69 protein-coding genes and 1 tRNA gene (2 of these 70 only partly in view) are annotated in these 53,263 nt (G+C 65.1%); 48 read left to right on the top strand and 22 right to left on the bottom strand.

The window, feature by feature from the left end; genetic code table 11:
* From ACFB49_RS21695 to purD, 3 genes are all read right to left on the bottom strand, one after another.
* Positions 1-164: the 5' portion of a sulfite exporter TauE/SafE family protein gene (locus ACFB49_RS21695; protein ID WP_380873686.1), read on the bottom strand. It extends 751 nt beyond the left edge of the window; the window shows 164 of its 915 coding nt (coding positions 1-164); its start codon is at positions 162-164; its stop codon lies off the left edge, out of view.
* A gap of 66 nt (positions 165-230) precedes the next feature.
* Complete coding sequence (locus ACFB49_RS21690) at positions 231-683, bottom strand: hypothetical protein (RefSeq protein ID WP_380873684.1); 453 nt, start codon at positions 681-683, stop codon at positions 231-233.
* A 51-nt stretch (positions 684-734) separates the two neighbouring features.
* Positions 735-2,021: a phosphoribosylamine--glycine ligase gene (gene purD, locus ACFB49_RS21685; protein WP_380873683.1), complete on the bottom strand. Its 1,287-nt coding sequence runs from the start codon at positions 2,019-2,021 to the stop codon at positions 735-737.
* On the opposite strand from purD, the gene xseA reads away from it, so the two are divergent.
* Genes xseA through ACFB49_RS21670 form a run of 3 tightly spaced genes read left to right on the top strand, consistent with a single transcriptional unit; the run spans position 2,020 to position 4,560 of the window.
* Positions 2,020-3,456, top strand: coding sequence for an exodeoxyribonuclease VII large subunit (gene xseA, locus ACFB49_RS21680; RefSeq protein ID WP_380873682.1), 1,437 nt, complete (start codon positions 2,020-2,022; stop codon positions 3,454-3,456). The two genes, purD and xseA, sit on opposite strands and share 2 nt — an antisense overlap.
* A 22-nt stretch (positions 3,457-3,478) precedes the next feature.
* Positions 3,479-3,676: a DUF2093 domain-containing protein gene (locus ACFB49_RS21675; RefSeq protein ID WP_380873681.1), complete on the top strand. Its 198-nt coding sequence runs from the start codon at positions 3,479-3,481 to the stop codon at positions 3,674-3,676.
* Complete coding sequence (locus tag ACFB49_RS21670; protein WP_380873680.1) at positions 3,673-4,560, top strand: M23 family metallopeptidase; 888 nt, start codon at positions 3,673-3,675, stop codon at positions 4,558-4,560. The genes ACFB49_RS21675 and ACFB49_RS21670 overlap by 4 nt, the downstream gene beginning before the upstream one ends.
* Positions 4,561-4,653: 93 nt before the next feature.
* Here the strand turns inward: ACFB49_RS21670 and ACFB49_RS21665 are convergent, their stop codons facing one another.
* Positions 4,654-5,577 (bottom strand): NAD-dependent epimerase/dehydratase family protein, encoded by a 924-nt coding sequence (locus ACFB49_RS21665; RefSeq protein ID WP_380873678.1) that lies wholly within the window; start codon positions 5,575-5,577, stop codon positions 4,654-4,656.
* Between the two features lie 150 nt (positions 5,578-5,727).
* On the opposite strand from ACFB49_RS21665, the gene ACFB49_RS21660 reads away from it, so the two are divergent.
* The 4 genes from ACFB49_RS21660 to ACFB49_RS21645 all read left to right on the top strand — a co-directional run bounded on the left by ACFB49_RS21660 (position 5,728) and on the right by ACFB49_RS21645 (position 12,419).
* On the top strand, positions 5,728-6,129 hold the full coding sequence (locus ACFB49_RS21660; protein WP_380873677.1) for a hypothetical protein: 402 nt from the start codon (positions 5,728-5,730) through the stop codon (positions 6,127-6,129).
* A gap of 88 nt (positions 6,130-6,217) precedes the next feature.
* A complete protein-coding gene (locus tag ACFB49_RS21655; protein ID WP_380873675.1) occupies positions 6,218-8,227 on the top strand; it encodes a TonB-dependent receptor family protein in 2,010 nt (669 codons plus the stop codon).
* Entirely contained in the window at positions 8,227-9,477 is a 1,251-nt protein-coding gene (locus tag ACFB49_RS21650) for a PepSY-associated TM helix domain-containing protein (protein ID WP_380873673.1), read from the top strand. Before ACFB49_RS21655 ends, ACFB49_RS21650 begins: the two co-directional genes overlap by 1 nt.
* Positions 9,478-9,500: 23 nt before the next feature.
* Positions 9,501-12,419, top strand: a complete 2,919-nt coding sequence (locus ACFB49_RS21645; protein ID WP_380873671.1) for a DUF2339 domain-containing protein — start codon at positions 9,501-9,503, stop codon at positions 12,417-12,419.
* Between the two features lie 113 nt (positions 12,420-12,532).
* Here the strand turns inward: ACFB49_RS21645 and ACFB49_RS21640 are convergent, their stop codons facing one another.
* Positions 12,533-12,808, bottom strand: coding sequence for a DUF3892 domain-containing protein (locus tag ACFB49_RS21640; protein ID WP_380873670.1), 276 nt, complete (start codon positions 12,806-12,808; stop codon positions 12,533-12,535).
* A 300-nt stretch (positions 12,809-13,108) separates the two neighbouring features.
* Here ACFB49_RS21640 and ACFB49_RS21635 point away from each other — a divergent pair, with 300 nt between their 5' ends.
* Positions 13,109-13,582 carry a hypothetical protein gene (locus tag ACFB49_RS21635; protein WP_380873668.1) on the top strand — a complete coding sequence of 158 codons (474 nt, stop codon included), beginning with the start codon at positions 13,109-13,111 and terminating at the stop codon, positions 13,580-13,582.
* A gap of 167 nt (positions 13,583-13,749) precedes the next feature.
* Here the strand turns inward: ACFB49_RS21635 and ACFB49_RS21630 are convergent, their stop codons facing one another.
* The 4 genes from ACFB49_RS21630 to ACFB49_RS21615 all read right to left on the bottom strand — a co-directional run bounded on the left by ACFB49_RS21630 (position 13,750) and on the right by ACFB49_RS21615 (position 18,793).
* Positions 13,750-14,421, bottom strand: coding sequence for a hypothetical protein (locus tag ACFB49_RS21630; protein WP_380873666.1), 672 nt, complete (start codon positions 14,419-14,421; stop codon positions 13,750-13,752).
* Between the two features lie 339 nt (positions 14,422-14,760).
* The gene (gene lepA, locus ACFB49_RS21625) at positions 14,761-16,584 is read right to left on the bottom strand and encodes a translation elongation factor 4 (protein WP_380873664.1); all 1,824 of its coding nucleotides are present in this window, start codon (positions 16,582-16,584) and stop codon (positions 14,761-14,763) included.
* A gap of 73 nt (positions 16,585-16,657) precedes the next feature.
* Positions 16,658-17,665 (bottom strand): anion permease, encoded by a 1,008-nt coding sequence (locus ACFB49_RS21620; RefSeq protein WP_380873662.1) that lies wholly within the window; start codon positions 17,663-17,665, stop codon positions 16,658-16,660.
* A 15-nt stretch (positions 17,666-17,680) separates the two neighbouring features.
* Positions 17,681-18,793, bottom strand: coding sequence for a DUF47 family protein (locus tag ACFB49_RS21615; protein WP_380880074.1), 1,113 nt, complete (start codon positions 18,791-18,793; stop codon positions 17,681-17,683).
* Between the two features lie 127 nt (positions 18,794-18,920).
* Between ACFB49_RS21615 and ACFB49_RS21610 the strand changes: the two genes are divergently transcribed.
* Entirely contained in the window at positions 18,921-20,228 is a 1,308-nt protein-coding gene (locus ACFB49_RS21610) for an FAD-dependent oxidoreductase (RefSeq protein ID WP_380873661.1), read from the top strand.
* A gap of 141 nt (positions 20,229-20,369) precedes the next feature.
* Positions 20,370-20,446: transfer RNA gene (locus ACFB49_RS21605), tRNA-Pro, on the top strand.
* 37 nt (positions 20,447-20,483) lie between these two features.
* Here ACFB49_RS21605 and ACFB49_RS21600 read toward each other — a convergent pair.
* The 12 genes from ACFB49_RS21600 to ACFB49_RS21545 form a co-directional block, all read right to left on the bottom strand.
* Positions 20,484-21,008 carry a DUF1643 domain-containing protein gene (locus ACFB49_RS21600; RefSeq protein ID WP_380873659.1) on the bottom strand — a complete coding sequence of 175 codons (525 nt, stop codon included), beginning with the start codon at positions 21,006-21,008 and terminating at the stop codon, positions 20,484-20,486.
* Complete coding sequence (locus ACFB49_RS21595; protein ID WP_380873657.1) at positions 21,005-21,484, bottom strand: XF1762 family protein; 480 nt, start codon at positions 21,482-21,484, stop codon at positions 21,005-21,007. The genes ACFB49_RS21600 and ACFB49_RS21595 overlap by 4 nt, the downstream gene beginning before the upstream one ends.
* Positions 21,472-21,774, bottom strand: a complete 303-nt coding sequence (locus ACFB49_RS21590; RefSeq protein WP_380873655.1) for a hypothetical protein — start codon at positions 21,772-21,774, stop codon at positions 21,472-21,474. The genes ACFB49_RS21595 and ACFB49_RS21590 overlap by 13 nt, the downstream gene beginning before the upstream one ends.
* Positions 21,774-23,027 carry a hypothetical protein gene (locus ACFB49_RS21585; RefSeq protein WP_380873653.1) on the bottom strand — a complete coding sequence of 418 codons (1,254 nt, stop codon included), beginning with the start codon at positions 23,025-23,027 and terminating at the stop codon, positions 21,774-21,776. Before ACFB49_RS21585 ends, ACFB49_RS21590 begins: the two co-directional genes overlap by 1 nt.
* Positions 23,028-23,175: 148 nt before the next feature.
* The gene (locus ACFB49_RS21580; protein WP_380873651.1) at positions 23,176-23,424 is read right to left on the bottom strand and encodes a hypothetical protein; all 249 of its coding nucleotides are present in this window, start codon (positions 23,422-23,424) and stop codon (positions 23,176-23,178) included.
* A gap of 239 nt (positions 23,425-23,663) precedes the next feature.
* Positions 23,664-23,870, bottom strand: coding sequence for a hypothetical protein (locus ACFB49_RS21575; RefSeq protein ID WP_380873649.1), 207 nt, complete (start codon positions 23,868-23,870; stop codon positions 23,664-23,666).
* Positions 23,864-24,058, bottom strand: coding sequence for a hypothetical protein (locus ACFB49_RS21570; protein ID WP_380873647.1), 195 nt, complete (start codon positions 24,056-24,058; stop codon positions 23,864-23,866). Before ACFB49_RS21570 ends, ACFB49_RS21575 begins: the two co-directional genes overlap by 7 nt.
* Positions 24,055-25,005, bottom strand: a complete 951-nt coding sequence (locus ACFB49_RS21565; protein WP_380873646.1) for a DUF5131 family protein — start codon at positions 25,003-25,005, stop codon at positions 24,055-24,057. Before ACFB49_RS21565 ends, ACFB49_RS21570 begins: the two co-directional genes overlap by 4 nt.
* A complete protein-coding gene (locus ACFB49_RS21560; RefSeq protein WP_380873644.1) occupies positions 25,005-25,364 on the bottom strand; it encodes a hypothetical protein in 360 nt (119 codons plus the stop codon). The genes ACFB49_RS21565 and ACFB49_RS21560 overlap by 1 nt, the downstream gene beginning before the upstream one ends.
* A gap of 57 nt (positions 25,365-25,421) precedes the next feature.
* Positions 25,422-25,802, bottom strand: a complete 381-nt coding sequence (locus tag ACFB49_RS21555; RefSeq protein WP_380873643.1) for a hypothetical protein — start codon at positions 25,800-25,802, stop codon at positions 25,422-25,424.
* Positions 25,802-25,981 carry a hypothetical protein gene (locus ACFB49_RS21550; RefSeq protein ID WP_380873641.1) on the bottom strand — a complete coding sequence of 60 codons (180 nt, stop codon included), beginning with the start codon at positions 25,979-25,981 and terminating at the stop codon, positions 25,802-25,804. The genes ACFB49_RS21555 and ACFB49_RS21550 overlap by 1 nt, the downstream gene beginning before the upstream one ends.
* Position 25,982: 1 nt before the next feature.
* Positions 25,983-26,270, bottom strand: a complete 288-nt coding sequence (locus ACFB49_RS21545) for a hypothetical protein (protein ID WP_380873640.1) — start codon at positions 26,268-26,270, stop codon at positions 25,983-25,985.
* Positions 26,271-26,427: 157 nt separating this feature from the next.
* Here ACFB49_RS21545 and ACFB49_RS21540 point away from each other — a divergent pair, with 157 nt between their 5' ends.
* Positions 26,428-26,919: a hypothetical protein gene (locus tag ACFB49_RS21540; RefSeq protein ID WP_380873639.1), complete on the top strand. Its 492-nt coding sequence runs from the start codon at positions 26,428-26,430 to the stop codon at positions 26,917-26,919.
* Here the strand turns inward: ACFB49_RS21540 and ACFB49_RS21535 are convergent, their stop codons facing one another.
* Complete coding sequence (locus ACFB49_RS21535; RefSeq protein ID WP_380873637.1) at positions 26,920-27,660, bottom strand: XRE family transcriptional regulator; 741 nt, start codon at positions 27,658-27,660, stop codon at positions 26,920-26,922.
* A 72-nt stretch (positions 27,661-27,732) separates the two neighbouring features.
* Here ACFB49_RS21535 and ACFB49_RS21530 point away from each other — a divergent pair, with 72 nt between their 5' ends.
* The 37 genes from ACFB49_RS21530 to ACFB49_RS21350 form a co-directional block, all read left to right on the top strand.
* Positions 27,733-27,993, top strand: coding sequence for a carph-isopro domain-containing protein (locus tag ACFB49_RS21530; protein ID WP_380873635.1), 261 nt, complete (start codon positions 27,733-27,735; stop codon positions 27,991-27,993).
* Positions 27,990-28,124, top strand: a complete 135-nt coding sequence (locus ACFB49_RS21525) for a hypothetical protein (protein ID WP_380873633.1) — start codon at positions 27,990-27,992, stop codon at positions 28,122-28,124. Before ACFB49_RS21530 ends, ACFB49_RS21525 begins: the two co-directional genes overlap by 4 nt.
* Positions 28,125-28,300: 176 nt before the next feature.
* Positions 28,301-28,744: a hypothetical protein gene (locus tag ACFB49_RS21520; protein ID WP_380873631.1), complete on the top strand. Its 444-nt coding sequence runs from the start codon at positions 28,301-28,303 to the stop codon at positions 28,742-28,744.
* Between the two features lie 40 nt (positions 28,745-28,784).
* Positions 28,785-29,186, top strand: a complete 402-nt coding sequence (locus ACFB49_RS21515) for an SANT/Myb-like DNA-binding domain-containing protein (protein WP_380873629.1) — start codon at positions 28,785-28,787, stop codon at positions 29,184-29,186.
* A gap of 29 nt (positions 29,187-29,215) precedes the next feature.
* Positions 29,216-29,620, top strand: a complete 405-nt coding sequence (locus ACFB49_RS21510; RefSeq protein ID WP_380873628.1) for a hypothetical protein — start codon at positions 29,216-29,218, stop codon at positions 29,618-29,620.
* Between the two features lie 26 nt (positions 29,621-29,646).
* On the top strand, positions 29,647-30,630 hold the full coding sequence (locus ACFB49_RS21505; RefSeq protein ID WP_380873627.1) for a DUF2303 family protein: 984 nt from the start codon (positions 29,647-29,649) through the stop codon (positions 30,628-30,630).
* Positions 30,631-30,633: 3 nt separating this feature from the next.
* Positions 30,634-30,816, top strand: coding sequence for a hypothetical protein (locus ACFB49_RS21500; RefSeq protein WP_380873626.1), 183 nt, complete (start codon positions 30,634-30,636; stop codon positions 30,814-30,816).
* A complete protein-coding gene (locus ACFB49_RS21495) occupies positions 30,813-31,034 on the top strand; it encodes a hypothetical protein (RefSeq protein WP_380873624.1) in 222 nt (73 codons plus the stop codon). The genes ACFB49_RS21500 and ACFB49_RS21495 overlap by 4 nt, the downstream gene beginning before the upstream one ends.
* Positions 31,019-31,693, top strand: a complete 675-nt coding sequence (locus ACFB49_RS21490) for a hypothetical protein (RefSeq protein WP_380873623.1) — start codon at positions 31,019-31,021, stop codon at positions 31,691-31,693. Before ACFB49_RS21495 ends, ACFB49_RS21490 begins: the two co-directional genes overlap by 16 nt.
* A complete protein-coding gene (locus ACFB49_RS21485; RefSeq protein WP_380873622.1) occupies positions 31,690-32,391 on the top strand; it encodes a DNA methyltransferase in 702 nt (233 codons plus the stop codon). The genes ACFB49_RS21490 and ACFB49_RS21485 overlap by 4 nt, the downstream gene beginning before the upstream one ends.
* Positions 32,388-32,615 (top strand): hypothetical protein, encoded by a 228-nt coding sequence (locus tag ACFB49_RS21480; protein ID WP_380873621.1) that lies wholly within the window; start codon positions 32,388-32,390, stop codon positions 32,613-32,615. The genes ACFB49_RS21485 and ACFB49_RS21480 overlap by 4 nt, the downstream gene beginning before the upstream one ends.
* Positions 32,612-33,184, top strand: a complete 573-nt coding sequence (locus ACFB49_RS21475) for a hypothetical protein (RefSeq protein WP_380873620.1) — start codon at positions 32,612-32,614, stop codon at positions 33,182-33,184. The genes ACFB49_RS21480 and ACFB49_RS21475 overlap by 4 nt, the downstream gene beginning before the upstream one ends.
* Positions 33,185-33,187: 3 nt before the next feature.
* Entirely contained in the window at positions 33,188-33,961 is a 774-nt protein-coding gene (locus ACFB49_RS21470; protein WP_380873619.1) for a hypothetical protein, read from the top strand.
* Positions 33,954-34,604: a hypothetical protein gene (locus ACFB49_RS21465; protein WP_380873618.1), complete on the top strand. Its 651-nt coding sequence runs from the start codon at positions 33,954-33,956 to the stop codon at positions 34,602-34,604. The genes ACFB49_RS21470 and ACFB49_RS21465 overlap by 8 nt, the downstream gene beginning before the upstream one ends.
* Positions 34,604-35,197 carry a hypothetical protein gene (locus tag ACFB49_RS21460; protein ID WP_380873617.1) on the top strand — a complete coding sequence of 198 codons (594 nt, stop codon included), beginning with the start codon at positions 34,604-34,606 and terminating at the stop codon, positions 35,195-35,197. The genes ACFB49_RS21465 and ACFB49_RS21460 overlap by 1 nt, the downstream gene beginning before the upstream one ends.
* 86 nt (positions 35,198-35,283) lie before the next feature.
* Positions 35,284-35,784 carry a hypothetical protein gene (locus ACFB49_RS21455; protein WP_380873616.1) on the top strand — a complete coding sequence of 167 codons (501 nt, stop codon included), beginning with the start codon at positions 35,284-35,286 and terminating at the stop codon, positions 35,782-35,784.
* A gap of 1 nt (position 35,785) precedes the next feature.
* Entirely contained in the window at positions 35,786-36,181 is a 396-nt protein-coding gene (locus ACFB49_RS21450; protein WP_380873614.1) for a helix-turn-helix domain-containing protein, read from the top strand.
* Positions 36,174-36,572, top strand: a complete 399-nt coding sequence (locus ACFB49_RS21445; protein ID WP_380873613.1) for a hypothetical protein — start codon at positions 36,174-36,176, stop codon at positions 36,570-36,572. The genes ACFB49_RS21450 and ACFB49_RS21445 overlap by 8 nt, the downstream gene beginning before the upstream one ends.
* Positions 36,573-36,698: 126 nt before the next feature.
* A complete protein-coding gene (locus ACFB49_RS21440; protein WP_380873612.1) occupies positions 36,699-36,944 on the top strand; it encodes a hypothetical protein in 246 nt (81 codons plus the stop codon).
* An 82-nt stretch (positions 36,945-37,026) separates the two neighbouring features.
* Entirely contained in the window at positions 37,027-37,224 is a 198-nt protein-coding gene (locus ACFB49_RS21435) for a hypothetical protein (protein WP_380873611.1), read from the top strand.
* A gap of 178 nt (positions 37,225-37,402) precedes the next feature.
* Entirely contained in the window at positions 37,403-37,888 is a 486-nt protein-coding gene (locus ACFB49_RS21430; protein WP_380873610.1) for a terminase, read from the top strand.
* Positions 37,857-39,845 carry a phage terminase large subunit family protein gene (locus ACFB49_RS21425; protein ID WP_380873609.1) on the top strand — a complete coding sequence of 663 codons (1,989 nt, stop codon included), beginning with the start codon at positions 37,857-37,859 and terminating at the stop codon, positions 39,843-39,845. The genes ACFB49_RS21430 and ACFB49_RS21425 overlap by 32 nt, the downstream gene beginning before the upstream one ends.
* 2 nt (positions 39,846-39,847) lie before the next feature.
* Positions 39,848-40,063 carry a phage head-tail joining protein gene (locus ACFB49_RS21420; RefSeq protein WP_380873608.1) on the top strand — a complete coding sequence of 72 codons (216 nt, stop codon included), beginning with the start codon at positions 39,848-39,850 and terminating at the stop codon, positions 40,061-40,063.
* A gap of 2 nt (positions 40,064-40,065) precedes the next feature.
* A complete protein-coding gene (locus tag ACFB49_RS21415) occupies positions 40,066-41,613 on the top strand; it encodes a phage portal protein (protein WP_380873607.1) in 1,548 nt (515 codons plus the stop codon).
* On the top strand, positions 41,610-43,670 hold the full coding sequence (locus ACFB49_RS21410; protein ID WP_380873605.1) for a ClpP-like prohead protease/major capsid protein fusion protein: 2,061 nt from the start codon (positions 41,610-41,612) through the stop codon (positions 43,668-43,670). The genes ACFB49_RS21415 and ACFB49_RS21410 overlap by 4 nt, the downstream gene beginning before the upstream one ends.
* A 73-nt stretch (positions 43,671-43,743) precedes the next feature.
* Positions 43,744-44,046 carry a hypothetical protein gene (locus ACFB49_RS21405; RefSeq protein ID WP_380873603.1) on the top strand — a complete coding sequence of 101 codons (303 nt, stop codon included), beginning with the start codon at positions 43,744-43,746 and terminating at the stop codon, positions 44,044-44,046.
* Positions 44,047-44,052: 6 nt separating this feature from the next.
* Entirely contained in the window at positions 44,053-44,391 is a 339-nt protein-coding gene (locus ACFB49_RS21400) for a DUF2190 family protein (RefSeq protein ID WP_380873601.1), read from the top strand.
* A gap of 86 nt (positions 44,392-44,477) precedes the next feature.
* Positions 44,478-44,762, top strand: a complete 285-nt coding sequence (locus tag ACFB49_RS21395) for a hypothetical protein (RefSeq protein ID WP_380873600.1) — start codon at positions 44,478-44,480, stop codon at positions 44,760-44,762.
* A complete protein-coding gene (locus tag ACFB49_RS21390; RefSeq protein ID WP_380873598.1) occupies positions 44,759-45,067 on the top strand; it encodes a hypothetical protein in 309 nt (102 codons plus the stop codon). Before ACFB49_RS21395 ends, ACFB49_RS21390 begins: the two co-directional genes overlap by 4 nt.
* 38 nt (positions 45,068-45,105) lie before the next feature.
* A complete protein-coding gene (locus ACFB49_RS21385) occupies positions 45,106-45,471 on the top strand; it encodes a hypothetical protein (RefSeq protein ID WP_380873596.1) in 366 nt (121 codons plus the stop codon).
* A 20-nt stretch (positions 45,472-45,491) separates the two neighbouring features.
* Positions 45,492-46,724 (top strand): hypothetical protein, encoded by a 1,233-nt coding sequence (locus ACFB49_RS21380; protein ID WP_380873595.1) that lies wholly within the window; start codon positions 45,492-45,494, stop codon positions 46,722-46,724.
* Between the two features lie 11 nt (positions 46,725-46,735).
* On the top strand, positions 46,736-47,428 hold the full coding sequence (locus ACFB49_RS21375) for a hypothetical protein (protein ID WP_380873594.1): 693 nt from the start codon (positions 46,736-46,738) through the stop codon (positions 47,426-47,428).
* Positions 47,429-47,569: 141 nt separating this feature from the next.
* A complete protein-coding gene (locus ACFB49_RS21370; RefSeq protein WP_380873593.1) occupies positions 47,570-48,238 on the top strand; it encodes a DUF6441 family protein in 669 nt (222 codons plus the stop codon).
* Between the two features lie 3 nt (positions 48,239-48,241).
* Positions 48,242-52,018: a hypothetical protein gene (locus tag ACFB49_RS21365; protein ID WP_380873592.1), complete on the top strand. Its 3,777-nt coding sequence runs from the start codon at positions 48,242-48,244 to the stop codon at positions 52,016-52,018.
* Positions 52,018-52,380: a hypothetical protein gene (locus ACFB49_RS21360; protein ID WP_380873591.1), complete on the top strand. Its 363-nt coding sequence runs from the start codon at positions 52,018-52,020 to the stop codon at positions 52,378-52,380. The genes ACFB49_RS21365 and ACFB49_RS21360 overlap by 1 nt, the downstream gene beginning before the upstream one ends.
* Positions 52,381-52,394: 14 nt before the next feature.
* Entirely contained in the window at positions 52,395-53,186 is a 792-nt protein-coding gene (locus ACFB49_RS21355; RefSeq protein WP_380873590.1) for a hypothetical protein, read from the top strand.
* Positions 53,186-53,263 carry the beginning of a hypothetical protein gene (locus ACFB49_RS21350; RefSeq protein WP_380873589.1) on the top strand. It continues 3,339 nt past the right edge of the window, so only the first 78 of its 3,417 coding nucleotides appear in the window; its start codon is at positions 53,186-53,188; the stop codon falls past the right edge of the window. Before ACFB49_RS21355 ends, ACFB49_RS21350 begins: the two co-directional genes overlap by 1 nt.

Below are 53,263 nucleotides of genomic sequence, written 5' to 3'. Positions count from 1 at the left end.
GCCACCGCCACCGCCGGCGGGATGCCATAGAAGATCAAGAGCGGCGTCGTCAGGAAGCCACCGCCGACGCCGAACACGCCGGAAAGAATGCCGACCAGCCCGCCCAGGCCGATGATCACGAAGATGTTCACCGACAGGCCGGCGATGGGCAGGTAGAGGTCCATGCGCCTTGGGCTAGCCGATTTCTCCGCTCAGGTCATGCCGGTTGGCGCGGCTGATGCGCGCCTTTTTCAGCCGAGCTTGCCGAACTTCGCCTCGAAGCCGGGAATGTCGCCCATGGCGAGCAAGCGCGCCTGCTCGATCCACTGGTCGCGGGTGATGCGGCCGGCGAAATTGCCCATGGCGGCATCCACCTTCGCGACCTGCGCAGGTGTGAGCGCGGCAAGCTGGGCATAGGTCGCGACGCCCATGCCGTTCAGCACTGCCGACGCCTTCGGGCCGAGGCCCTTGAGGCGGGTCAGATCATCCGGCGGCCCCGGCGTCGCATCGACGCCCAGGAACTGGCCGGCGATGTCGGCGGTGGCGATGGCGGCGGCATCGGCGATATTATCGTGATGCGGCGACACCGCGGCAGGCGGCGGCGCGGGCTCGACCGACGACCTGGCGCGTCCGCGCAGGACCAGGACGACCGCGACAATAGCGATCAGGACCGCGATGATCGCGACGAGATAATATTGGTCCATGGCTTGGCCCTCCTGCCCCAAGATGCGCCTCCGAAACGAACGTGCGGAGGCTCAGGCTGTTCCCTGTTGCTCGCGCTCCACTTCCCGCCAGCCGATGTCGCGGCGGCAGAAGCCGGTGGCGAAGTCGATCGCGTCGACCGCGTGATAGGCAGCAGCCTGCGCCTCCGCGACCGTGGCGCCCGTCGCGGTGACGTTCAGCACGCGCCCGCCATTGGCGACGAGCTGATCATCCTTCAGCGTCGTGCCGGCGTGGAAGACCTTGGCGCCCCCGGCATTGGCCGCGTCGATCCCGTGGATCGCGCCGCCCTTTTCCGGCGTGCCCGGATAGCCCTTCGCCGCCATCACCACCGTCAGCGCGACGCGATCCGCCATCCTGGGCGGCGCGGTCTCGCTTAGCCGCCCTTCGGCGACCTTGAGCAGCAGATCGAGCAGATCATCCTCCAGCCGCATCATCAGCACCTGGCATTCGGGGTCACCGAAGCGGGCATTATATTCTATGAGCTGGGGGCCGCTCTCGGTCAGCATCAGCCCGGCATAGAGGACACCCGAATAAGGCGTCCCCGCCGCCGCCATCGCGCGGACGGTCGGCTCGACGATCTCGGCCATGGCGCGGGCTTCGAGTTCAGCGGTCAGCACGGGGGCGGGACTGTAGGCACCCATCCCACCGGTATTGGGGCCGGTATCGCCTTCACCGACGCGCTTATGATCCTGTGCCGAGCCGAAGGCCACGACCGACTTGCCGTCGGTGATCGCGAAGAAGCTCGCTTCCTCGCCGGTCAGAAACTGTTCGATCACGACCTCGGCACCGGCATCGCCGAAGCTGCCGTCGAACATGTCGGCCAACGCCGCCTCGGCCTCGGCCGTATCTTGCGCGATCACCACGCCCTTGCCGGCGGCAAGCCCGTCCGCTTTGATGACGACCGGCAGGCCGAAGCGCGGCAGCGCCGCCTTGGCCGCCTCGACATCGGTGAAGCGGGCATAGCCTGCCGTCGGGATATTTTCCCGCGCGCAGAGATCCTTGGTGAAGCCCTTGGAGCCTTCGAGCTGGGCGGCCGCCGCGTCCGGGCCGAACACCAGCACGCCATTTTCGCGCAGCAGATCGCCGACGCCGGCCACCAGCGGCGCCTCCGGCCCGACGACGACGAGGCCGATCTCTTGCGCGCGGGCGAAAGCGAGCACGGCGTGCGGGTTTGCCGGATCGAGTACGACACATTCGGCATGCTCGGCTATTCCCGGATTGCCCGGCGCGGCGTAGAGCTTGCTGAGGCGCGGCGATTGCGCGAGCTTCCACGCCAGCGCATGTTCGCGTCCGCCAGAACCCAGCAACAGGACTTTCATGAGCGATTTTCCCTTCGAACCTGCGCGGCTGTTAGCCGAGGAGACGCCCGGGGACAATTCGCCGGCGATGAGCGTGTCCGAACTGTCGGGCGCGCTGAAGCGTAGCGTCGAGGAACGGTTCGGCCATGTCCGCGTGCGCGGCGAGATTTCCGGCTTCAAGCGGGTCGCATCCGGCCACTGCTATCTGGCGCTGAAGGACGACAAATCCGTCATCGATGGGGTGATCTGGAAGGGGACGGCCGGCGGCCTCGCCTTCCGGCCCGAGGACGGGATCGAGGTGATCGCGACGGGGCGGCTGACCACCTATCCCGGCCGATCCAAATATCAGATCATCATCGAGCGGATGGAATTGGCCGGCCAGGGCGCGCTGATGCAGTTGCTCGACCAGCGCCGCCGCGCGCTGGCCGCGGAAGGATTGTTCGATCGCGAGCGGAAGAAGGCGCTGCCCTTCCTGCCGACGGTGATCGGAGTGGTCACCTCGCCAACGGGTGCGGTGATCCGCGACATTCTCCACCGCCTGGAGGATCGTTGCCCCACGCGCGTCATCCTGTGGCCGGTACTGGTGCAGGGCGAAGGCGCCGCCGAGCAGGTGGCCGCCGCCGTGCGCGGCTTCGACGCCATGACGCCAGATGGGCCAGTGCCCCGCCCCGACCTGGTGATCGTCGCGCGCGGCGGCGGGTCGATCGAGGATCTGTGGTCCTTCAACGAGGAGGTGGTGGTCCGCGCGGTCGCCGGCTGCTCGATTCCGATCATCTCCGCAGTCGGCCACGAGACCGACACCACCCTGTGCGACTATGCCGCCGACGTTCGTGCCCCCACGCCGACCGCCGCTGCCGAGATCGCGGTGCCGGTGCGCGCCGAATTGCTGGCGACGCTGCGCGAGCTTGGCGCACGGGCGGGACGTTGCGCCAATCGCTATCATGAGCGCGCGGCCGAACGGCTGGCGGCCACCGCGCGGCGGCTGCCGGCGCCCGACCGACTTCTTGGCCCCCAGCAACAACGGCTCGACGATCTCGGCGATCGCCTGCCCCGTGGCCTTTCGCGCCGGCTTGCCGTGGCGCGCGGCGATCTTGCCCATGCGGCGGGTGCGCTCCGGCCGTCCTTGCTGAACGCCCGCCTCGCCCGCGCTGGCGAACGGCTGGCAGCGGTCCGCTTCCGCCCCGCCCTGATCGAACGGCGGCTGGACGATGCGAAGGCTCAGGTCCAGCGGCTGTGGCGGTTGGCCGAGGGGCTCAACCCTGAACGGCCGCTCGCCAAGGGCTATGCCTGGGTCGGCCGCCGACCCGACGGCGCGGTGGTCACCACCGCGGCGCAGGCGAAGGCCGCGGGCGCGCTCACCTTGCATTTCGCCGACGGCACCGTCGACGCAAAGGTTGAGCGGAGCGGCCGGCCATCCTATTCTCAGGACAAGCCCGAGCAGCCCAGCCTGCTCTGACGCGGCCATGAAGGAATTAGTGATGTTGATGTCCCAGGGCCGCCCTGCCCGCCTGCACTATATGGCCAACGCCTTCCGCGTGCTTTCGCCGGGCGATCATGTCGTCTGCGCCATTTCGGGCGAGCGCATCCCGCTCGACAATCTCCGCTACTGGAGCGTCACCAAGCAGGAAGCCTATGCCACGGCCGAGCTTTCCACCAAGGCGGCGCTGACGGCGTGATTGTCCGCTGCCGCGCGGGCGGCCTTCTGCCATTGCTGATCCTGGCCGGCTGCACCGCGGTTCCGCCTGCTGCTGCGCCAGAAGCAGCGATCGCACCGCCGCCACCGGCGGCAGTCATGCCGATCAACGGCACTTTCAGCTTTCAGGGCAGCTTCCAGCAGGGCGGTGTCGTCTTCGGTACAGCGCCCGAGGGCACGGCAAGCCTGACGCTCGACGGCAAGCCGTTGCGGATGGCAGACGGCCGTCGCTTCCTCATCGGCTTCGGCCGCGATCATGGGTCGAACGCTGTGATCGAGGCGCGATCGCCGTCCGGCGCAACACTCCGCCAGACGTTGACCATTGCCCCCCGGGCCTGGAACATCCAGTCGCTGCCGACGCTCGCCCGCGGCACCACGCCGACGCCGGAATTTCTGCGGCGACGCGAGGCCGAGACCAAGCAGATTGACGCCGCCCGGGCAATCCAGTCGGATGCGCAAGGCTGGCAGCAACGCTTCCTGTGGCCCGTCACCGGCCGGATCAGCGGCGTGTTCGGATCGCAGCGCATCTATGCCGGCGAGCCCGGCGCGCCGCATTCGGGCGTCGATGTCGCGCGGCCCACCGGCACGCCGATCGTGGCGCCCGCCGACGGCGTCGTCATCCTCGCCGCGTCCGCCCCCTTCACGCTGGAGGGCAATCTGCTGATGATCGATCACGGCATGGGGCTCAACAGCGCCTTCCTCCACCTCTCCCGCATCGACGTGAAGGTGGGTGACCGGGTGGCGCGCGGCCAGCCGATCGGCGCGATCGGCGCCACTGGCCGGGCGACCGGCCCGCACCTCCACTGGAGCATGAAGTGGCAGGACGAGCGGATCGACCCCGCGCCACTGGCGGGGCCGATGCCCTGATTTCCGTCATGCCAGCGCAGGCTGGCATCTCGTGCGGCTGGCGCGGGCGATCAGCCTCCTGAGATCCCAGCTTTCGCTGGGATGACGAGTGACTTAAGCCGCCGTCTTGAGCGTATCGGGCGCCAGCGCCTTGATCATCCGGCGGATGCCGTCGCGCCAATCGACCTTCGTCTCGCCAATCAGCGAGTGCATCTTCGTCGTGTCGATCGAAAGCGCGCCGAACGCGGCCTCATCCTTCTGGAAGATCGGCGTGAAGCCGGTCAGCTCGCCAATATATTCGCACCATTCCTCCACGCTCGCGGCCTGCGATCCGCCGAAATTGGTCGTTACGACCTCCTTGGTCGCAGCGCCCAGCAGATAGAGGATCTTCTCGACATAATCGTCGACATGGAGCGGGCTGTAGAGGTTTGGCCCTTCGGGATGGATGGTGATCGGCACGCCGTTCTGCATCATCAGCAGATGATACCAGGGCCAGCCACCATTATCGCCATAAGGCACGCTCATCCGCGCGATGACGGTCGGCACGCCATAGGTCTTGGCGGCGAAGCGGCAGACGGATTCGGTGGCGATCTTGGCAATCGAATAGGTCGGCATCATCGACCGGTGATTGTCGCCGAGCGCGTCCGTCTCCTTGCGCGGCGCCAACCCCTCATAGGCATAGACGCCCGTCGTCGAGATATGGACGAAGGCCTTGGCGTTGCGGCATTTGGCGATCAGGAAGCCGACGCCCTCCGCATTTTCCTGAAGATCGCGGTCGAAATCGCCCGTCTTGGCGACGGCCGCGTTCACGACATAATCGACCTCGGGGATGGTTTCGAGGCTGGCGGGATCGGACAGGTCGATCCTGACCGGCGTCGCGCCCATCGCGGCGATCTCGGCGCGATCCTCTTCCTTGCCATAGCGCGCGGCGGCGAAGACCTGCGCCCTGCCGGCATAGGCCGCGACCAGCGGCTTGGCGAACTGCCCGGTCGCGCCGGTGATGAGGATGCGCTTTCCTTCGATGTCGGCCCGCTTCATGGCCCTGCTCCTTCGATAATCTATGGTTGAGCGTGAGCTAAGCGCCCGCCGCGCTGCGGGGCAAGCGTCACCGGGGATTTCGCGTCCGCGCCGCCACTTCTTGGCCGAATGGGTCGACAGCCGTTGGCCGATCGACTAGGCGGCGCGTCCATGCGGGGCATGGCATCATCGACTGCGACAAGAGGCAAGGGCGGAATCGCCGTGATGCTTGTCGCGCTCGCGCTGATGATGCGCCTGCTCGTCCCAGCCGGCTGGATGCCCGCGACCGACGGCCGCGCTGTCACGCTCTGCACCGGTATGGGCGCGGTGGAAATGTGGATCGCCGACGACGGCACGCTCCACGAAAAGGCCCCCGTCCAGCCCGGCAAGACGACCGAAAGCTGCGTCTTCGCAGCCCTCGGCGCGGCGCTCGTCGCGCCTGATCTCGCGCCCGTCCTCGCGCCGCCGACCATGGCCGTCGCACCGATCATGGGAGCCGCGTTCGCCGTTTCCGTCGGCCGCGGACTCGCCGCGCCGCCGCCACCGCCGACCGGACCACCCGCAACCGTCTGATCCCGCCGCTGCCGCGTGCCCATCCGGGCGCGCGGCCGAATTGCATGGGCCGCCATCCACGCGCGCCCGGGTTTCAGAGGTTATCTTCATGTCCGTTTCCTTCCGCGCGCTTGGCCGCGCATCCCTGCTCGCCGTCACGACTCTGTCTGCCGCCCCCGCCTTTGCCGAGATGGAGGCGCCCGACACAATCGTCGTCACCGCCGCGATCGACGCGGCGCGCGAACAGGTGGATCGCACGGCCGGCGGCAGCGATGTGGTCGATGCCGCCGAGTTTCAGGACCGGCTGACCGTGTCGCTGCGCGACGCGCTCTCTTTCTCGCCGGGCATCTACACCCAGCCGCGTTTCGGGCAGGAGGTGCGCATTTCGATCCGCGGATCGGGGATCAGCCGCGGCTTCCATATGCGTGGGCTGATGCTGTTCCAGGATGGCGTGCCGATCAACCTCGCCGACAATAATGGCGACTTCCAGGAACTCGACCCGCAGGTCTTCCAGCATATCGAGGTATTCCGGGGCGCGAACGCATTGCGGCTGGGATCGTCTACGCTGGGCGGCGGCATCAACGCCGTCACGCCCACCGGCCGCACCGCGCCCGGCGTGGAGGCGCGGATCGACGGCGGCAGCTTCGATACGATCCGCGGCAAACTAGCCGCCGGCTTCGCGACCGGGCAAGGCGACGGCTGGTTCGCACTCACCGGCGACAGCTCGGACGGCGATCGTGATCATGCGAAGCGCTCCTCGCTGCGCTTCAACGGCAATGTCGGGATCAAGCTAAGCGACCGGATCGAGACGCGCTTCTACGCCAGCGTGAACCATATCGAGCAGGAACTGCCGGGCGCGCTCACCATGGCGCAGGCGCTGACCGACCCGAAGCAGGCGAATGCCGCCAGCGTCGCCGGCGATCAGGCGCGCGATATCGACTCGATCCGCCTGCAGAATCGCACGACGATCGACCTTGATGCGGCGAAGCTGGCGGTCGGTGCCTTCTACAACACGAAGCAGCTCTTTCACCCGATCTTCCAGGTGATCGACCAGAAATCGGACGATCGCGGTGTCTATGCGCGGATCGACTGGGCCGGCGATGTGGGCGGTATGCCGGTGGAGGCGACGCTGGGGACGACGGCGCGCTTTGGCACGGTTCACGCCAAGCAGTTCGTCAATGTGAGCGGCAAACGTGGCGCGCTGACCACCGACGCCCAACAGACCGCGCAGACGATCGACAGCTATGGCGAGGTGCGGATCGCGCCCGTGTTCAATCTCTGGCTGATTGCGGGCGGCGTCTACACGCACGGCGAGCGGGAGATCGACAACCGGCTCAATCCCGCGCGCAGCGGCGCGGTGAGCTTCGATCCCTTCGCGCCCAAGTTCGGGCTGTTGTGGCAGCCGCGTGCCGACATTCAGGTCTATGCCAATTACAGCCGATCGGTGGAATTGCCGGGCTATAGCGAGCTGAGCCAGACGCCCGCGACGGGCCTCCCCGGCTTCGTCGATCTCGATCCGCAGCGCGCCTGGACGTTCGAAGTGGGCAGTCGCGGGCGGATCGGCATCGCAAGCTGGGACGTCAGCTTCTACCGCGCGGACATCAAGGGCGAGATGCTGCAATTCACCGTGGCGCAGGATATTCCCGCGTCCACCTTCAATGCCGGCAAGACGCGGCATCAGGGGATCGAGGCGGCGCTGACGCTCGACCTCACTCCATGGGCGCGGCTACGGCAGGCATACCAGCTCAACGACTTCCGCTTCCGCGACGATCCCGTCTATGGCGACAACCGGCTGCCGGTAGTGGCGAAGCATCTCTACCGCGCCGACCTGCGGCTCGGCAGCGATCGGTTCAGCTTGACGCCTAATCTGGAATGGCTGCCCGAAGGTGCGTGGGCCGATTATGTGAACAGCACGCGCGTGCCGGACTATGTGCTGCTGGGGCTGAGCGCGGAGGCGAGCGTGCGCGACAATGTCACCCTGTTCCTCGACGCCCGCAACCTGACGGCGAAGAAGGCGATTGGCGACATTTCCGCGGTGGTGCGGGCCAATGATACCTCCGCCATTTATTATCCGGTCGAACGGCGCGCCTTATATGGCGGCGTGCGGGCGCGCTTCTGATGCGCGAAGATCTCTACCGCACCGTCTGGCGCTGGCATTTCTATGCCGGGCTGATCGTGCTGCCCTTCTTGGCCTGGCTGGCGGTGACGGGCGGGCTCTATCTCTACAAGCCCGAGATAGAGGGCGCGCTCTACCGTTCCTGGTCCGCCGCGAGTGGGCCAGCGATGGCGATCGCGCCGATGATCGGACAAGTGGAAGACGAAACGGGCGCGCGGGTGGCAAGCGTAATGCGTCCCGCCGAAGTCGACGCAAGCTGGCGGATGACGCTGGAGGGCGACAACGGCCGCCGCCTCGCCTTCGTCGATCCCGCCAACGGCCATGTGCTGGGGACCACCCGCGATGGCGGAACGATGGCGCTGGTCAAGAACCTCCACAGCCTCGCCATCACCGGGCCGATCGGCAATGCGCTGATCGAGATCGCGGCGGGCTGGACGATCCTGCTGGTCGCGACGGGATTCTATCTGTGGTGGCCGCGCGGCGGGAACCCGGCGGTCGCGGTGCGGGGAAGGCCAGCGGGGCGATTGTTCTGGCGCGATCTCCATGCCTCGACGGGCGCGATCGTCGGCGCGGTCATCCTGTTCCTCGCGGTGACGGGTATGCCCTGGTCGGGCGTGTGGGGCGAAGGCCTGCGGGCCGTGGTCGCGCATTATGGCATTGGCCGGCCGAAGGCGCCGAACCCCGACCATGGCGACCATCGCGCCGCCTTGCCCTGGGCCTTGCAGGAGGTCGCCTCTCCCCACGCCGGCCACCATGCTGCGATCGGCCCCGATCGGGTGATCGCCATCGCCGGCATGGCGGCGCCATGGCAACTCGTGCCGCCGAAGGCGATGGGGCAGCCCTGGCTGGTGGCGAGTGTCGTCACCAGAGCCGAGGATGCCCGCGCGGTCTATGTCGATCCGGCATCGGGCGCGGTGCTGGCGGACATGCGCTTCGGCCAGTTCGGCGCCGGGGCGAAGGCGGTGGAATGGGGCATCGCCGTCCATCAGGGGCAGGAATATGGCGAGGCCAACCGCTTCGTCATGCTGCTTGGCTGCGTGGCCGCGTTGCTGCTGTGCGTGACGGCGCCCGTTCTGTGGTGGAAGCGCCGCTTCGCAACTCCGCCCCGCCCGTCCGATCCGGCGCGGGCGCGGGGCGTGGCGGCGATCATGCTGGTGGCGGGGCTGATCTTCCCGCTGACCGGCGCGACGATGCTGGCGGCGCTGCTGGGGGAAAAGATCATGACGGTGGCGTTCCGCCGACGAACCGGTTAGCCCTTGCGCCGGGGAGATGGGGCATGCTCGAATTCCTGGCGATTACCGGGCTGATCGTTGCGGTCGTATCGCTGATCGGCAGGATGAAACAGGCGGAGCGGCGGTTGTCGCTGCTGGGCGAGGAAATCCGCCAGCTCCGCGCGACCGGGGTTGAAAGCCAGGTTTACACTCAAATCACACCCCCTGTTGGATTTGCGCCCGAGCCGGCACCGGAGCCGCTGGTGGAGATATTGCCGGAACCGGTGCCGGAGCCCGAACCGGAGCCGATCGCCCCGGAACCGGTGATCGCCGAGGCAGCACCGCCGCCGCCACCCAAGCCGCCGGTCAGTTCGCGGGTGTTCGAGGAGCTGTTCGGATCGCGCCTGCCGATCTGGGCGGGCGGCGTCACACTCGCGGTCGCGGGCTTCTTCCTGGTCAAATATTCGATCGATACGGGCCTGCTTTCGCCGGCGGTGCGGGTCGTCCTTGCGCTTCTGTTCGCAGGCCTGCTGATCGGCGGGGCGGAAGCGGCGAAGCGTATCCCGACACTCGCCAACGATCCGCGCGTCGCGCAGGCGCTGGCGGGCGCGGGCATCGCCACCGCCTATATCGCCATCCTGATCGCGCATAATCTCTACGCGCTGATCCCCCCGCTCACCGCTTTCCTCGCATTGGCATCGATCACCGCCGCGGCGATCGGCATGGCGCTGCGCTTCGGCGCGCCTTCGGCGGTGCTGGGCCTGATCGGCGGGCTTTCCGCACCGGCGCTGGCGGGCGGCCAAGAAGCCAATGCGCCGGTGCTGGCGCTCTATTTGATGCTGGTGATCGGCGCGATCGCGGGCGTGTCGCGCCGGCAGGGCTGGCTGTGGCTGGCGGTCGCGGCGCTCGTCGGCGGCTTCGGCTGGGCGGGCCTGCTGATCGCGACGAGCGTGATGGATGTGGCGACCGCGAGCGCCACCGGCCTGCTGCTGCTCGCGCTCGCCTTCGCGATCCCTTTGCTCGCGACGGACAAAGATGGTGGCGACATCACCCGCTGGCTGCGCGCCGGCACGGTGATCGCGGCTGCGGTGCAGATCGCGATGCTGGTGGTGCAGGGCGGGTTCAGCCCGCTCGTCTGGGGTTTCTATGGCCTGCTCGCGATCGGCGCGGTGCTGCTCGCCCGCATCGACCCCAAGCAATGGATGCTGCCGCCCGTCGCACTCGGCGTCGCGCTGGTGACGATCGCCTTGTGGCCGCTGCCCGAACTCAAGCTGCTGGCGATGGTCGGCGGCGGGCTGATCGCGATCCTCGCCGCACCCGCATTGATCGACGCCTGGCATCCCGTCCGCGGCCGGGTGGGCGCGGCACAGGGATCGGCGGCTTTGGTCGGCATGGTGACGGTCGGCTGGCTGCGCTTCCCGACCCTGCTCGACGGCACGGGCTGGGGGGTGATGGCGACCGCCTTCGCCGCAGCCCCCGCAATCGCCGCTGCGCGCGGCTGGAACGACATCCGGCGGCCCGCCGACTGGCGCTTCGCCTTGCTGGTGACGGCATCGGCGATCCTGCTCGCGATCGGGGCGGCCATCGCGCTGCCCGACAGCCTGTTGCCGCCGATCTACGCCGCGATTGCCGCAGCGGTGGCCTGGGTCGCGGTCAAGGCTGACGATAGCCTGCTCGCCTGGACACCGCGGATCATCGGCGTGGTGGTGGTCGTGCATCTGTTGAGCCTCGACTGGTCGGGCGCCTTCATCGCCGGCCATAATGCGGAATGGCGGCTGCTGGCGACGGCGGCCCTGTTCGCGCTGATCGGCCATATCGAGCGCGACCGACTGGTGGGCGCGCCCTGGCTGATCGTCGCCGCCCTGATCGTCGCGCGCGCGCTCTTGATCCTGCTGCCTGACGATTGGGTGCCGATCGCCTGCGGCGCGGCGGCGATCGCGCTCGCCTTCGCATCCGATCGCGTGCCCGCGCTGCGCGCGCGGGCGGCGGCGCTCACCTTCGCCCTGGTATCGCTGCTGAGCGTGCTGGCCGGGCTGGGCGTCTGGCTGGTCGAGTGCATGGCGTCGATCGCGGGCGCGTTCGTGAAGGCGAGCGATCTGCCGCGGCCGAACCGCACTTTGCTGCTGATGGCGGGGCCAGCGCTGGGCGTGGTGGCGATGCTGGCCTTCACCCGCGTGCTGCGTGTCCCCATGCTGCGCGGCGGCCTGTTCGCCTTCTGCGGGGCGGCGCTGCTGGCGACGCTGCACATCCTCTACAAACAGATATTCGCGATCGGATCAGACGGGGAGATCATCGCTTATGCCTTTGCCGAGCGTGTGATCCTGACGCAGTTGCTGTTCGCGGGCGGCGTGGCCGCGCTGTGGCAGCAGGGCCGGCACGAATTGCTGCGGCCGATCGGCGTCGCGCTCGTCGCCATCGCGACCTTCCGGCTGGTCTGGTTCGATATCCTCGTCTTCAACCCGGCTTTCCGGGATCAAGCGGTGGGGCCGTGGCCGATCGCCAACCTGCTGCTGCCGGCTTATGGCCTGCCGCTCGTCTGGATCGCCCTCTTCCGCCGGTTCGAACCCGTGCTGGCGGATCGCGCGCGCAAGGCGATCACCCTGTTGGCGATGCTCCTTGTGCTGGCGCTGGTCGCGACCAGCGTGCGGCAATTCTTCGAGGGCAGCATCCTGACCGGCGATCGCGTCAGCCCGCGCGAGGACATTGCCCGCTCGATCGCCGGCATCCTGCTCGCCATCGGCTTCCTGCGGTATGGCATCGCGCACGACCGGAAGGCGTGGGGCGGCAAGCCCTGGCGGATCGCGGCGCTGCTGCTGATGCTGGCGACGGTGCTGAAGGTGTTCCTGTGGGACGCCAAGGGGCTGGAAGGGCTGCTGCGCATCGGCAGCTTCGTGGCGCTGGGCTTCAGCCTGATCGGGATCGGGTTCCTGTATAACCGGTATCTGGTGGGATCGGCGGGGAAGGCGGAGACGGCTGGGGCGTGAATGACTTTCACGTAGTTCCGCACTGCCAGCCCCACTAATTTTCCAATTTCGATATTGGAGAAGGAAGCGCGCCCCAACGATATTGCCGCTGGGGCGCACAACTCAGTGCAAACCTAAGAGGTGACGCATTCCGGCAAGCTGAGCAGGTTGTTATCCGGATACTGGTCATTCTCCGTGGCGAGATACAAACGACCGCTCGTGGGGTGTCTTTTAACCACAACCCATACGCTCTTGCCGCCGGCGGTAGTCCAAAAACGATGGACACCATTTTGAATAAAACTGATGACCCGGTCGATGGTATCATTCCATCCGTCTCCGCCGAGCCTGTCAATGCGGCGGTCCTGATCTTTGCCATCTCGGCGAATGCACTTAACCTGATAATCTGACATGATTTCAGTTTCCTAACGTCAGGGTTGACCCATCCGTTAGGAAGTGCGATTCTTAGCTTCTCACAGCGGTTTCACACGTCCCAACGGACAGAAATCGGAAAGGGTCGGCCGAAAGGTCGGCCCTTTTTTTTATTCAATCATCGGCGCTTCGCCGGGTTTATTGGATCGCGATTCACCTCCTTTGGTCGAAGCGCCTCGAGGATACGGTTAACGAATTCTCAAGTCAACTCGGAGTCCTGAATTGTGCACTCCGTGTTGACTTTTTTTTGCCGGTGTGGTGAATTCTGAGTGGAGGCTGCCATGGACGACCTGCTGAAAAAGGCGAAAGAGCACCGGCAGAGAGCCATTCAGCAACGTGACGAATTGAGTTCGATAATTCGTTCGCTCGACGAATTCATCGCAGCCTTTGAAAAGGCGGCGGCGGGGAGAAAATATCGTGGCGATCCCGGCTCGGCTCTAATTCAAGCCGATTTATTTTCTGGTTTTGTTAGCCGCGCGGAGCGAGTTCAGCACGTCGCTCGCATGATGGATGCCGCTGAAGAGTTGATCATCACGGCTCAGCGCCCTCTTACCCGATCAGAATTGTTGAGCGAATTGGAGCGCAGGGGCTTTCAGGTTGAAGGTGCCGACAAAAGCAAGGTGCTCGGAACCAATCTGTGGCGCTCCAAGCGCTTTGATAATCTTAAGGGCGCTGGCTATTGGCCCAAAGGCACGCCCCTACCGGAAGCCTTTGCAAATCTTCGGCCGCGGCCTTCGATGCTGGATGAAAAGTGAGATCCCGGCCTACGCCGGGATGACGGTAGAGGGGTTCGTAGCGCCGCGGCAAAGCTGCGTCGTCGGTCGGGTCCGGCTTTACACCGACCCGCCGGCCGGGCTTCGGCTGATCCTCGCCTAACTCCCGGATTGCGATGCAATCCCCTCCTTAGTCTCGGGCCTCAGCCTCACGTCCCCAGAAAGATCGCGCTCAGGATGGCGTTGATGAAGCTCGCCAGGAACCAGGTGCCGAACGCCATGCGCGCGGCGGCGAAGGTTGTGATCTGGGTGCGCTTGCGGAACCAGCGGGTTTCAATGGTAAGATACCAGGCAACTGTTATCAGGAAGATCACGATGCCCGCGATCTGGAATTGGATGGCGTGGGCGCGCGCAAAGATGGCGGCAATGCCCATCATGAACGCGGCCGGCGCCGCGATATAGCATTGGGCGTAGAACGGGCCGCGCAGCGTATCGCGGTTGAGCGGGAGCTTGAGGCGCTTCAGCCGGGCGCGGGCGAACATCAAGGGATAGATGGCGAACAGGATCGAACGCAGGATCAGCAGATTCTGTTCGGATGCCGCAATCTCCTGCGCGAATTCCGATGTCGGCTTGGGCAGCCGCTGGTGCGACGCGATCTCCACCGCGTGCGACAGCAGGATAGTGATCATCAGGAACAATGGCGGGCTGAGCGTATCGGTATATTGTTCGTCCGGCGCGTCCTTCTGCTCGCGATCGGAATAGCCGAGCATCGTCAGCGGGCGCCGCAACACTCGCCACATCGTGCGCGGATAGAAGAGCAGCCAGGTCATCACCTCATAGAGAAATTCCTCCAGCGAGCGGAGGAGACGCATGAAGTCCATCGATCACGGCCTTCCTGCGATGAGGAGGACAAGGGGCCGGTGTGCAGCCCGTTGAGAAGGCTAGACGATCGGTGGGGTTGGGCAAGGGGGAAATGGGGGGTGATGCCGTATGGTCGTGCGCTCGCCGTCGTCACCCCGGCGTAGGCCGAGGTCCAGATCGGCCGTGGAACTGGATACCGGCCTTCGCCGGTATGACGGGAGCGGGTTCGTGGCGTCGCGGCAAAGCCGCGCCGTCGGTCGGGTCCGGCTCTTGGCCGGCCCGCCGGCCGGGCTGGCGCTGATCCCCGTCTAACTCGGCGATTGCTGGCGCAATCCCCTCCTTAGCCTCGGGCGCTCAGCCTAATTCTCATCCCCCATCCTGAGCGCCGCGATGAACGCCTCCTGCGGAATGCTGACCGAACCATATTCGCGCATCCGCTTCTTGCCTTCCTTCTGCTTTTCCAGAAGCTTGCGTTTGCGGGTCGCGTCACCGCCATAGCATTTGGCGGTCACGTCCTTGCGGAGCGCGGCGATGGTTTCGCGGGCGATCACCTTGCCGCCGATCGCGGCCTGGATCGGGATCTTGAACATGTGGCGCGGGATCAAGTCCTTCAGCCGCTCGCACATGCCGCGGCCGCGGGTTTCGGCGGTGCCGCGGTGGACGATCATGCTCAAGGCATCGACCGGCTCGTTGTTGACGAGGATCGACATCTTGACGAGGTCGCCCTCGCGATAGCCGATCTGGTGATAGTCGAAGCTGGCATAGCCGCGCGTGATCGATTTCAGGCGATCGTAGAAATCGAACACCACTTCGTTGAGCGGCAGTTCGTACGTCACCTGCGCGCGGCCGCCCACATAGGTCAGGTTCTTCTGGATGCCGCGGCGATCCTGGCAGAGCTTGAGGATCGAGCCGAGATATTCGTCGGGCACGTAGATCGTCGCCTCGATCCACGGTTCCTCGATGCTGTCGATCTTGTTGGGATCGGGCATGTCGGCGGGGTTGTGGAGCTCGATCGTCCGCGCCTCGGCCTCGCCGGCAGACCGAGTGAGGAGCAGGCGATAGACCACCGAGGGCGCGGTGGTGATGAGATCGAGATCATATTCGCGGGTCAGCCGCTCCTGGATGATTTCCAGATGCAGCAGGCCGAGGAATCCGCAGCGGAAGCCGAAGCCCAAGGCCGCCGACGTCTCCATCTCGAAGGTGAAGCTCGCGTCGTTGAGACGCAGCTTGGAGATCGATTCGCGGAGCTTTTCGAAGTCGTTCGCGTCGACCGGGAAGAGACCGCAGAACACCACCGACTGGACTTCCTTGAAGCCCGGCAGCGCTTCGGCCGCGGGCTTCTTGGCATCGGTGATGGTGTCGCCGACCGCCGTCTGGCTGACTTCCTTGATCTGCGCGGTGATGAAGCCGACTTCGCCGGGGCCGAGATCGGTCAATTGCTCGATCTTGGGGCGGAAGCAGCCGACGCGGTCGACGAGGTGCGTCGTGCCCGCGTTCATGAACTTGATCTGCTGGCCCTTCTTGATGACGCCGTCGATGACGCGGATCAGGATGACGACGCCGAGATAGGGGTCGTACCAGCTATCGACCAGCATCGCCTTGAGCGGCGCATTGGCATCGCCCTTGGGCGGCGGGATCTTCTTGACGATCGCTTCGAGAATGTCATCGATGCCGATGCCCGACTTGGCCGAGGCGAGCACCGCTTCGGACGCGTCGAGGCCGATCACTTCCTCGATTTCCGCACGGACCTGCTCGGGCTCGGCGGCGGGAAGGTCGATCTTGTTGATGACGGGCACGATCTCATGATCATGCTCGATCGACTGATAGACGTTGGCGAGCGTCTGCGCCTCGACGCCTTGCGCCGCGTCCACCACCAGCAGCGCGCCTTCGCACGCGGCGAGGCTGCGGCTGACTTCATAAGCGAAGTCGACATGGCCCGGCGTGTCCATCAGGTTCAGGACATAGGACTGGCCGTCCTTGGCGGTGTAATCGAGGCGCACCGTCTGCGCCTTGATGGTGATGCCGCGCTCCTTCTCGATGTCCATATTGTCGAGGACCTGAGCGGACATCTCGCGATCGGACAAGCCGCCGGTGCGCTGGATCAGCCGATCGGCCAGCGTCGACTTGCCATGGTCGATATGCGCGATGATCGAGAAATTGCGGATACGGTCGAGCGGAGTCACGAAGGGGCCGATCTGTTCAGGGAATGGGAATTGCCGCGCCCGATAGCATCAAGCGCGGTGCTTGCCAAAGGTATCAGCCAAACAGGCCGGCCAGCCAGTAGAAGAAGGCGCCGAACAGGGCGGCCGCTGGCAGAGTCACCACCCAGGCGACGACGATGCGGCTGGCGATGTTCCAGCGCACGGCGGAGACGCGCCGCGCGGACCCCACGCCGACGATCGCGCCGGTGATCGTGTGGGTGGTCGAGACCGGAATGCCGAGCCACGTCGCCCCGAACAAGGTGAGCGCGCCGCCGGTTTCCGCGCAGAAGCCCTGCATGGGGGTGAGCCGCGTGATCTTCGATCCCATGGTGTGGACGATCTTCCAGCCGCCCATCAGGGTGCCAAGGCCCATCGCCGTCTGGCAGGAGATCACCACCCAGAAAGGAACGTGGAAGCCGCCTTCCAACATGCCCTGCGAATAAAGCAGGACGGCGATGATCCCCATCGTCTTCTGCGCATCATTGCCGCCATGGCCGAGCGAATAGAGCGAGGCCGAGACGAACTGGAGCTTGCGGAACCAGCGGTCGGCAAGGTTGGGCGTCGCCTTCACGAAGGCCCAGGAGGTGAGGAGCACCAGCACGAGCGCGAGGACGAGGCCGATCGTCGGCGACAGGACGATGCCGGACGCGGTCTTGAGCACGCCGCTCCACACGATCGACGACAGGCCATGCTTGGCGATGCCCGACCCCACCAGCCCGCCGATCAGTGCGTGGCTGGAGGAGGATGGGATACCCAGCCCCCAGGTGATGAGGTTCCAGACGATCGCCCCCATCAGCGCGCCGAAGATGACATGGGCGTCGATGATCTCGGCACTGACGATGCCGCGGCCCACCGTATCGGCGACATGCAGGCCGAAGAAGAGGAAGGCGATGAAGTTGAAGAAGGCCGCCCACATCACCGCATATTGCGGGCGGAGCACGCGGGTCGACACGATCGTCGCGATCGAATTGGCGGCGTCGTGCAGGCCGTTCAGGAAATCGAACAGCAAGGCGACACCGATCAGGCCGATCAGCAGCGGCAGGGAAAGCGCGATGGGGTCCATGGAATAAGGCGGCGATCAGGCGTGGTCGATCACGAGACCCTGGATCTCGTTGGCGACATCCTCGAACCGGTCGACGATCTTTTCCATGTGACTGTAGATTTCGCGCCCGACAATGAAGGCGAGTGGGCTGCTGTCGAGATGCGCGCGGTAGAGCGCCTTCAGGCCCGCGTCGTGGATCTCGTCGGCATGACCCTCAATCCGCACCAGGCGCTCGGTCAATTCGTGCAGCCGCTGGCCATTGGTGCCGATCGAGCGGAGCAGCGGCATCGCTTCTTCGAGGATGCGCGCGGCTTCGACGATGATGCCCGCCATGTCGCGCATCTGCGGCTCGAAGGTCTTGACCTCATAAAGCGTGATCGCCTTGGCGGTCGCGTTCATCTGGTCGATCGCGTCGTCCATCACGCCGATCAGGCTGGTGATGGCGCTGCGATCGAATGGCGTGATGAGGATGCGGCGAACGTCCTGCAGCACATCGCGGATGATCTCGTCCGCATCATGCTCGCGCTCGTGGATCTCGCGGATATGGACGTCCATATCCTTGCCGCCTTCGAGCAGCTTGGCGAGGGCATCGGCGCCGGCGACCAAGGTCGCGGCATGATCCTCGAACTGTTCGAAGAAGCGTCCCTGCTTCGGCATCAGCGCCTGGAACCAGCGGAACATCGGAATACTCGCCCCCCAATTGCGAACGAAGGTCACCCCGCGTTCGACGAGGCCGACCGGCGCCACGGGCGCGCGAAAGCCGGCGATCATGTCTTTCAGCTGCGGCTCGTCCACCACCTCGGCGGCTTCGGCCAGCGTGAACCATTGCGTCATCCGCTCTTCCTGCTCGGGCCATTCCTCGGCCTGCTTGAGCACGGCGAGCGGGAAGACCGAGACGGTGGCGTTGCGCGCCTCGCCGCTCTTCTTCTTCTTGCGATAGCGATAGGAGCCAAGCGGCGACGGGCAGGGAATGCCGGTGATGCCGGCTTCCTCATACGCCTCGTGCGCGGCGGCGCGGTGCGCGTCGAGCCCGCGGATCGGATTGCCCTTCGGAATCACCCAGCGCCCCGTATCGCGCGAGGTGATCAGCATCACGCGCGCAGACCCGTCCTCCTCGATCCGGTAAGGCAGGGCGGCAATCTGGCGAATGGTGAGGCTCCTTCAGCTTAGTCGGCGTCATTGAAGTGTAACATTGCGAAAAGCAATCTCCGCCCGCCCTTGTGCCGCGCGCTCCCCCCGCTACGATCGCCCAAATCACTGGAGAGGCGAGACGTTCATGCGGCATATCGCGATCATCGGTTCGGGCCCGGCAGGCTATTATACCGCAGAAGCCTGTCAGAAGCAGTTCGGCAGCGATGTTGCGATCGACATGATCGACCGGCTGCCCGTTCCCTACGGCCTGATCCGATTCGGCGTCGCCCCCGATCACCAGTCGATCAAGGCCGTCTCAAGGCGTTACGAGCAGGTCGCCCTGTCCGAAAATGTCCGTTTCGTCGGCAATGTCTCTGTCGGCGACCAGGTGACGATCCCCGAGCTGCTCGCGCTCTATGACGCGGTGATCCTGGCGACGGGCGCGCCGGTGGACCGGCCGCTCGGCATTCCCGGCGATGATCTGCCGGGCGTCGTGGGATCGGCGGCGTTCGTCGGCTGGTATAATGGCCATCCCGATTTCGCCGAACTCGATCCGCCGCTCGACGTGTCCGCCGCCGCAGTGATCGGCAACGGCAATGTCGCGCTGGACGTAACCCGCATCCTCGCCAAGGCGCCGGCCGAATTCGTGGGATCGGACATCGTCGCCCACGCCTTCGACGCGCTGGGCAATTCCGCCATCAAACAGGTCACCGTGGTCGGCCGTCGCGGCCCCCACCAGATCCAGATGACGCCCAAGGAACTTGGCGAACTCGGTCATCTGCAGCGCGCGGTGCCCCATGTCGACACCGCCGATCTCCCGCCCGAGGCGGACGATGCCGCGCTCGAACCCGGTGAGCGCAAGTCGGTCAGCCATCTGCGCAGCTTCGTTAGCCTCGCGCAGGACAAGGATGTGGCGATCGACTTCGATTTCTTTGCGCGACCGGTGGCGATCGAGGGCGACGGCAAGGCGGAGCGACTGATCGTCGAGCGCACCCGGCCGATCGGCGAAGGCATGGTGGAGGGCACGGGGGAGACCTATGCAATCCCCGCGGGGCTGATCATTGCCTGCATCGGATACCGCACGCCGCCCATCCCCGGCGTGCCCTATGACGAGCGCGCCGGCCGATTCGCCAACACCGAAGGCCGCGTGCCGGTGGACAGCGGCAACCTCTACGCCGTCGGCTGGGCGCGGCGCGGGCCCACCGGCACGATCGGGACGAATCGGCCCGACGGATACATGATCGCCGAGACGATCGCCGCCGATCACCCCGCCTCCGCCGGCAAGGATGGCGGTGCGGGACTGGATGCGCTGCTGGCGACGCGCGGTGCTGACAAGGTGAGCTTTGCCGACTGGCAGCGGATCGAAGCCGCCGAGTCCGCGCGCGCCCGCGACGGCGCCCCGCGCGAAAAGTTCGTGGTGGTCGCCGACATGCTGGCGGCACGGGACGAATGACTCCTTGCCGGTCAGCGGCGTGCCGACCGGGGCGGTGCATCAAGGCGCTTGATCGCCCGAATGATCCACCCTATAGGCGCGCCTCGCAGCAAGCGATCGCGCCCCTTCCCGGTGGGCACCAACAGCGATCACGCTCCACGTCGGGGAGTAGCTCAGCCTGGTAGAGCACTGTCTTCGGGAGGCAGGGGCCGGAGGTTCGAATCCTCTCTCCCCGACCATTCATTTCCCTACGTTTTCACCACTTCGCTAAAATCCTTATTCCGGTGTCACTCCGGTGTGAGCGGGTGGAACATACGGAACGAACGGCTGCGACCCCTTTACGTAGAGGGGGTGTCGCGGGTGTCCGTCCTTCGTCATTCCAAGGCACACGAGGCTTGCGCCAGCCTGCTTGGCGATCGCGCAGACCGCGGCCGCGCGCGCCAAGTGTCCGCCATCTGTTCCCCATGCCACCAGCGTCGGCGTTGCCGACAATGCGAAGGCCTCCGCCAAGGCCTCATCGTTCTTCGGGCCGATCGGGTCTTTGACCGCCTTCATGTCGGCCGGCGACGTGGCGCGATAGGCGAACAAGTTGAAGACGCGGATTCCGCCGAAGTTCTCGCGACGCGCGAATGCCATGCAGCGCTTGATAGTCGGGTCGTCGATTTCGGCGTCGGCCGTCGATGGATTCAGCATAATCACCGGCTGGACATACGCGCCCGGATCCCAGCGTCGCAGCAGACTGTAGCGATAGCCACCACACGAGCTGATCTCGGCCGCCTTCTCCATGAACATATCAGTCATGCCGCCTCCTTCGCCAATTGTGGCCAAGCCCCCCAGCCGTAGGCAAGCTTGTCCTCGGTCGGATGCTTGTCAGTGCGCGGACGGCTGGGCGTGTCCCAGCTGCGCCCCTTCACCGTCCATAGGTATTCCCAGCCCGCGGCGCGGAGGCTCGCCCCGTCTTCGCTGGCGAGGATGTAGGTGAGGCCGCGCCGATATCCCTTCGCCAAGGCCGCGCGCCTTGCCGCCCCGTAGAGAGCGGAGCATCCGTTCGGATATCCGTCGGTGCAAAGCCTGGTGACCTCCATCGTCAATCCGTCATCGAGGGCGCGCGAGATAGGCCGGCCCACAACTGCGACACCGATGAGTTCGCCGGCCGGATCCTGCAAGCCATGGAGCCAGAGGAAGCCGGCCGGCCATCCATGATGGCGATGGTAGCGGCGAACGAAATCCCGGCCCTCAGTGCGAGTGACGGGACGGAGGTCAATCACTTGCTCCATTCCTTATAACGCCGGCAGATGTCGGACACCGGGCAGCCATCGCAATAGTCGGCCGTTCGGTTGCCCGTCTGCGGGTCGCGATAATGGATGCAGCCGTGCGGCCGGTCCTTTGGGTAGGCCGGGGTGGAGGTGCCGGTCCAGACCGTGCTCCGCGGCGGTGCCGTCTCAATCATGGTGCATGCAATGTGCTGAACGAGAACGTCGAGCTTATCGCCGAAGACCGCCTCGCGCAGATGGTCGCGATCGACCCGGATCGCTTGCATTTCCTCTTCGGTGAGAAGGTATTGCATCACGATTCCTCCTTCGCCCAGGGCGGCCCGAACGCGCCGGGCGCCAGCTTCTCGATTTCGTCGATGATCTCTTCGGTGACGCGCAGCGCCTGGCCGAGATAGCCGGGGTCGAAAGCCGCATAGGTGTCGGACGTCGTCACCTTCTTGTGGCCGAGCATGATCTGCCCCTCGACCCAATCCCGCTCGCCGAGCCGCTGCCGGGCGATATGGGCCATGGACCGGCGGATGAGCTTCAGCCCGCTCTCGCCCTCGCGCGGCAGGCCGATGATCTCCTGCATGCTCTCGAACGCCTGCTTCACCGAATCCACGCTGACGTAGAAGCCCTTGTTTGCATCGAGCAGCGGCGCCAGCTGGCGCGCGATCGGGACGATCGGCCGGTATTTCTTCGTCTGGGCCCGGCCCTTCGGGTTCATGTTCAACGCGCGCGCATTCGAATGCCACTGGTCGCGCTGGCGATCGGTCGACACGTCGTGCGCCGCGTCGGGCCGCGCCCAGGTCGCCACGCTGATCTGCAAATAACGGTGCAGCTGGGCGCGCTCGCGCTGCCGGCGGGCGACGACCTTGTCGGTATCCCCCGCGGCCCGCTCCGGATCCACGCAATAGCGGAACATGCGCGCAAGCGTCGGGATGTCCGCGCGATAGGCCGGCGTGCGACTGACTTCCTCGGGAGGCTTGGCCTTGAACGCGGCCGGAAACAGCGTGTCCTTGCGATCGTGCGCATAGTTGACCGCGGCCGCGAGGATTCGGACGCTCGCCTCGACCGTCGCCGGTGCGCGCTCGCGAACCTTTCCCTTCGGGGAGACGATCGGCACCTCGGACGCCCACTCGCGGAAGGCATCGATCCAGTCCTCGTCGACATCCTCACACGCCGTCGCAAGCCGATCGGTGTCGGTGACATAGTTGGTGACGTGCGCCAGGCGGGCCCGGATGGCGTCGAAGCTCGGCCGGCTTTCGCGCGCGACCAGATAGTCGGCGATCGCGTCGGTGAGCAGATGGCGCGTCCCGTTGCGGAGCGGCTGGCCGCAGGCGCTGCAAACAGCCTGGCCGCGCTCCCGCTTCAGGTAGAGTGCGTCTAGCTCCTGCTCTGCCTGTTCGAGGCTCTCTGTGCCCGTCGAGCGGCTGCGGTTACGTCCCGCGTCGCGGTCGTACCAGACAATCTGGTAGAACGGGCTGCGAAGCGTTCCATCTCTTCGTCGATCGAACTCGAGGCGGTATTTGCCGCGGGTGTAGAGCCCTTGATCCTCTTGCTGCATGCTTCCCTCTGCGCCTCTGCGGCCATCCGCTGGATCAGTTCGCCCACGCCGATCGCGTTGAGCACGTCGAGGGCGTCCGCCTCGATCCTGATCCCCTTCCCCTTCTCCGTCTGGCGCGACCAATGGCGCGCGAGATCACCCAGGCTCGTCATGGTTCACCTCCGGTTTTGAGCAGGCCCGCCTCTTCGGCCGCATCGAGCAGCCGCTTCCAATCTGCCCACGAAACGCGCGACTGCGCGGCGTACTGGCCGACATAGCCAGCGAAGCCGATCAGCGGCCGCTCGCTATGCTGTTTGGGTTTGGCGGCGTTGACGTCCTGCTCGATCAGCCAGCCAATAGCCGCGGCATTGATGAACGGCCGGAGCGCGGAAACGAGATCCGTTGCGATGTCAGCCATTGCGGATCACTCCGGTGAGACGGCCGACGACCAGGCCCGCACCGAAGGCGCAGGCGACCGTGGCGAGGGCGAGGAAGTAGATGTCGTTCATGTGCGGTCCCCCGCCGCGCGAATATCCCAAGCGATACTGTGGATAAGGCCCAGCGCTCCGCATATCAGCGCCGCCCAAGCGGGGGCGCCGAACACATGAGCGCCCAAGATCCACAGGAGCGCATTGAAACAGTCTGAAAGCATGCGCTTCACGCCGTTTTCCTCTTGCTGGGGAGCGGCAGGCCGCCCCGGATGGTCGTCGCCATTGCGCGGACCAGGATGGTTGCTTCGCTGCGGCCGTGGCGCTGCTCGACCTTGTCGGCGTGCGTCTCGATGAAGTCGGCGATCTCGACGACCGTCTCGGCGCGGACCTGGTCGAACGTCCGACGGTTCACGGTGCGCTTGGCCTTCACCACGGCCACCTCAGTTCCATGACCTCGAACGGGCGCCAGCCGTCGCCCTTGGAGCGCAAGAAGGCCTGATACGGGTTGTGGCTCCACGTGACGGGGGACAGCCGGTTGCGCAGCATCCATCCCCAATCGGCGAACATCCTCGCCTGAAGGTGATAGGTGCCGAAGCGGAGGTTCAGCCAACAGTTGCTCATGCCGGCGCCCCGTTATGCTCGACCCCATCCAGCAACCTGCCGGCGATCTTCTTGTGGACGGGCTCGATCCGCACGACGCGTTCGCCGTGGAACCCCTGTCCGCCGGCAAGATTGAGCCATTGGCCGCGCGGCGTGCGCTGCATGACATCGCCGCAGCGACGCCAGTCAGGATCCTCGACGTCGCGGTCATAGACCGCCCGCCAGTTGCCCCACTGCTTGAAGAAATAGGGGACGCCGGCCGACGCACACTGGTCACGAAGCGAGCGCGCCCAGTCCGGATGCATCGGCCGGGCACCGCGGCCGCTCTCCCCGCCAACAATCACCCAGTCGATACCGTCGAGGATGACGTGGCCGAGATCGCCGAGCAGCGGCTCGCAACTGAAGAAACGCTTTGCGGCGTTGGCCTGGCGGAGCTCGCCCGCGCGATCCATTAAGGCAGCCCGGTTCTCGATCGATGTGCCGAGGTGGACGTTCGGCAGCGGCCAAGCGTCCGGTTCGCGCGGCGCTCCCGTGTGCGTGATCCAGTGATCGAGGATGTTATCGAGCCGGAAAGGATCGTCGAGATAGTCGCGCGCCCGGTCCGGCCGCTTGGTCAGCACCTGGAAGGTGTGATGACGCGCGATCGCCATGACGGCGAAAACCTCGTCGATCCAGTCGGTCGGCACGTTCTCGTGGAACAAGTCACCATGCGCGCAGACGAAGATCCGGCGCGGCCGCTTCCAATCGATCGGCTGGGACAGCCATTCGCGGTTTAGGCGCACCTGCCCGTTCCAAACGGGCCCAGCCTTCGTGTCGATCGTCAGGCCCTGCCGGCTGGGATGATGCTTCATCCGCGTACCCGCCAGCTTCATGGCGTAGCAGTTGGTACAGCCGGGCGAGACGACCGAGCAGCCCGTAACCGGGTTCCACGTCGCGTCGGTCCATTCGATTTTGGTATGATCGGCCATCAGAAGGGCACTCCGTCGCCAAGCTGTGAGGCCTGGGCGTCGAGGCCGTGCTCCCGCGCCAGGTCGGCCAGCTTCTCGTGATCACTGATGACCTTGCGACCGCGCTCGACGTCCTTCTTCAGGCCCGCCAGCGTGCGCTCATAGGAAGAGACGTTGTCCTGGAGCCGCTCGAGCGACCAGATGTGGTTGCTGATTTCGGCCTCCTGCTTCAGGCGGGCGAGCACCCACGCCTGCAGCGCGGAAAGCGCCTCGTCGGCCGTCTCGCCGTCCTCGACGCTCGCTTCGGCCTCAATGGCGTCATGACCGTACCCATGCTTGTGAGACTCAAGCCGGCGGAAGCGGACAGTGGTGATTTTCATCTTTCACCTCGAATTAGGCGGGGCGGCATGCTTGCGGGTCCGCCGCCCCGATCCGGCTCACCTCGAGCCGAATTTGAATCTGGATCGTTTGAACTGGGGCGGCTGGGGGATGGTCCCGTCCAGGTTGACCTTCTTCTCCATCCCCGACGGGGTGACGACGTAGACGAAGTCAGGCGCGCGACGGATCACGGGGCAATCCATCTCGAAGACCGGCCCCTTCGTCTTCGGCGGCCACCAATATTCCCGCGTGGTCGCCGGGCTGTAGACCTTGATGCTGTCGGCCTTTTCCGGGTCGATGCCGGCGCGCTTCAGCCAGAACAGCTGATGCCCGGTGAACTTGGCGCCCTCAGGCAAGCCGGCGCGCCATGGGTTCGGCTTCGACGGCACGATGTAGGCCGTCTCTGGCAATCGCAGGAGGGCATGGCCTTCGTACGGCATCAGCCGATCAGCCCGCATGCCGCGATAGCGACCGTCAGCACGTTCATGGCGATGAACAGCGGCCACTCGCCCTTATGCGCAGGGCGCGACCGGCAGAGCCGCTGGACGATGCGCGCCAAAAGCGACGGCCGGACCGGCTTCATGTCGATGTCGAGAAGGGGAAAGGTCGGGCGGGCCATTTCAGCAGTCCTCCGCCTCGGCGATCGCGGCTTCGAGCAATTCCTCGGCGTACCGCGCCTCGTCGGGCGTGGATGCGATGTGATTGCGGTAGAGTTGCCGCATGCCCTCTTGGGCCGCCTTGCACGCCTCCAGCAGCTTCGGGGCGGCCGCCAGCAGCGCGCCGACGCGGTCTGCCTCGCCGTCGAGGCCACCAGCGACGACAGCGATCAGCTTGTCAGTCGGCAGCCCCTCGGAGTCCGCCTGGTAAATCTCGCCAACGTCGAGATAGATGAACCGATCATCTGACATGAAACGCTCTCCCGAGCGTCTCGCGTCGGCACCATGCCGAGGTCAGCCCGTACCGCTGACGTACGTTCAGAACGTACGGCAGTCAAGCGGAAAACGTACGTTGAATGCGTACGAGCGAAGCTTGATGATTCGGTCAAAGTTAAGAGTGGGCAAAACCATGAGATTTGCGATCGCGGCGGTCACCGTGCTCCTGAGCGCGCCCGCCATAGCCGGACCGCCGTTGTGGCAGAATGTGAGCGCGGGAATGTCAGTGGATGTGCTCCGATCGCTCTATCCGCCGGTCAAGGGCAAGGTCCATCACAAGGGGGACAGGACGATCATTGAAGACGTCCAACAGATCGCTCGATGCCATCCTAAGGTAATAGTTTATCATCCTGGGGGAATTGTCTCCAAAGTGGAGATACACTCCCAGATGCGCGGGTTTCCCAAGGAAACCTGCGGCGACGCGGCCGCCACCGCACTGATCGGGAAGTATGGCACGCCGACCGCAACCGACGAGGCGCGCACCCCGAATTTGCTCGTTCCTCAGCGCGACACCTTCCAGACGTGGATCAAGGACGGCGTTTCAATTGAATTTAACCGATATAACCCCGAGACGGACGACGACTGGACCATCGTCTACGCGCCCGTGAAGAACATAGGACTCTGATTACAGGCCAAACATGTCGTTGGTGGTCAGCACCCGGTGAATTGCGGCGATCGATTCCACCGCGACTTTGAAGGTCACCTCGGGGCGATATTGCTGCAATTCTACGAACTTTGACGTTCTCCGCACCAGCGTCTTCACCAGCGCGCAGGTGATTTCGCCGGAGCCATTTCGGAGTTGCACGATCACATCATCACCCAACGATGGCGGCTTGATCGGGTCCACGAAAACGGCCGTTCCTGGGTGAAATCGAGGGATCATCGAAGATCCGACAACGTACAGGGCATAAATGTTGCGCATGCCCTCTGCGCCAGGCGGACGGCGTACGGTCGTGATCGTTTCCGTCATCGACAGCATGGTTTGCTCGACAAGAACGTGATGATGATCTTCGTCCTCGACATCAAGATCAACGCCTAGCGCGGTTCCGAAAACTGGCACGTCCTTGGGCGATCCTCTCAATGTGGGCATTTTGCTATCAATGGGAACGACTTCCGTAGGCACCGGAATCCCTACGAGCGAAAGCAGCTCTGAGGCCTCAATGTTTGGCTCGCCCGAGCCGGCAAATGCTTTCGCCAACTTCTGAGCGACAACCGCGTCGAGCCGAGGCGGGTTGTAGTGGGCGCGGAAATATTCCTGCACCGACGATTTGCCCGCGTATCCTGCGCGTTTCGCTATGTCTGTGAGGGAAAGTCCGCTGCGCTCTTTCAGAGCGATGAGGTGCTCGCCGATCGTCTGTTCTGCCATGCGTCCTTGTGGACGGACTGGGTGTACGCTTTCCACGTTGACAGACGTACGTTCAGAACGTACGACCGTTGCATGGGCATCCAAGCGATCATCGAGAGTTTTGGCGGTATCCGCGGCATGGCCACAAAGCTGGGTCATCGCAACCACACCACGGTGCAAGGCTGGGCCGATCGCGGCCTGATTCCAGCGCAGCGCCAGAAGGAGGTGCTCGATGCCGCGCGTAAGTACGGCATCGAGGTAAACTTGGCCGATATCATCCCGGATCCCCCGACCCCTTTTCGGAACCCGACCCGTCGCCACCGTCGAACGGCACCCGGGAGGGTCGCAGCGTGACCGCTTCCGAACGGATTACCCCATTTTCGCCCGAGCAGCTTCACCAGCTGGCCGAGCAACTCGCCGCCGCCCTCGTTCCGACGATCGAGAGGATGCTCGGCGATATGATCAAGCCGAAGGACGAGGACTGATCCGTGATCGTCTCGCCTCTCCCCTCGCGCATCATCACTTCCCCACGGGGCGCCCTCGCGTTCCACCCGGTCGACCACGGCCGGGTGGCGCGTTGGGCCAGCCGCCTGGCCTGCTTCGATGCTCGGTGCCCTGTTCTTCATGCGGTGGACAATGCCGCAGTGCAGAAAGTTACGCGATGACAACGTTTGTTGGTCTTGACGACGAGAATGGAAAAATCCTGCTCGCTGACACGCTTCGAGCGTTCGTCGGGCTGGGCAAGCGCATCACCTGGGCCGATCTGGCCGAGGCGACCGGTGAGAAGGAGCGCACGCTCCGCTCCTATGTCGAGACCGATCCGCCGATGATGTCGGGCCCGATGCTGATGCGCATCTTCGCCGCACTGCCCCCGGAAGCCTTCGGCCGTGTCGCGCGCCGCATGGGCTTTGCCACTCCGCGCCTGTTGGACGTCGATGACGAGGCCACGCTCCGCCATGCGCTGACCGAGGCGTCCAAATTCGTCGCTGAGGGCACCGAGGCCCTGGAAGACGGCGACCTCAATCACATCGAGCGCGCCCGCCTGGCGAAGCGCGCGGAGAGCGCAATTCCCAAGCTGGCGCTTGTCGCCAACTCGGGCGGCTGAGGATCAACTAGTCCGGGTCGCACCCCGGGGGAGACTGAAAATGGAAGTGAGTGAAGCAGCGGCGCCGGCGATGGCCGGTTCCGCGAGCGACTTTGTGCGCGCCAGCAACATCGACCGCTGGACCGGAGACGAGGACGCAATCGTCATCGCTGGCGTGCGCGACGGTCTCACGCGTCCGCAGATCGCGGAGTTGCTGGGCAATCGATCCGCCGGCGCGGTGAAGACCCGGATCCACACGCTTCGCATGCTGGGCGAGATCCCGGAGAGCGAGCGGTCGGTCGTCTTCTTCGCGCCCTTGCCCGACGAGCCCGCGGCGAAGGGGAGCGCGAAGCTGCTGCGGGCGATGTTGCACTTCGGCTTGCGCGACCTGCGCGGTCTCGAGGGGCTGTCCGCTTCCCGCTTCGTCGACCTCTGTCACCAGCACGGGGTGTGTTCCCAGTGACCGTGCAATCCCAACAGAAAGGAAAGCCAATGCCTGAAGTCGATCCCGCTGCGCCTTCGCGCGCGGCGGATGGCGGGCCTGTGCCCGGCGCCTGCAACACGCTCGGCGAATTCGTCCGCGTTCTCGAGGACGGCCAGTTCGACGCTGATTGCTACGAGGCGATCAAGGATCTCAACGCCAAGCTGAACGAGGCCGCCTGGGCCAACGGCGGCAAGGCCAAGGGCAAGGTCGTGATCACGCTCGATATCTCTCAGGAGGGCGGCGTCACCGAGATCCGCTCCGCCTTCAAGGTCACCGACCCGGCCGGCAAGCGCGCGAAGTCCGTGCTTTGGCAGACCGAAGATCACCGCGTGACCCGCGTCCGACCGGGACAGCTCCAGCTTTACGGCATCCGTGACGTCGGCGGCCCCGGCGCCGCCGTCCGTGAAGCCTGATCCACCACACACCGAAGGAGAACGACATGGACGATATCAAGACTGATGCGGCGCTGATCGAGGGGCTTGCCGCTCCTCTGCTCAGCCCCGCCGCCGGGACCGGCGAAGCGTTGAAGGAAATCCGCAAGCTCGTCGACGAGCACTTCCGGCCGACGATCGATTTCGTCACCGACCCCAGCACCGGCACCGTTGCGCCGGTCGTGGTGAGCAATGACAGCGTTGCGGCTCTGCCATCGAACACATTCGAAGGCTATCTCGCTCAGCCCCGCGATCGCCGCGGCACCGCGAACCTTACCTCACTCGACAGCCTGATCGCGCACGTCAATCGCTTCCATGATGACGACAGCGTGATCTTCGCCAGCGACGACCGCTCGTCGCCGTCCCTGACTGCCGTGCTCGACTATCACCGTGCCGGAGCGGCCGCCGATCCGCGCTTCGGCCGGCATCGCAGCCATTTCGCTTTCCCACTCTCGGACGAGTGGAAGGCCTGGGTGGCCCAGAACGCCAAGCCAATGAAGATGGCCGAGTTCGCGGCGTTCCTCGAAGATCGTATCATCGACGTCCTCTACCTTATCCCCGACGAGGACGAGGTTTCGGAGGACCTGCAGAAATACATCAACGCGCTCGGCGGCAATGCCCTGATCGCCACGCCGCAGAAGCTCGTCGAGCTATCTCGCGGCCTGCAGGTTTATGAGTCCTCTGCGGTGCGCGAAGCGGTGAAGCTGGAATCCGGCGAGGGCCAGATTTCGTTCTCCGTCGAGCATACCGATGGCAGCGGCGCTCCGCTCCGCGTGCCGAGCCTGTTCCTGATCGGCATCCCCGTCTTCCGGAACGGCCACCCGTACCGCATCGCGGCGCGCCTTCGTTACCGCAAGGCCGATGGTGGCCTGCTGTTCTGGTACGACCTCTGGCGCGTCGACCGGACGTTCGACCACGCCTTCAACGAGGCGCGCGAACGCGTTCAGATCGAGACGGGCGTCCCCGTCCTCCTCGGCAAGCCGGAGGCCTGATCGATGGACCCGCTCGTCACCGGTATCGCATGTCTTGCCATCGGCTGGGCCATCGGTGCCCGGCGGCGGGCGGGGGCTTCCGCTAGCGGACGGCACCTCGCCGAGGTGCGCCGCGCCAAGGAACAGGAGTTGCGCCGCGAGCGCACCGAGCAGCTTCGGCGGGAGATCGCCGGGAGGCGCGGTTGAATGCCTGCGAACCCGAATGGGTGCCGCACCACGCCGGCCCTAACCCCTTCTTCAATCCCGATGAGCCTGACAACCCGGAGCCGGACGTGATGATCCGTTACCGCAATGGCCGTGTCGTCGGCCCCATCAGGCCGTCGTCGCGCCGCTGGGCCGCGTGGCCGGAATATATGCGCGTCGGCAAGAGCGCTTGGGACATTGTCGCTTGGAGGCGCGCGTGATTGCATATGCCTCTCGCACCGGCACGCGCCGCAATCTCAAAGCGCTCCGTCAGGCTGGATGGCGCCTGATGGTCTCGGCACGAGGCGTGCTGCGGACCGAGGGCTTCCCCTACGCGCTCGACAACGGTGCGTGGACCGCATTCCAGCGCAACGAAGAATTTGACGTGCCCGCGTTCGAGCGCGCGGTGAAGTTGCTCGGCGCCGGCGCTGACTGGATCGTCCTGCCCGATATCGTCATGGGCGGCCTTGCGTCGTTGGAGATGTCGCTCGGCTGGCTGCGCAAGCTGCGCAAGCTGCGCCGCCGTGTGGCCCTCCGTTCGGCCCGCTTTGTCATCGCCGTGCAAAACGGCATGGAGGCACCGGCCGTCGTCCGCCGCATTTCGCGCTGGCTGAGTGACCGCGTCGGCATCTTCGTCGGCGGGGACACCGAGTGGAAGCTCGCCACGATGGCCATGTGGGCACGGTTGGCCCGCGGCAAGGGAGCCATCTGCCACGTCGGCCGGGTCAACACGGTCAATCGCATCTGCAAATGCGAGGCGGCAGGCGTCGATAGCTTCGATGGGTCGAGTGCGTCTCGTTTCGCGGTCAACATCCCGAAGCTCGAGCTCGCCCGCCAGCAGACCGACATCGAGGGTTATCTCGCGAGGCAGGCAGCATGAGCCGTATCGAGCGCATCGGCGACGCCACGCTCTATCTGGGCGACGCCTACGATATCCGGCCCACACTCGGCTGGTTCGATGCTGACATCCTGGACCCGCCGTACCTGCTCATGACCTCGGGCGGCGGCTGTTTCCGCAAAGACCGGCCCTATCTCGACCAGATCAGGGAGGAGGGGTTTGCGGACGGGTTCGACCACCGGATCATCAATCCGCTTCTCTGCGGCGCCGTCGTCAGCTTCTGCAGCAACGACCAGCTTCCGAAGCTGGCCACTTACCTCGACGGGTCGTTCCACCGCTTCGCGGTCTGCGCCTGGCGGAAGCTCACACCGATGCCGGTGGCCAACAAGCACTATGTGCCGGAGATCGAGCTCTACCTGCACGCCTGGAATCGCGGATATCACCCGCGGGGCGGTCTGTCTGACCTGAAGCGCATCGTCGACTGCAGGTCACGCCAATCGAAGGACTTCGACCATCCGACGGTGAAGCCGGAGGCCGTCATGGACAAGATCCTCTGCAACGCCGCGGGCGCATCCGTCTGCGACCCCTTCATGGGCACCGGCTCGACGGGCGTGGCCGCCATTCGTGCTGGCAAGCGGTTCACTGGCATCGAGCACAATCCCAAGCACTTCGATACGGCCTGCCGCCGCATCGAGGACGCCGTGCGGTTGACTGGCGCCTTCGAGGGAGAGGCTGCATGAGCCGCCACCAAGGCGCGCGCCGTCCGGGCACGAACAAGTTCTCCGCGAAGAAGACCGCGTGCGCCCACGGGCATATGCACGCGTCGAAGCGCGAGGCCCTGCGCTGCAATGACCTGCATATCCTTCAGCGCGCCGGGCAGATCAGCGACCTTAAGCAGCAGCCGAAGTTTCGGTGCGCCTTCTTCCTCGCCTTCTTCCCTGACCTGGAGCTCCGCGAGGTATGAGGCACGTCGGCCACACCTATCGGCTGGGCACGCATGGCCGCGCCGTCACGTCGCACCCCGGCGTGGGCGGCACGACCTTCATTGCGCTGCTGAGCTGCTCGCGCTGCCCGAAGAGCGGCGAGCGCAACCTGCGGCAGATGATGCCGCCCGATCAGATCGACCGGAAGTTCACCCAGGCCGGCTGGAAGCTGGATCCTCACATCTGCCCGGACTGCCAGCGCCGGGCCAATCAGGAGAAGACGATGACGAAGCCCTCGCCGGCGGCCATGAAGGCGCAGGCCGCCATGTTCCGGCTCCTCTCCGACCACTTCGATGTGGAGAAGGGCGCGTTCGCTCTCGGCTGGTCCGACGAGAAGATCGCGGCCGAGACCGGCCTCGCGAAGGATGTCGTCACCGAATTCCGCCGGGCGGGTTTCGGCGAGATCAAGGAACCGACCGAGTTGCAGGCCATCCGCGCCGACATCAACGCGCTCGAGCAGCTGGCCCGCGAGCACCTGCAGGGCGTGACGGCCGAGATTGCGGGGCTTCGTTCGCGGCTGGCCCAGATTAGCTCGCGCGTGGGCGCATAGGCCATGAGCCGCATCCGGTCCGTCCACCCCGGCCTGCACACCAGCGAGCGCTTCGTCTCGGTGAGCTTCGCCGCGCGCCTGATGTGGATCGGCATCTGGAACGAGAGCGACGACCATGGCGTGTTCGAATGGTCGCCCCTCATGTTGAAGATGCGCATCCTCCCCGCCGACAGTGTCGACGCCACCCAGCTTCTCGAAGAGCTCGCTGGCGCCCAGCTGATCATGCGGTTCGAGGAGAACGGGCGCGCCTATGGCGTCGTCCGCGCCTTCCTCCGCTGGCAGCGGCCGAAAAAGCCGAGCTATTTCCACCCTTGTCCCGAACCCGCCCTCGCTTTTGCCACGTCCGGTTCGGAACCAGTTCCCCACCAGTTCGGAACCGCTGGGGAAAAGTCGCCGCAGAGGAAGGAGGAAGGAGGAAGGAAGGATACGGAAGCTAACGCTTCCGGCGCCGACGCGCCGACGGGCAAAGGTGAATTGCCCCTTGGTGATGAGCCTCCCGCCCCCGCTGAGCCCGTCAAGCCGATCGACCTGAAAGCCGCCGTGTTTGCCTCAGGTGTCCCCTTCCTCGTGAAATCTGGGCTCACCGACCGGAACGCCCGCTCGATGCTCGGCCGCTGGCGCAGCACCTACACCGATGGCGCCGTCATGGATGCCCTTTCCGCCGCGCAGGCCGAAAGCCCCTCAGATGCCGTTGCCTGGATGAACCGCACCTTGGAGACCCGCTATGGGAACCGATCTGTCCGCGGCGAACGCCGCAGTGGATGGCTCAATGCGTGACGCCGCCCGCCTTGCCCTGTCCGACGACTGGACGATGGAGACCGGCCTCGCCGCACTTGCCGGCGAAGACATCCGGGCGACTGTGGCGGCCTATGAGGCGAGCATGCTGCCGCTGCAGCGCGCCGAGGACATGGGCGCGATCGCGACCGATGCCGACGGGCGGCCGCAGTTCGGCCCGCAGATGACCGCGGTGCGGACCTGGCTGAAGCCGCTGGGCATGAAGATCGCGCCGAGCATGTCGCCCGAGCAGTGCGCCGCGTGGCTCACCGCCGTCGCCATGGCGCTTTCGGACTTCCCGGCCCGCGTGATCGTGAAGGCCGCCCAAGCCGCAATTCACATTCCCATGTCGTTCCTCAACGAGGTCGACGGGCATGTGCGGAAAGAGGCCGAGGCGCAGATGCAGCGGCATGCCACGGCGCTGGCCCGGCTCAAGCGGATGCATGCCGAGATCGAGCGCGCGGCCGAGCCGAAGCTGCCGCCGTCGGCGGGATGGGAGAATGGCGAGGCGCCCCGTCTCACGCCCGAGGAGATCCGGCGCACGCCCATGTGGGTGCTGAAGCTGGGCATCGCAGCCGGGGACATCACGCAAGAGGAAGTGGACGCGGCCAAGGCCGTCGAGGATCAGGAGGCTAAGGCAGCGTAATGGCGAACAAGCGGGTCAGCAAAAAAGTGCGGCGGGCGGCGGAAACCCCGGAGCAGAAGGCCGAGCGCGGGCGGCGCGAGATCGCGGCGCTGGCAGCCAATGCCGGCGTGCCGGAACCCCAGATCGAGCGGGGCTTTCACCAGATGGGGACGGTCGTCGACCTGGACGGCTCGCTCGGTGGCAAGCGCAACAGCATGGTGAAAGTTCTCATCAATCGGGGCGGCACAGCCATTGATCGCTGGATTGCGCACGACAAGGCTGGCCTGTTCGGCGAGCCCCAGCAGAACGCCATCCGCTATTGCCAGAACCTGTGGATCCGGGCGTCGGGCTCATTGGCCGCAATTGATCATACGCAGGAGCGTATCGACGCCCCTCTCGGTTGGTCACAGCAGGAGGCATTCGCTGAACTCGCCTGGCTCGAGCGCCGCATGCCGGAGGCCTATTGGAACGTGTACGAGAATGTTTGCCGGTGGGACGAGGAGGCGGGCGTGGCCGGCTCGCGCCTTGCGTCGAACAGCCGGTCCGCGATCGATGCTGCGAAGACGACGGTCGCTTTCGCGGCGTCTCTCATCGCGATGTGGCGGCGGCTGTAAATTTCGAACATGCTCGGATTCCACACAACTTTCATGTACCCCGCGTAACGAGAACAGGCATGTGATCCTGCGGGGAGGCGACTCGGTTGACAATTAAGTCAATCTCAACGATTTTGGATCAGCTTGAGCAGGCGGGAGAAATCATCAGATTTCTGCCGCCTTTTGACCCTGATGAAACCGAAAAGCGCGTACTGTTTGTGACCAAGAAGATTGACGGATTTATCAAGGGGCACAGCAGCAGAAGAGGGTCTAAGGACTATTACGCCCGAATTCGCGCTCAACTGGGAGAATTCGTCAAAGGCGAAACCATTCGCGACGACGAAGAGGTCCTTAAAAAGATGGCACCCTACGCAAACCACGTTTGGGAGATGAGAGTGACGTTTCAACCGCACGCTCGGATTTTTGGCGCGTTCGCGGGGGTCGACACTTTTTTGGCCATTACGGCGTTGTTCCGAGATGATTGCGAGAAGGGCGGCTTCCGGAAGGCAACGACGGCCGTCTGCGATCAGTGGTTCGACTGGTTTGGAACATTGCCGCGGCTCCCGGGCCATCCTTTAGCATTCTGCTGCTCAAACGTGAGAGGGTAACATGACCGAAGCAAATCGGATTCCCGAGCACGTCCTGGCCGACCAATGGCACGCGTTCCGCCTAAAGGTGTGGCGCCGGCTAATCGATGCCGTGGAAGAGGCGAAGGCGAGCGGTCTCGATCAACGGGAAATAGCCGAGCGTTTGGGTATGGACGAAGGCCAGCTCAGCCGCGTCCTTTCCGGCCGAAACAACGTCACCCTCAGAAACATGCACAATATCGCTCGCGCTATCGATTTCCGGCCTGAGGTTGTGTTCACCCGCCTTGCCGATCTGAGACGGTCTAATGCGCCATCGCCGGGTACGTCTTGGTCTTCCGCCACGATGACGGGTACGAGCGGACAACCCGTGTCGACAACGCCTGTGAAGTACGAAGCGCGCGAGCTGGTAAATGGCTAAAATACCTACCGTTTCCGCGTTGGCTTTTGAGCATTTCTCAATGGGGCAAGGCAATAAGCCAATCCTCATTGGCGTTTATACCGGCGACATCATCGTAGCGGAGTTTCCCGCCACAATATGGCTAGGTTTCTTTATCGACGTAAAGAGGCCTGACGTTGGTTCGATCAGCACAATCAACCTTGAACTCCATATAAGCGACAAGGTTGTGGCTCGCTTCGAGATGGCGGTGCCCGAGCCGTGGCCGACCGATACGGCAACGCTTACGATACCATCGGGCCTGTTAAACTTAGAAGGTCCAACGACTATCGAACTGATAGGCGAGGCTGAAGGCTTCGAGCGAACGACGTTCATCAGCAAGCGCGTGTTTCATGGGGAGGTGTCTCTCGCCTGACCCCGAAATGGCGCTTGACCCGTGCGCACCTAAGTGCGATGCAGATAACAGATGTAGGAATGCGCCCGGAGCCCAGCGGCTTGCGGGCGCTTTTTATTTCTACGCCCCATGACATCGGAGATCACCATGCCCGCCATGCGTGCCAAGCTGCAGATTGCGTCTGTCGAGAAGCAGGGCGAGACGAGTGAGCGCCTGCGCTTCCATGGTGTCGCTGCCAAGCAGTACCCGGCCGATGGCAGCGACGAGAACAACACCTTCGCCAAGTTCTCGCCTTCGGTCTCGCTCGACATCACGATCACGAACCCGGCGCTGCTCGGGAAGTTCGAGCAAGGCCAGACGTTCTACGTCGACTTCACCCAGGCCGCCGAATAGCAGCAGGCCTGTCGTGGTGGACTTCCGGCCATTGCGTGTCCCTCAACCTAAGGCGCTGCCGCGGCCGAACAGGAGGCCATCAATGAAGCCCGTTATGATCGCGTATGACCTCGGCACCGATGCCCATGGGCGGGCGGTGCGACTGAGCATTACGCCCGACGGAGCGTCCCTGTCCCGCGATGCCGGCAACCAGCGCGACGACAGTCCGCGGATCGACCTGAGCCGCGACCAGGCGGCCGCCCTGGCCGAGATCCTGAGCGCGCCGCCCGCCGCGGTGTAACATTATTGCGCCGAGACGCAACGACCCCCCGCCCCCTTGGGTCCTTCCCCGGCTCAGACGCTATACGGGGGGCAATGGCCCAACTTTCCTCTAGCCACAGGATTTCGCTTAGTTCTTCCTCCCTGTGGTCGAAAATGGCGGATTTCTGCGGCCTTGAACCGGATCGGGCAGGGAAGTCATGGAAATCGACCTTGATGAACCCACCCGCCCCCAGTTGGCAGCGCTGCTAGGCGTCTCGAGCCGCTGGATCGGCGAGCTCCGGTCGAAGGGCGACATGCCGGCGGATGGCGCAAGCTGGTCGGAGAATTTGGAAGCTTGGCTCCTGCTCAAAACGCACGGGCCCGAGGACGACGGCTTTAGCCTGGACGTCGAGCGCGCCCGCCTCGCGAAAGAACAGGCCGATTCGAAGGCAATGGACAACGCGGAGCGGAGAAAGGAACTCGCCTCCCTCCCGGACATGCTCGCCGTCGTCTCGGGCATCATCACCTTGGTGAAGTCGCGGCTGATGCAGGTCGGCGCCCAGGTCGGAAAGAGCGATGCGCCGCTGCGCGCGCGCGTCGACTTGGCGATCAGCGATGCACTCGAAGAGCTCAGCATGACGCGCGTCGAGGAGGCGATTGGCGGGGGCTTGGATGAGGAGGAAGAAGACCCCCCCGAAGGTTGAGCCTGTTGCATTTCGTGCCCCGGCAGGCGCGGTTGCCGGCCTCGCCCGTGATCTCTTCGCCGTCCTCAAACCGAAGAAGCGGCGCAAGTTGTCAGAATGGATGGCCGTTGAAGGGCGGCTCGACGACGGTCGGCGCTTCCGCCCGTTCCCCTTTCAAAACGGGATCGCGGACAGCTTCACCGATATCGCGACCGGCCAGACCACCGTCCGGAAGAGCAGCCGCATCGGCTATTCGACCATCGTTCAATGCTTTCTCGGTTACAGGATCTCGGAGGATCCGGCGCGCAGCCTGATCTATCAGCCGACGATCGACGACGCCGAGAAGTATTCTCGCGACGACCTCGAGCCGGTCCTTCAGTGGCCGGCGGTTCGAGCAGTCGCGACGTTCAAGCCGCGCCACTCGGACAATCAGATCCGCGCGAAGCGATTCAAGGGCGGCTGGATACAGATCAAGGGCGCGAACAGCCCGAAGGAATTCCGCCGCGTTACGGCGGATGACGTGTTGCTTGAAGAGCCTGACGGCTATCCATGGTCGGCCCGTGAAGAGGGTGACCCCGGCCGGCTCGCCTTCAAGCGAAACCTGACCTCGCCCCGTCGGTTCAATGCCGCCGGCTCGACGCCCAAAATCAAGGGCTTCAGCCGCATCGACAATATGTTCGAGCAGGGCAGCCAGGAATATCGTTACGTGCCGTGTCCCGAGTGCGGGCACATGCAGATCTTGGTTTTCGGCGATGGCACCGGCGCCGGCATTCGATGGGAGCCCAAGAAAAACCCGACCCGCGCTTGGTATCAGTGCGAGGCCGGATGTAAGATCGACGAGGCCCACAAGCCTTGGATGGACGAAAACGGCGAGTGGCGGCCTCATAATCCCGCCGCGTTCCCGCGACATCGCTCCTTCCATATCTGGGCGGCTTACAGCCAGCACGAGGGCGCGGCCTGGCTCGAGATCGCTCGCGAATTCATGGAGGTCTACAAAGACCAGAACCTCCTGAAGACCTTCGTCAACCAGGTGCTGGGCGAGGCTTTCGCCGAGAAGGGCGAATCCCCGGAGTGGCAGCGTCTCTACGATCGGCGCGAGAAGGCCATGCAACTTGGAACGCCGCCCGCGTGGGCCGGACTGCTAGTCGGCGCGGCCGACGTCCAGCGCGGTGGCGGTGGGCGCATCGACCTCGATATCTGGGCATTCGGCCCTGGTAAGAAGCGGGCATTCGTCGAGCGCATCGAGGTTTATGGGCCGATCGCAGATAGCGCGACCTGGTCGAAGCTCGATGTTGAAGTCGCCCGGGAATGGGAAAGCGAAGACGGCCGACGGATGCGGTTGGCGCGATGCGCGATCGATTCCGGCGACGGCCAGAATACGATGGAAGTTTACGCCTGGGCGCGTCGCTATCCTGGCTTCGCCATGGCGGTGAAAGGGCGCGAGAGCATCGCCGCACAGCAGGCGATCGGCGCGCCCAGTTGGCAAGACGTCACCATCAACGGGAAAAAGATCAGGCGCGGCGTCAAACTGTGGAATGTCGGCACGTCGATGCTCAAGATGGAGCTCTACGGGCAGCTTGGTCTCGATAAGCCGGTCGACGGCGAGGAGTATCCGGACGGATATATCTACCTTCCCGACGGCACATCCGACGAGTGGATCAAGCAGCTGGTGGCCGAGGAGCTTCGGTTCAAAAAGCTGCGCTCCGGCGCGGTTCGCCGGGAATGGCACAAGGTAAGGGACCGCAACGAGGCGCTCGACAACGCGGTTTATGCCCGCGCCGTCACGTTCGCCCTCGGCATCGACAACTGGTCGCCTCTTAAGTGGCGGCGCGCCCTCGGTGAATTCACGAAGCCGCCGCCCGCGGCGCGACCGGAGCCATCGGCGCCGGCTGAGCAACCGCCCGCTGCGAAACCTTCGCCGCCCGTGCGCGCCAAGGCGCCGAAGCGGGCAAATCCGTTCACCAGTCGAAGGAGGTAGGAATGGCTTGGACCGATGCCGACCTCCAAAAGGTCCGTGATGCCATCAAATCCGGCGTCCGATCGATCACGTTCGCCGACGGCCGCAAGACTGAATATCAGTCTCTCGACCATCTGCTGAAGGCCGAGGAGGTCATCTCGGCCGCGCTGACCATCCAGGCGCAGACGCTCACGCGCGCTCGCCGATTCCGCACACCGTATTACAAGAGCGGGCTCTAAGCGTGGCCGAAAAAGGATTGTTTGCCCGGCTGTTCGGCCGGGGCGGTGAGGCCGCGCCCGCCGAACCGGCGGCAGCGCCACAGCAACGCATTGCCCGCGGGCGTCGCCGTGGCGCGCGCGCTGAGTATGACGGCGCAACGCTCGGTCGTCGCTCCGCCGGCTGGCGTCGGACGAGCCTGGACGCCAATGGCGAGCTTACCCCGGCGGCCCAGGCGGCCCTTCGCGGCATCGCCAGCGACCTTGTGCGCAATAATCCATGGGCGGCCCGCGGTGAGGCGGCGATCGCCGAGCACATGGTCGGCACTGGCATCACGTTTCAGGTCTACCGGAACGGAAAGCTCGACAAGAAGCTGAGCGCCATCGTTCGCGAGCATCTCGACACGACCAGTTGCGATGCCAGCGGTGGATTGGATCTTTATGGGCTGCAGTTGCAAGCGGCTCGGTCGATTGTCGAGCGTGGCGGAGCCGTCGTGCGCCGCCGTTGGCGCCGGGCAACCGATCGCCTGCCCATGCCGTTCCAGCTTCAGGTGCTCGAGCCGGATTATATCGATCCGTCGAAGCATGGGCCTATCGGGAAAGACGGGTCTAACGGCGCGTACATCATCAACGGCGTGCAGTTCTCGCCGCTCGGCACCCGCGAAGGCTACTGGCTCTACAGCGGCCACCCGGGATCACCGGTAAACAGGCAGTTCGGCTCGACTTTTGTTTCCGCGGCCGATGTTGCGCATGTTTTCCGCGCTGATCGGCCGGAACAGGTCCACGGCGCGACATGGTTTGGCCCCGTCATCCTTCGGATGAAGGATTTGGGCGACTTCGAAGACGCAGAGTTGAGCCGGCAGAAGATCGCCGCGGCATTCGCCGGCGCGCTCGAATCGGACGACGAAAGCACCGTAATTCCGGGAATTCAGACCGACGAAGATGGCATCGACGGGCAGGAGCCGCTCGATTTTATCGAGCCGGGCACCTTTCAGAAGCTTCGGCCCGGGGAAAAGGTCAACTGGTCGACGCCTCCGCAAGTCAACGGCTACGCTGACTTCACGAAGGTTTCGAAGCAGGCGATCGCGGCTGGCCTCGGCGTCCCATACGAGATGCTGACTGGCGACCTTTCGCAGGTTTCCTTTATTTCGGGTCGCCTCGGCCGCCTCAACTTCAAAACGTCTATCGCCACCTGGCAGTGGCAGATGTTCATCCCGAAATTCTGCCTCAATGTCGGCCGCTGGGCGATCGAAGCTCTGGAAATGATGGGCGAGGACGTCCGCGGCGTGACCATCAGGTGGACCCCGCCCCGCGTCGAACTCCTTGACCCAGCGAGCGAAGTCCCCGCGATCCGGGATGCGATCCGCTCCGGCCAGATGACGATTTCGCAGGCTGCTCGCGAGCGGGGCGAAGATCCCGACACCTTCTTGGACGAATGGCAGGCCGACGCGGCCGAGCTCGATCGCCGCGGCCTCATCTTCGACAGCGACCCGCGGAAGGTCACCGCTGTCGGCAACCCGACCAACAACGACCCTGCCGCCCGCGCGGCGCGCGAGAAAAGGGGGCCTGCATGACCGATATCCTTCTTTATGGGATCGTCGGCGACAGCTGGGATCGGCTGGACGCGAAGACGCTCGTCCCAATGATCGCGGACAGCGACGACGACCTCAACGTCTACATCAACAGCCCCGGCGGCTATGTGATGGAAGGCCTGGCGATCTTCAATGCGCTGAACCGCGCGAAGGCCGACGGTCGCAAGGTTACCACGATCATCGACGGCCTCGCCGCTTCGATGGCTTCGGTGCTGGCGATGGTCGGCGACGAAATCATTATGGCCGACAATGCCTTGATAATGATCCACAACCCGTGGGACGTCGCAATCGGCGATGCCGCTGAGCTTCGTCGCGCGGCCGACAAGCTCGACACCATCCGCGACCAGTTGGTCAAGATCTATGCCGCCAAGACCGGCATGGAAACCGACGAGCTCGTTGCCATGCTTGATGCCGAGACCTGGCTCACCTCCGAGCAGGCGCTCGAAATGAACTTCGTCACCAAGGTCGCAGAAGCCGTTTCGGCCGCGGCCTGTGACATCTCCGCATTCGGGTTCCGCAAGGCCCCGGATCACCCTCATCTCGCGCCCTCGATGGCTGCCGCACTGCGGTCTGTCACCGGCGGCAAGGCGATGCGCGGTGTTTCGTCGGCGGTCGCCGCCGCTCTCTCTCTGAAACCTAAGGAGACCACCATGCCTGAGGGCACTCAGCCGGCGACCGAACCCTCGGTCGTCGCAATCACCACGGCCGACGTGCATAGCGCCGTCACCGCGGAACGCGATCGGGTCAGCATGATCCGCGCGCTTGGCACCAAGCACAACATGCCGACCGAGTTCGTCGACGATCTCGTCGCCAAGGGCACTTCCTTGGCCGACGCGCGCGCCGCAATGCTCGACAAGCTGGCTGAGATCGGCGACGCCGCCAATATCGGTCACAGCCCGGCGCGCGTCACCCAGGACGCCCGCGACAAGTTCGTCGAGGGCGCAACCAACTGGCTTCTCGTCAAGTCCGGCGTGTCCGATATGGTCGTCGCCGCTGCCAAGGCGAAGGGCGAAACCATCAAGATCGATCCGGGCGAGTTCCGGGGTGTGCGCAACACCGATCTTGCCCGTGAGGCGCTGAACCTCTCGGGTATCAACGTCAGCGCCCGCGATCCGGAAATTGTCGTCCGCGAGGCGATGACGACCCGGTCGGCGATCACCCAGACGACCAGCGACTTCCCGGTCCTGTTCGAAAACGCGGTCCACCGGATCCTGCAGGCGGCCTATACCGTCACGCCGGACACCTGGTCGCGCTTCTGCGGCACGGGCACGGTCACCGACTTCCGTCCTCACACCCGCTATCTGCGCGGCTCGTTCGGCGCGCTGGACACGGTGAACGAGGCGGGTGAGTTCAAGAACAAGCCGATCCCCGATCTGGCGAAGGAACTCATCAAGGCGACCACCAAGGGCAACATCATCAACCTGTCGCGGCAGGCGATCGTCAACGACGATATGGATGTGTTCTCGGGCCTTGCCGTTGACCTCGGCCGTGCGGCGAAGCTGACCATCGAGATCGACGTCTATGCGCTGCTGAACAGCAACCCCGTCATGAACGACGGTGTTGCACTGTTCCACGCGACGCACGGCAACCTCGCCGGCGTGGGCGCTGCGCCCTCCATGGCAGCGTTCGATGCGATCGGTGTTGCCATGGCGTCGCAGAAGGATGTCAGCGGGAACGAGATCCTCGAGATCGAACCGACGACGCTGCTCATTCCTCGCTCGCTGCGCGGCCTGGCGCTCAGCATCAACGGTTCGGAATACGATCCCGACACCGCGAACAAGCTGCAGAAGCCGAACATCGTCAAGAACATGTTCTCGGACATCATCGGCACGGCTCGGCTCTCCGGCACGGCGTATTACGCCTTTGCCGATCCGAATGTCGCGCCGGCGATCGAGGTCGTGTTCCTCAATGGCGTCACCGAACCGTTCACCGACAGCCAGGACGGCTGGCGCGTCGACGGCGTCGAGTGGAAGGTTCGGCACGACTATGGCGTCGGCGCGGTGAATTACCGCTCCGCGTACAAGCAGCCGGGCGCCTGAGCCTCCTCCACCTCTAGCTGAACCAGGAGGAGCGGCGACTTAGGCCGTCGCTCCCCGTTTCGGGAGAATTTCCATGAAGTTCGTGAAACTCCTCACGCACGCCTATGTCGGCGGCGTGCTGCGCAGCCCGGCGGAAGGCGTCCTCCACATCGAGGACGACGAGGCCGAGAAGCTGTTCGAAAACAAGGCGGCCGAAGACGTCACCGACGACTTCACCGCCAAGGAAAACCGGGAAGCGCCGGTCGAGCACATCACCGTCGTCGACGGTGCGAGCGAGACGCCGCCGGAACCGGAACCCCACCAGTCCGAAGTCGCGCCCCAGGCCGACGAGCCGAAGAAGCCGGCGAGCCGCAAGGCCGCGGGCAGCAAGGAGTAATCCACCATGGCGAAGAACTTTGTCCAGGATGGTGAAACCATCACGATGACCGCGCCCGCCGCGGTCGCCTCTGGCGCTGGCGTGCTCGTCGGCGCTGTCTTCGGCGTCGCTCTGGGCGATGCCGCCTCTGGCGCCGTCGTCGAGGTTAAGCGCCGCGGCGTTTGGGATCTCGCCAAGGCCACCGGTCAGGCTTGGGTCGCCGATACGACCAAGCTCTATTGGGACAACACCGCGAAGAACGTCACCTCGACGTCCGCCGGCAACGTCCTGATCGGTGTGGCACGGCAGGCCCAGGCATCCGGCGACACCGTCGGCCGCGTGCTGCTCACGGGCCAGCTCAGCTAACCGGCTGCGGACCCTCTCCCCGCAGAGCGAACTGGCGGGCGGTGTGGCTTAGGCCCCCCGCCCGCCACTTTTGGAGCGCCTCTCCCATGAAGAAGATCATTCTCTACACCCCGGCGCTCTGCGCCGCGGGGGTGTATCGCGACGCTGGCACCGAACTGACGGTCGGAGTGCCGAAAGAGCCGAAGCCCGACGTGGTCTACATTGAGCCGGCGCGCGCGCGGGAGCTCATCGAAGAGCGTCGCGCCGCAACGTGGACCGCTGCCAAAACCGCCGAAGCTGAGGCGGAAGGCGAGACCCTCACCGACCCGCTCGACCACGATGCGGACGGCGAAAAGGGCGGCGCGGCCGATCCGGTCGACGACGACAAATGAACGCCGACGAGGCGGCCGCTCTCGCTGTGATTCGCGGCCGTTATCAGGATCCGGTTGTCTATAATGGCGCTGGCCTGGATAGCGCCGCGATCTTCGCGATCTTCAGCGAGCGCGCCGCACCGGCATTCCAAGGCCCGGGCGACACTGCGCGCGAGGTGAGCTTCGAGATTGAGCAATCCGCTCTCCCGGAGCGTCCCCGCAAGGGCAACACAATCACCGACGTCGCCACCGGCATCACATGGCGCGTCATCGAACCAACTGAGCGCAACGACATCGGCGCTTGGGTGCTGGTTGTCGAAGAATGAGCACTCGCGAGGCCGTTTTCGCCGAGTTGGATGCGCGCTTGGCCGCGATCGCTGGCGTCGAGAGCTATGAGCGAATGCCATCGGGCGACCCCGACGCATTCCCCGCGCTGGCGCTCTACGACGGCGGACACGGGCCGATCGAGTTTCAGGCGGGCACGACGCAGTACGATCTGACCATCACAGTTGAAGGTTACGTCGAAGGCGGAGACGGCGCGCAGGCACATGCCGACATGCACGACCTTTATGAGGCGGTGAAAACCGCGCTCATCACAGAGCCGCCGCTCGGCGGCCTCGTCGAGACGATCGACGAAGCAGACTTCCGCGTCGACGTCGCCGAGCTCGCGAAAAAGCGGCGCATCGGCTTCGGGCTCGACGTCCGCATCCAATTTTCCACTCCCCGCTGACTGCCGCACAGGAGACCGACATGGACCAGACTATCCGGCCCGCCAATGTGGCGGTGCTGTTCAAGCTCGAGACGACCGAAGGTGTCGACGCGAGCCCCTCGCCGACCGCCGACGCCATCCCCGTCGAAGCGGATTCGATCGAGTATAATTCGCCCTGGACGCAGGAGCAGTCGAACGAAGCGACCGGTTCGCTCGTTGCGGGCGCCCCGCTGATCATCGGCCAGGCCGCGACCATCAGCTTCCGCTCTCGCCGGAAGGGTGCCGGCGCCGGTGTGACCTATTCGTCGACGGTCAAGCCGCCGCTGCACCAGGTCTATCAGGCTTGTGGCAAGCGCGGCCTGTTCACCGCCGCCATTGCCGCTGCACTTGCCACGGCCGGCGGCGCGACTTCGGTCACGCTGCCCGCGTCCTTCCCGGCGACCGCCAAGGCGCTGATGGGCATGCCGCTCGTTATCGGCGCAGGCGTCGGCGTCGGCCGCATTCCGCACGTCATCGACTATACGGCTGGCCGGGTCGCGACGCTTTCGGAGAACTTCTCCACGCCGCTGGATGCTACGACGAGCATCTCCCTGCCGGCGAACTGGACCTATGCCGGCACCAGCCCGCGCGATGCAGCGGCCCGGGCGACCGACCATCCCTCGGGCACCATCTACATTTACGAGGATGGTACGCTGCTCAAATTCGTGGGCTGCCGCGGCGTCATGACTGGTGACGGTCAGTCGGCGCGGCCGGGCTATGATGCTTTCCAGTTCACCGGCGTCTATGCCGGCAAGACGGACACGGCGCTTCCCAGCAACCTGGTCGTCGCAAATCATTCGGCGCCTGTGCTGGTGCAGGGCAGCGAAATTTCGCCCGCCGTGCTGCTCAACCGGAAGCCGCTGCCGATTTCCACTTGGTCGTGGGAGAATGGCGGCGACATCGAGGTGCCCGAGGATCCGAACACCAGCTATGGCTTCGGGCCCGGTGTTATCGCCGGTCGCGTGCCGCTGCTCCGGTTGGACCCGCTCGCCACCTTGGTCGCCGTGCGCGATTCTATCGCGGATATCGGCGCGGGCCTCGAGATGAGCGCGGTGCTTCGCGCTGGCAGCGTCGCCGGCAACCGCTGGTCGCAGGTGCACCCCCTCGCCCAGAAGGTCGAAGCTGCCCCCGGTCGCCGCGGCAATCTGCGGTCGGAACAGCTTGTGCTGCAGGCGAAGAGCGCCGGCCTCGACGCGCAGACGCGCGATAGCGAATCGATCCTCGCTTTCTACTGACGGGAGATTCCATGATCTCGCTGAACAAGACCGAGCCCTTCACGCCGAAATGGCGCGAGGGCTCGGAAAGCCCGCCCGTGTTCATCATTCGCGTTGGTGACGTGATTGAGCGCGGTATGCTCGAGGCTTCGCTCGCCGGCGAATATAATGCCCGGAGCGTCTACACCTACGAGCTCATCCAGGCCTTTCAGGATGGTGTGAACCATCTGCTCGCCGGCGATCCCGAGCAGGACACGCTCATTGCGCTGTCCTCCGCCGAACGGGACGGCGAGCAGGTGGCGCCCGCCGACAAGCAATTACTCCTCCGCGCGCGCGAAGTGATGATGGAGCACTGGCCCGAATATCAGCGCCTCGTGGCGACCGGAGCCAGGCGCACCCAGATCGCGCCGATCGTCGCGTTCCGGCGCTTCTGTGTCGGCTGGGAGAATGTGGGCGTCGACTTCGCGCGCGGGCCGGACGGCATGATCCCCATGTCGCTCCTCGCGGACCTTGATGCCACCGACCTGCTCGAGGCCGGCACCCACGCCTATGGTCTGCTCTATGGGCGAGGCGAGACCCGAAATTTTCCGCAGCCCTCGAAGTCCGACGACGCCCCGACGACTTCGCCTTCGGACGAACCTTCGGAGGAGGGTGGGAAATCCGTGGCGAAAAGTGGCCGGAAAACCCCCGGATCGCGCTCCCGGCGTGGGTCTGGCCGGTCGTAGATCTCTGGCTGATGTGCCGCCGATATGGCTCGCTCCAAGGCGGCACACCTCTCCCGTTCCCCGGCTCACCGGGCGAACAACCGGCGGCGCTGATGGACGTCTTTGCCATCCTCGACAGCATTCCACGGGACGCGGAGGCCAATGGCTGATTTTGGCAACATCCTGACCATCGACGCCCGCCAGCTGCGCACCGAAGCCGACAAGCTGACGCGCGCGGTGCTGGGTGTCGGCGCTGACAGCGTTCGGGCGTCGACCAGGAACCTCGAGCGCAAATTCGAGGATGTCACGCGCGGCGCGGTCGGGGGGAAGCTGTGGCGCGCCTGGTCTTCGGAGGCGTTTCCGCGCACCGGCCCCGCCAAGGATCCGGCGGGCACCGTATTCTTGAAAGGCGGCGCTCGCACCCGCGGCGCCGTCGACTTCTTCACCAAGCCGGGCCGCATTGTTGGCAAGCGCGGCCAGTTTCTCGCCATTCCGACCGCGGCAGCGGGCCCACGGGGACGGGCCCGCGATCTCACACCGGGGGAGTGGGAACGTCGCAACGGTGCCCGCCTGCGCTTCGTCTATCGGCGTGGCCGCCCCTCGCTCCTCGTCCTCGACGAGGGCGTGCTGTCGGGAAAGGGCAAGATCGGGCGCCTCAACTCCGAAAAGCGGCGCGCGACGGGGCGCGGCAACACGACCGTCGTGATCTTCGTGCTGATGCCCGTCGTCAATTTCGCGAACCGCTTCGCCATCGAGCCGATGGTGAAGGCCTCCGAGGGCGAACTCGCCCGGGAATTCTTCGAGCGCGTGCGCTCCCTCAACGGAAGGTAGGCGATGGCTGCTGACATCATTGCCCGCCTGCAATTGAGCGGGGCGCAGTTCAGTTCCGAGAATGCCCGCCTGTTCGGCGAGCTCGAAGCGCGCGCGCGCGACACCGCGGGTCGCACGAAGACGTCATTCGAGCGGTCGTTCGGCGAAATCCAGCGTATCGCGAAGGATGCGCTCACGATGCCCCGCACGGACTTCGGTTCGCTCGACGTCGGTGCGAGCAAGTATCGTGAAGCGGCGTCGGCAGCGCAGAACCAGGCTACGGCGCTGCGCGAGGTCGAAACAGCCGCCCGCCGCGCAGCGGACGCCGCTGGCGACACGTCCGAGCAGACCCGCCTCTATATTCAGGCCGCGAACGCCGCCGCGAACGAGGCCGAAGAGAGCGCCCGCGCATATACCGTCGAAGCCAATGCGCTCGAGCGCCTTCAGGGCGAACTCAATCAGACGGCATCCCGCACCGCCGTCGTCGCCAACGCCAATCGCGTCAGCGGCCAGGAAGCCCGCAATCATCAGCTGGCGATGCGCAACCTCGGATTCCAGGTGTCCGACGTGGGTGCATCCTTTGCTAGCGGCGCACCCTTGGTCACCATCTTCGGTCAGCAAATCGGCCAGGTGGGTGGAGCGCTGTCCGACATGCAGGGCAAAGCGGGTGCTCTCGGCCGCTTCCTGACGAACCCGTGGGTGGCTGCGCTGACCACGGCCGGCATCGTCGTCAGCGTGTTCGCGTCGAAGCTGGACGAAGCCGGCGAAGCCGCGAACGCGGCGAAGGTCGGCGCCGACGGGCTGTCTGAAGCGCAGGGCGTGCTGGGCAAGATGTTCGACCTCGCGTCGGGCAAGATCGAAAAGCAGAATGAACTGCTCGTGCTCAATGCACGTCTGACGGCGATCAACCTCCGCGCTGAGGCCGCCGCATCGAAATCGAGCGCTCAGGACACTTTCCGCCAGTCAGGATCCGAAAGCGTTCTTGGCGCGACGGGCACCTTTTTCGCTCGCGGCTACGGATCGAGCCCACAGCAGCGCATGGAGCAGTTGAACGCCCGCGCCGCCGAACAGCGCCGCTATCTGCTCGCGGTCCAGAATGCCACGACGGAAGACGCGCGCCAAAAGGCCGGCGATGCTGCCCTGAAATACAGCGAGAATGCGGATTTCTCGGGATTGAAGGTCGGGAAGACCGAATTTCAGCAGGCGATCGTCGACTATGCCGCTGGGCGCGCGAAGGACCAGATCGCCGATCTGATCGATCAGTCTCTCGACGGAAAGTCGCTGGCGACCGAACTGCGTCGCCCCGGTCGCGATCGCAAGGGGCCGAAGGCTCCGTCGACCACCGCGCGCGACGAATTCGGCCGGGATGCCAACGACCGAATTGCAGCGATCGCCGATCGTTTCTCCGGCGCGCCCAGTCAGGTGCAGCTGGTCAACAAGGCCGTCGCGCAGCTTGACGACCTGATGGAGGATTTGGCGCGACGCAAGCCGCCGGGGTTCGAAGCGACGATCGCCAGCGCCCAGGAGGCAAAGCAGGTTGTCGAGGACAGCCTCCTTCGCCCGCTGCAGGACTATAAGGACGCCCAGGCCGAAAGTGCCGAGATCGGCAAGCTTTTGGCGCAGGGCCGCTATGTCGAAGCCGATGCGCTCAGCGAGATTTACCGCCTGCAGAAGATGATGGGCCCGCTCACGAAGGGGCAAGCCGACGACGTCTACAAGATTGCCGAGCAGAATGAACGGATTGCGCGCGCGATCGAGGATCAACGCCGGCAACTCAATATCTACCTGTCGGCCGTCGGCGACGCGCAGCGCACGTTCGAAGACTTTCTCGTCACGCTCGACCGCAAGCCGAAGCAGGCGTTCAAGAACCTGTTCGACGATCTCCGTGCCAACTTCCGCAACCTTCAGGTGCGGATCATCTCGGAGAAGCTGTTCGGCGGGCTCGAGCGCGAGCTCGAAGAGTTCCTGACGGGCCGCAAGGGTCCGCAGGCCGCGATCGACCTGCTCGGCACTGAGGCGACGCGCGCGAGCGGCGCATTTTCCGATGTCGCGGACGCGGCGGCGACGACAGCCGAGCGCCTGCTCGCGATCAGCGGCGGCACCGGAGCCGGCGCCCCCACCGCCCTTCCGTCGGGCCGCTTCGGCAGTTCCATCTTCGATGGCGACACTGGCAGCGCCGATCTCGCCGCGATTCTTGGTGATGCCGAAGTGATGGCCGGCCTGGTGAAGGAGGTTGTCGCGAACGGTGACATCATCGTCACCGGCCAGAAAGAGGCGGCCGATGGCGCGCGCAAGGCCGCGAACGATAATGCCCGGGCCGCCAAGAAGATGGTGTCGGCTGTCGATACGATCGGCTTCATAAACGATCGCTTCGCCGAGCGGCTGCAGGCCCTCATCGGCACACAGCTGCCCGCTACGCTGTCCAACGTGCTGGCCGGCGCGCTCACCGGCTATGCGGCCGGCGGCGAAGTCGGCGGCGTGCTCGGCGCGCTGAAGGGGATAAAGGGCGTTCCGGAAAAGCTCGATAAGATCTTCGGGCAGTCGGGCGCGCTCGATGGCGCGCTGAAGGGGGCCCAGACCGGCACCATCATCGCCGGGCTTGGCAAATCGCTCGGCCTCAAGACCAGCACGGCCGGCTCCCAGATTGGCGGCGCGCTCGGTTCGCTTACTGGCATCCCGGGCGGCGACATTATCGGCTCGATCGCGGGCGGCCTCATCGGCGGCGCCCTGAAGAAGACGAAGAAGGGCACCGCGACGATCGGCTTCAGCGACGGCGAGCTCGCCGTCACCGGCACGAGCGGCAACAGCAAGAAATTCAAGGCGGCGGCCAGCGGCACGGCTTCCAACGTCATCGAGGGCCTCAATCAGATCGCGTCGATGCTCGGCGGCACGCTCTCGGGCTCGCCCAGCGTGTCGATCGGCGTTCGGGACGGCGATTATCGCGTTGACCCGACCGGGCGCGGCATGACGAAGAAGAAGAATGGCGCCATCGACTTCGGCGACGACGCCGAGGCGGCCGTTCGCTACGCCATCGGCGACGCGCTCAAGGATGGCGTGATCGGCGGCATTTCCGACGCATCGAAGCGGATCCTGCAGTCGGGGAAGGATCTCGACAAGGCCATCGAGAAAGCGGTGGCGATCGAGGCGATCCCGAAACTGCTCCGCCAGCGCCTGGACCCGCTCGGCTTCGCCCTCGATGAACTCGACGCGAAGTGGAAGACGACTGTCGCAGCGCTTCGCGAGGGCGGCGCCACGGCCCGGCAAATGGCCGACGCTCAGAAGCTCTATAACCTTGAGCTCGAGGACGTGAAGGCGAACACGGCTGCCGCGTCCGCGACGTTGAAGGACTTCCTCACCGGCCTTTCGATCGGCGGGAATAGCCCGCTTTCGCTGCGCGATCAGGAATCGGCCGCGCGGGCGCAACTTCAGCCGTTCCTCGACAAGATCGCCGCTGGCGACACCATCAATCAGGACGCCTATCGCGCTGCGGCAGAGAGCTTCCTCGAAATCGAGCGCCAGCTTTACGGCTCGACGTCCGAGTTCTTCGCCGAGTTCGAGCGCATCCAGGCGGCGACGGCCAAGGCGATCGAGAAGATCGACAACGCCCAATCGATCCGCCCCGAGACGGATATCTTCGTTCAACAGACGGCGACGGCGACGCAGGCGACGGCGAACATCGCGGCACAGCAGACCGACCAGCTGTCGAATATTCAAGGCCTGCTCGCGCAGATCCTCGCGGCCAGCAAGGGCGGCGGAAACCCATTCGGCATTGACGGCCGGCTGTTCACGAGCGCCGCCTGATGGTCGCCACGCCCGCCGATATCGCCGCAGGGACGCGGGCCGCCAGCGTGGCGACCTGGTCGAACGCGACCATCCAGGCGCGCTATCCGACGGCCCGCGACGGATCGAAGGAGCCGGATGCCGGCTATTTCGACGCGATCGCCGATGCGCAGACCGTCATCGACGCCCGCGGCGCCCTGATTGGCGTCGAGCGGCGTCGGTTCGCGGCGCTGATCGACGATCTCGTCTGGCCGGATCCGACGCTGGGCCTGCCCGCCCGCACCCTCGTCGACAGCGAGCAGGCGGTGAACGCGGCGGTGCTCGTCTCGCGGGTCGCCGTGAACCTTGAAAGCGAACAGACGACCGAGGAGTTGTTCGGGTGAGCAATGGGTTTGTCATGCGGACGCTGCCGTTCACCGGCTCCGGCGCGATAGCCAACCTGGGCAATGATTACGCCGGCATTGTATGGCAATCGGGCGTTGCCGATGCCGTGGCGATCGTCGTCGATCTCGGCGCAGACGTGGATCTGGACACGATAGGGCTGTTCGGCATCGCGGGCACCTTGCTTTCGTCCGCCTCGCTGCGCGTGTCGCTCGCTACGGCCGCCCAAGGTCCGGCAATGAATGGAAGCAATGTCACTACCGGAACAGGTACTGGCAATTTCTGGCAACCATTCACTCAGGCGCTCTACGCTGGGTCCTCTATGCCCGTGTTGGGCGGCGGTCGATCACTTTGGCAGAAACCGGCGGGGGGGCCGCCCCTGTTCCGGTACGTCAATATCAATGTCTTCGGCATGGGCGCGACCAATTATGTGCAGATGTCCCGCGTGGCGATCGGCAAGCGCATCCAACTCGATCGTAACTTCGTTTTTGGCGGTGCCTTCGGCGTTCGCGACCTCGGCAACTTCGACCTCTCGCCCCGCGGGGTTCTGATCCGCCGGCGTTCGGTCAAGCTCCGCACGGCCGGCGTCAGCTTCCCGCACATCCACAGGGATGAGGTCGAGGCTCAGGTGACCCCCCTGCTCGAGCGGCTCGGCAACACCGAGGTCGTGATGCTGGTGACCGAACCCGATGCCCATGCCCAGCGGCAAAACCGCATGTATCTCGGCCCAATGGTCGGCGATCTCAGTGCCGTCTGGGCGAAGGCCGACGGCTTCGAGTGGCGCTGCAACCTGGTCAGCCTGTTCTGATGCTCGGCGTCGTCATCCAGATCGACGGTTGGGACCCTGTCGCTGGCGCTGCGGTGACGTTGCGCGCGTCCAGCGTG

Origin of the sequence: Sphingomonas sp. DBB INV C78, assembly GCF_042693015.1 — a bacterium.
Classification (GTDB): domain Bacteria; phylum Pseudomonadota; class Alphaproteobacteria; order Sphingomonadales; family Sphingomonadaceae; genus Sphingomonas_E.
The sequence above is the reverse complement of the archived record's forward strand: the minus strand, read 5'-3'. Positions and strand labels throughout refer to the sequence as shown.

Bases quoted from the DNA above. Each gene is read 5' to 3' on its own strand.
- ACFB49_RS21690 (WP_380873684.1), bottom strand. From the start codon at position 683: ATGGACCAATATTATCTCGTCGCGATCATCGCGGTCCTGATCGCTATT.
- xseA (WP_380873682.1), top strand. From the start codon at position 2,020: ATGAGCGATTTTCCCTTCGAACCTGCGCGGCTGTTAGCCGAGGAGACG.
- purD (WP_380873683.1), bottom strand. From the start codon at position 2,021: ATGAAAGTCCTGTTGCTGGGTTCTGGCGGACGCGAACATGCGCTGGCG.
- ACFB49_RS21675 (WP_380873681.1), top strand. From the start codon at position 3,479: ATGTTGATGTCCCAGGGCCGCCCTGCCCGCCTGCACTATATGGCCAAC.
- ACFB49_RS21665 (WP_380873678.1), bottom strand. From the start codon at position 5,577: ATGAAGCGGGCCGACATCGAAGGAAAGCGCATCCTCATCACCGGCGCG.
- ACFB49_RS21660 (WP_380873677.1), top strand. From the start codon at position 5,728: ATGCGGGGCATGGCATCATCGACTGCGACAAGAGGCAAGGGCGGAATC.
- ACFB49_RS21655 (WP_380873675.1), top strand. From the start codon at position 6,218: ATGTCCGTTTCCTTCCGCGCGCTTGGCCGCGCATCCCTGCTCGCCGTC.
- ACFB49_RS21650 (WP_380873673.1), top strand. From the start codon at position 8,227: ATGCGCGAAGATCTCTACCGCACCGTCTGGCGCTGGCATTTCTATGCC.
- ACFB49_RS21645 (WP_380873671.1), top strand. From the start codon at position 9,501: ATGCTCGAATTCCTGGCGATTACCGGGCTGATCGTTGCGGTCGTATCG.
- ACFB49_RS21640 (WP_380873670.1), bottom strand. From the start codon at position 12,808: ATGTCAGATTATCAGGTTAAGTGCATTCGCCGAGATGGCAAAGATCAG.
- ACFB49_RS21635 (WP_380873668.1), top strand. From the start codon at position 13,109: ATGGACGACCTGCTGAAAAAGGCGAAAGAGCACCGGCAGAGAGCCATT.
- ACFB49_RS21630 (WP_380873666.1), bottom strand. From the start codon at position 14,421: ATGGACTTCATGCGTCTCCTCCGCTCGCTGGAGGAATTTCTCTATGAG.
- ACFB49_RS21620 (WP_380873662.1), bottom strand. From the start codon at position 17,665: ATGGACCCCATCGCGCTTTCCCTGCCGCTGCTGATCGGCCTGATCGGT.
- ACFB49_RS21610 (WP_380873661.1), top strand. From the start codon at position 18,921: ATGCGGCATATCGCGATCATCGGTTCGGGCCCGGCAGGCTATTATACC.
- ACFB49_RS21600 (WP_380873659.1), bottom strand. From the start codon at position 21,008: ATGACTGATATGTTCATGGAGAAGGCGGCCGAGATCAGCTCGTGTGGT.
- ACFB49_RS21595 (WP_380873657.1), bottom strand. From the start codon at position 21,484: ATGGAGCAAGTGATTGACCTCCGTCCCGTCACTCGCACTGAGGGCCGG.
- ACFB49_RS21590 (WP_380873655.1), bottom strand. From the start codon at position 21,774: ATGCAATACCTTCTCACCGAAGAGGAAATGCAAGCGATCCGGGTCGAT.
- ACFB49_RS21585 (WP_380873653.1), bottom strand. From the start codon at position 23,027: ATGCAGCAAGAGGATCAAGGGCTCTACACCCGCGGCAAATACCGCCTC.
- ACFB49_RS21580 (WP_380873651.1), bottom strand. From the start codon at position 23,424: ATGGCTGACATCGCAACGGATCTCGTTTCCGCGCTCCGGCCGTTCATC.
- ACFB49_RS21570 (WP_380873647.1), bottom strand. From the start codon at position 24,058: ATGAGCAACTGTTGGCTGAACCTCCGCTTCGGCACCTATCACCTTCAG.
- ACFB49_RS21565 (WP_380873646.1), bottom strand. From the start codon at position 25,005: ATGGCCGATCATACCAAAATCGAATGGACCGACGCGACGTGGAACCCG.
- ACFB49_RS21560 (WP_380873644.1), bottom strand. From the start codon at position 25,364: ATGAAAATCACCACTGTCCGCTTCCGCCGGCTTGAGTCTCACAAGCAT.
- ACFB49_RS21555 (WP_380873643.1), bottom strand. From the start codon at position 25,802: ATGCCGTACGAAGGCCATGCCCTCCTGCGATTGCCAGAGACGGCCTAC.
- ACFB49_RS21550 (WP_380873641.1), bottom strand. From the start codon at position 25,981: ATGGCCCGCCCGACCTTTCCCCTTCTCGACATCGACATGAAGCCGGTC.
- ACFB49_RS21545 (WP_380873640.1), bottom strand. From the start codon at position 26,270: ATGTCAGATGATCGGTTCATCTATCTCGACGTTGGCGAGATTTACCAG.
- ACFB49_RS21540 (WP_380873639.1), top strand. From the start codon at position 26,428: ATGAGATTTGCGATCGCGGCGGTCACCGTGCTCCTGAGCGCGCCCGCC.
- ACFB49_RS21535 (WP_380873637.1), bottom strand. From the start codon at position 27,660: ATGGCAGAACAGACGATCGGCGAGCACCTCATCGCTCTGAAAGAGCGC.
- ACFB49_RS21530 (WP_380873635.1), top strand. From the start codon at position 27,733: ATGGGCATCCAAGCGATCATCGAGAGTTTTGGCGGTATCCGCGGCATG.
- ACFB49_RS21520 (WP_380873631.1), top strand. From the start codon at position 28,301: ATGACAACGTTTGTTGGTCTTGACGACGAGAATGGAAAAATCCTGCTC.
- ACFB49_RS21515 (WP_380873629.1), top strand. From the start codon at position 28,785: ATGGAAGTGAGTGAAGCAGCGGCGCCGGCGATGGCCGGTTCCGCGAGC.
- ACFB49_RS21510 (WP_380873628.1), top strand. From the start codon at position 29,216: ATGCCTGAAGTCGATCCCGCTGCGCCTTCGCGCGCGGCGGATGGCGGG.
- ACFB49_RS21505 (WP_380873627.1), top strand. From the start codon at position 29,647: ATGGACGATATCAAGACTGATGCGGCGCTGATCGAGGGGCTTGCCGCT.
- ACFB49_RS21500 (WP_380873626.1), top strand. From the start codon at position 30,634: ATGGACCCGCTCGTCACCGGTATCGCATGTCTTGCCATCGGCTGGGCC.
- ACFB49_RS21485 (WP_380873622.1), top strand. From the start codon at position 31,690: ATGAGCCGTATCGAGCGCATCGGCGACGCCACGCTCTATCTGGGCGAC.
- ACFB49_RS21480 (WP_380873621.1), top strand. From the start codon at position 32,388: ATGAGCCGCCACCAAGGCGCGCGCCGTCCGGGCACGAACAAGTTCTCC.
- ACFB49_RS21475 (WP_380873620.1), top strand. From the start codon at position 32,612: ATGAGGCACGTCGGCCACACCTATCGGCTGGGCACGCATGGCCGCGCC.
- ACFB49_RS21470 (WP_380873619.1), top strand. From the start codon at position 33,188: ATGAGCCGCATCCGGTCCGTCCACCCCGGCCTGCACACCAGCGAGCGC.
- ACFB49_RS21465 (WP_380873618.1), top strand. From the start codon at position 33,954: ATGCGTGACGCCGCCCGCCTTGCCCTGTCCGACGACTGGACGATGGAG.
- ACFB49_RS21460 (WP_380873617.1), top strand. From the start codon at position 34,604: ATGGCGAACAAGCGGGTCAGCAAAAAAGTGCGGCGGGCGGCGGAAACC.
- ACFB49_RS21450 (WP_380873614.1), top strand. From the start codon at position 35,786: ATGACCGAAGCAAATCGGATTCCCGAGCACGTCCTGGCCGACCAATGG.
- ACFB49_RS21445 (WP_380873613.1), top strand. From the start codon at position 36,174: ATGGCTAAAATACCTACCGTTTCCGCGTTGGCTTTTGAGCATTTCTCA.
- ACFB49_RS21440 (WP_380873612.1), top strand. From the start codon at position 36,699: ATGCCCGCCATGCGTGCCAAGCTGCAGATTGCGTCTGTCGAGAAGCAG.
- ACFB49_RS21435 (WP_380873611.1), top strand. From the start codon at position 37,027: ATGAAGCCCGTTATGATCGCGTATGACCTCGGCACCGATGCCCATGGG.
- ACFB49_RS21430 (WP_380873610.1), top strand. From the start codon at position 37,403: ATGGAAATCGACCTTGATGAACCCACCCGCCCCCAGTTGGCAGCGCTG.
- ACFB49_RS21425 (WP_380873609.1), top strand. From the start codon at position 37,857: ATGAGGAGGAAGAAGACCCCCCCGAAGGTTGAGCCTGTTGCATTTCGT.
- ACFB49_RS21420 (WP_380873608.1), top strand. From the start codon at position 39,848: ATGGCTTGGACCGATGCCGACCTCCAAAAGGTCCGTGATGCCATCAAA.
- ACFB49_RS21410 (WP_380873605.1), top strand. From the start codon at position 41,610: ATGACCGATATCCTTCTTTATGGGATCGTCGGCGACAGCTGGGATCGG.
- ACFB49_RS21405 (WP_380873603.1), top strand. From the start codon at position 43,744: ATGAAGTTCGTGAAACTCCTCACGCACGCCTATGTCGGCGGCGTGCTG.
- ACFB49_RS21400 (WP_380873601.1), top strand. From the start codon at position 44,053: ATGGCGAAGAACTTTGTCCAGGATGGTGAAACCATCACGATGACCGCG.
- ACFB49_RS21395 (WP_380873600.1), top strand. From the start codon at position 44,478: ATGAAGAAGATCATTCTCTACACCCCGGCGCTCTGCGCCGCGGGGGTG.
- ACFB49_RS21390 (WP_380873598.1), top strand. From the start codon at position 44,759: ATGAACGCCGACGAGGCGGCCGCTCTCGCTGTGATTCGCGGCCGTTAT.
- ACFB49_RS21380 (WP_380873595.1), top strand. From the start codon at position 45,492: ATGGACCAGACTATCCGGCCCGCCAATGTGGCGGTGCTGTTCAAGCTC.
- ACFB49_RS21375 (WP_380873594.1), top strand. From the start codon at position 46,736: ATGATCTCGCTGAACAAGACCGAGCCCTTCACGCCGAAATGGCGCGAG.
- ACFB49_RS21370 (WP_380873593.1), top strand. From the start codon at position 47,570: ATGGCTGATTTTGGCAACATCCTGACCATCGACGCCCGCCAGCTGCGC.
- ACFB49_RS21365 (WP_380873592.1), top strand. From the start codon at position 48,242: ATGGCTGCTGACATCATTGCCCGCCTGCAATTGAGCGGGGCGCAGTTC.
- ACFB49_RS21360 (WP_380873591.1), top strand. From the start codon at position 52,018: ATGGTCGCCACGCCCGCCGATATCGCCGCAGGGACGCGGGCCGCCAGC.
- ACFB49_RS21355 (WP_380873590.1), top strand. From the start codon at position 52,395: ATGCGGACGCTGCCGTTCACCGGCTCCGGCGCGATAGCCAACCTGGGC.